Annotated in this window: 54 protein-coding genes (1 of these 54 cut by a window edge); 24 read left to right on the top strand and 30 right to left on the bottom strand. The window is 74.1% G+C overall.

The features are described 5' to 3' along the window. Positions 1-325: 325 nt before the first annotated feature. Positions 326-2,050, top strand: a complete 1,725-nt coding sequence (locus tag ABT238_RS19645; protein ID WP_350770005.1) for a carbohydrate-binding module family 20 domain-containing protein — start codon at positions 326-328, stop codon at positions 2,048-2,050. Positions 2,051-2,110: 60 nt separating this feature from the next. On the opposite strand, the gene ABT238_RS19650 is transcribed toward ABT238_RS19645, so the two are convergent. Further along, positions 2,111-2,854, bottom strand: coding sequence for an SDR family oxidoreductase (locus ABT238_RS19650; protein WP_350566902.1), 744 nt, complete (start codon positions 2,852-2,854; stop codon positions 2,111-2,113). A 385-nt stretch (positions 2,855-3,239) separates the two neighbouring features. On the opposite strand from ABT238_RS19650, the gene ABT238_RS19655 reads away from it, so the two are divergent. Together ABT238_RS19655 and ABT238_RS19660 are read left to right on the top strand one after the other, a co-directional pair. Further along, positions 3,240-4,364: an alpha/beta hydrolase gene (locus tag ABT238_RS19655; protein WP_350566899.1), complete on the top strand. Its 1,125-nt coding sequence runs from the start codon at positions 3,240-3,242 to the stop codon at positions 4,362-4,364. Positions 4,365-4,647: 283 nt separating this feature from the next. Next, on the top strand, positions 4,648-5,412 hold the full coding sequence (locus ABT238_RS19660) for a hemerythrin domain-containing protein (RefSeq protein ID WP_350566897.1): 765 nt from the start codon (positions 4,648-4,650) through the stop codon (positions 5,410-5,412). Positions 5,413-5,528: 116 nt separating this feature from the next. Here the strand turns inward: ABT238_RS19660 and ABT238_RS19665 are convergent, their stop codons facing one another. Then, a complete protein-coding gene (locus tag ABT238_RS19665; RefSeq protein ID WP_350770048.1) occupies positions 5,529-7,055 on the bottom strand; it encodes an FAD-dependent monooxygenase in 1,527 nt (508 codons plus the stop codon). Positions 7,056-7,165: 110 nt separating this feature from the next. Here ABT238_RS19665 and ABT238_RS19670 point away from each other — a divergent pair, with 110 nt between their 5' ends. Together ABT238_RS19670 and ABT238_RS19675 are read left to right on the top strand one after the other, a co-directional pair. After that, the gene (locus tag ABT238_RS19670; RefSeq protein WP_350770065.1) at positions 7,166-7,822 is read left to right on the top strand and encodes a TetR/AcrR family transcriptional regulator C-terminal domain-containing protein; all 657 of its coding nucleotides are present in this window, start codon (positions 7,166-7,168) and stop codon (positions 7,820-7,822) included. Between the two features lie 116 nt (positions 7,823-7,938). Next, entirely contained in the window at positions 7,939-8,382 is a 444-nt protein-coding gene (locus ABT238_RS19675; protein ID WP_350770077.1) for a hypothetical protein, read from the top strand. Positions 8,383-8,455: 73 nt separating this feature from the next. Here ABT238_RS19675 and ABT238_RS19680 read toward each other — a convergent pair whose 3' ends face one another. Further along, positions 8,456-9,058 (bottom strand): DUF6891 domain-containing protein, encoded by a 603-nt coding sequence (locus ABT238_RS19680; protein ID WP_350770091.1) that lies wholly within the window; start codon positions 9,056-9,058, stop codon positions 8,456-8,458. 102 nt (positions 9,059-9,160) lie between these two features. Here ABT238_RS19680 and ABT238_RS19685 point away from each other — a divergent pair, with 102 nt between their 5' ends. Further along, on the top strand, positions 9,161-10,123 hold the full coding sequence (locus ABT238_RS19685; RefSeq protein WP_350566886.1) for a DUF1152 domain-containing protein: 963 nt from the start codon (positions 9,161-9,163) through the stop codon (positions 10,121-10,123). A gap of 69 nt (positions 10,124-10,192) precedes the next feature. Here ABT238_RS19685 and ABT238_RS19690 read toward each other — a convergent pair whose 3' ends face one another. Beyond that, positions 10,193-10,738 carry an FHA domain-containing protein gene (locus ABT238_RS19690; RefSeq protein ID WP_350566883.1) on the bottom strand — a complete coding sequence of 182 codons (546 nt, stop codon included), beginning with the start codon at positions 10,736-10,738 and terminating at the stop codon, positions 10,193-10,195. Positions 10,739-10,933: 195 nt separating this feature from the next. Then, positions 10,934-11,494, bottom strand: a complete 561-nt coding sequence (locus tag ABT238_RS19695; RefSeq protein ID WP_350770125.1) for a DUF1697 domain-containing protein — start codon at positions 11,492-11,494, stop codon at positions 10,934-10,936. An 86-nt stretch (positions 11,495-11,580) separates the two neighbouring features. On the opposite strand from ABT238_RS19695, the gene ABT238_RS19700 reads away from it, so the two are divergent. Next, complete coding sequence (locus ABT238_RS19700; protein ID WP_350566879.1) at positions 11,581-12,051, top strand: pyridoxamine 5'-phosphate oxidase family protein; 471 nt, start codon at positions 11,581-11,583, stop codon at positions 12,049-12,051. A gap of 27 nt (positions 12,052-12,078) precedes the next feature. Here the strand turns inward: ABT238_RS19700 and ABT238_RS19705 are convergent, their stop codons facing one another. Beyond that, a complete protein-coding gene (locus tag ABT238_RS19705) occupies positions 12,079-12,435 on the bottom strand; it encodes an arsenate reductase family protein (RefSeq protein ID WP_350566877.1) in 357 nt (118 codons plus the stop codon). Between the two features lie 154 nt (positions 12,436-12,589). Between ABT238_RS19705 and ABT238_RS19710 the strand changes: the two genes are divergently transcribed. After that, positions 12,590-13,807, top strand: a complete 1,218-nt coding sequence (locus ABT238_RS19710) for a cytochrome P450 (protein WP_350566875.1) — start codon at positions 12,590-12,592, stop codon at positions 13,805-13,807. Here the strand turns inward: ABT238_RS19710 and ABT238_RS19715 are convergent. Then, complete coding sequence (locus tag ABT238_RS19715; RefSeq protein ID WP_350566873.1) at positions 13,794-14,432, bottom strand: exonuclease; 639 nt, start codon at positions 14,430-14,432, stop codon at positions 13,794-13,796. The genes ABT238_RS19710 and ABT238_RS19715 overlap by 14 nt on opposite strands. A 202-nt stretch (positions 14,433-14,634) precedes the next feature. Between ABT238_RS19715 and ABT238_RS19720 the strand changes: the two genes are divergently transcribed. From ABT238_RS19720 to ABT238_RS19740, 5 genes are all read left to right on the top strand, one after another. Further along, positions 14,635-15,084, top strand: a complete 450-nt coding sequence (locus tag ABT238_RS19720; RefSeq protein WP_350566870.1) for a pyridoxamine 5'-phosphate oxidase family protein — start codon at positions 14,635-14,637, stop codon at positions 15,082-15,084. Positions 15,085-15,836: 752 nt separating this feature from the next. Next, positions 15,837-17,300, top strand: coding sequence for an NAD(P)/FAD-dependent oxidoreductase (locus tag ABT238_RS19725; protein WP_350770193.1), 1,464 nt, complete (start codon positions 15,837-15,839; stop codon positions 17,298-17,300). Beyond that, positions 17,297-18,715 (top strand): aspartate aminotransferase family protein, encoded by a 1,419-nt coding sequence (locus ABT238_RS19730; protein ID WP_350770214.1) that lies wholly within the window; start codon positions 17,297-17,299, stop codon positions 18,713-18,715. The genes ABT238_RS19725 and ABT238_RS19730 overlap by 4 nt, the downstream gene beginning before the upstream one ends. Beyond that, on the top strand, positions 18,712-19,149 hold the full coding sequence (locus ABT238_RS19735; protein WP_350770225.1) for a hypothetical protein: 438 nt from the start codon (positions 18,712-18,714) through the stop codon (positions 19,147-19,149). The genes ABT238_RS19730 and ABT238_RS19735 overlap by 4 nt, the downstream gene beginning before the upstream one ends. Then, entirely contained in the window at positions 19,146-20,624 is a 1,479-nt protein-coding gene (locus tag ABT238_RS19740) for a GMC family oxidoreductase N-terminal domain-containing protein (RefSeq protein ID WP_350566859.1), read from the top strand. Before ABT238_RS19735 ends, ABT238_RS19740 begins: the two co-directional genes overlap by 4 nt. Positions 20,625-20,703: 79 nt before the next feature. On the opposite strand, the gene glnA is transcribed toward ABT238_RS19740, so the two are convergent. Then, on the bottom strand, positions 20,704-22,116 hold the full coding sequence (gene glnA, locus ABT238_RS19745) for a type I glutamate--ammonia ligase (RefSeq protein ID WP_350566856.1): 1,413 nt from the start codon (positions 22,114-22,116) through the stop codon (positions 20,704-20,706). A 280-nt stretch (positions 22,117-22,396) separates the two neighbouring features. Here glnA and ABT238_RS19750 point away from each other — a divergent pair, with 280 nt between their 5' ends. After that, positions 22,397-22,864 (top strand): RDD family protein, encoded by a 468-nt coding sequence (locus ABT238_RS19750; RefSeq protein WP_350566853.1) that lies wholly within the window; start codon positions 22,397-22,399, stop codon positions 22,862-22,864. An 85-nt stretch (positions 22,865-22,949) separates the two neighbouring features. Here the strand turns inward: ABT238_RS19750 and ABT238_RS19755 are convergent, their stop codons facing one another. The 7 genes from ABT238_RS19755 to ABT238_RS19785 all read right to left on the bottom strand — a co-directional run bounded on the left by ABT238_RS19755 (position 22,950) and on the right by ABT238_RS19785 (position 29,354). Beyond that, a complete protein-coding gene (locus tag ABT238_RS19755; protein WP_502884285.1) occupies positions 22,950-23,648 on the bottom strand; it encodes a DUF4191 domain-containing protein in 699 nt (232 codons plus the stop codon). 110 nt (positions 23,649-23,758) lie between these two features. After that, positions 23,759-23,968: an SCO2195 family GlnR-regulated protein gene (locus ABT238_RS19760; protein ID WP_502884289.1), complete on the bottom strand. Its 210-nt coding sequence runs from the start codon at positions 23,966-23,968 to the stop codon at positions 23,759-23,761. A gap of 217 nt (positions 23,969-24,185) precedes the next feature. Further along, positions 24,186-25,139, bottom strand: coding sequence for a lipoyl synthase (gene lipA, locus ABT238_RS19765; protein WP_350770291.1), 954 nt, complete (start codon positions 25,137-25,139; stop codon positions 24,186-24,188). A 153-nt stretch (positions 25,140-25,292) separates the two neighbouring features. Beyond that, entirely contained in the window at positions 25,293-26,063 is a 771-nt protein-coding gene (lipB, locus tag ABT238_RS19770) for a lipoyl(octanoyl) transferase LipB (RefSeq protein WP_502884288.1), read from the bottom strand. Positions 26,064-26,184: 121 nt separating this feature from the next. Then, complete coding sequence (locus ABT238_RS19775; protein ID WP_350566919.1) at positions 26,185-28,158, bottom strand: helix-turn-helix domain-containing protein; 1,974 nt, start codon at positions 28,156-28,158, stop codon at positions 26,185-26,187. Between the two features lie 129 nt (positions 28,159-28,287). After that, positions 28,288-28,437 (bottom strand): hypothetical protein, encoded by a 150-nt coding sequence (locus ABT238_RS19780; RefSeq protein WP_350770309.1) that lies wholly within the window; start codon positions 28,435-28,437, stop codon positions 28,288-28,290. 155 nt (positions 28,438-28,592) lie between these two features. Beyond that, positions 28,593-29,354: a 3-hydroxybutyrate dehydrogenase gene (locus ABT238_RS19785; protein ID WP_350566836.1), complete on the bottom strand. Its 762-nt coding sequence runs from the start codon at positions 29,352-29,354 to the stop codon at positions 28,593-28,595. Between the two features lie 309 nt (positions 29,355-29,663). Here ABT238_RS19785 and ABT238_RS19790 point away from each other — a divergent pair, with 309 nt between their 5' ends. Further along, positions 29,664-31,493: an NsdA family TPR-like regulatory protein gene (locus ABT238_RS19790; RefSeq protein ID WP_350566833.1), complete on the top strand. Its 1,830-nt coding sequence runs from the start codon at positions 29,664-29,666 to the stop codon at positions 31,491-31,493. Between the two features lie 46 nt (positions 31,494-31,539). Here the strand turns inward: ABT238_RS19790 and ABT238_RS19795 are convergent, their stop codons facing one another. From ABT238_RS19795 to ABT238_RS19805, 3 genes are all read right to left on the bottom strand, one after another. Next, the gene (locus tag ABT238_RS19795) at positions 31,540-32,772 is read right to left on the bottom strand and encodes a cation:proton antiporter (protein ID WP_350566830.1); all 1,233 of its coding nucleotides are present in this window, start codon (positions 32,770-32,772) and stop codon (positions 31,540-31,542) included. Between the two features lie 138 nt (positions 32,773-32,910). Then, positions 32,911-34,239: an FAD-dependent oxidoreductase gene (locus tag ABT238_RS19800; RefSeq protein WP_350566827.1), complete on the bottom strand. Its 1,329-nt coding sequence runs from the start codon at positions 34,237-34,239 to the stop codon at positions 32,911-32,913. Between the two features lie 398 nt (positions 34,240-34,637). Further along, complete coding sequence (locus ABT238_RS19805) at positions 34,638-35,543, bottom strand: TIGR01777 family oxidoreductase (RefSeq protein WP_350566824.1); 906 nt, start codon at positions 35,541-35,543, stop codon at positions 34,638-34,640. Positions 35,544-35,648: 105 nt separating this feature from the next. Between ABT238_RS19805 and ABT238_RS19810 the strand changes: the two genes are divergently transcribed. Both ABT238_RS19810 and ABT238_RS19815 read left to right on the top strand, forming a co-directional pair. Continuing rightward, entirely contained in the window at positions 35,649-36,149 is a 501-nt protein-coding gene (locus ABT238_RS19810) for a GNAT family N-acetyltransferase (protein ID WP_350566821.1), read from the top strand. A 129-nt stretch (positions 36,150-36,278) separates the two neighbouring features. Then, positions 36,279-37,325 carry a DUF2510 domain-containing protein gene (locus ABT238_RS19815; RefSeq protein ID WP_350566818.1) on the top strand — a complete coding sequence of 349 codons (1,047 nt, stop codon included), beginning with the start codon at positions 36,279-36,281 and terminating at the stop codon, positions 37,323-37,325. A gap of 30 nt (positions 37,326-37,355) precedes the next feature. On the opposite strand, the gene ABT238_RS19820 is transcribed toward ABT238_RS19815, so the two are convergent. The 7 genes from ABT238_RS19820 to cobU all read right to left on the bottom strand — a co-directional run bounded on the left by ABT238_RS19820 (position 37,356) and on the right by cobU (position 46,091). Beyond that, complete coding sequence (locus ABT238_RS19820) at positions 37,356-37,871, bottom strand: DUF4240 domain-containing protein (RefSeq protein ID WP_350566815.1); 516 nt, start codon at positions 37,869-37,871, stop codon at positions 37,356-37,358. Positions 37,872-38,053: 182 nt separating this feature from the next. Further along, positions 38,054-39,835 (bottom strand): 2-oxoglutarate dehydrogenase, E2 component, dihydrolipoamide succinyltransferase, encoded by a 1,782-nt coding sequence (sucB, locus tag ABT238_RS19825; RefSeq protein ID WP_350770413.1) that lies wholly within the window; start codon positions 39,833-39,835, stop codon positions 38,054-38,056. A 57-nt stretch (positions 39,836-39,892) separates the two neighbouring features. Next, complete coding sequence (gene lpdA, locus ABT238_RS19830; RefSeq protein ID WP_350566810.1) at positions 39,893-41,299, bottom strand: dihydrolipoyl dehydrogenase; 1,407 nt, start codon at positions 41,297-41,299, stop codon at positions 39,893-39,895. A 391-nt stretch (positions 41,300-41,690) separates the two neighbouring features. After that, positions 41,691-43,199, bottom strand: a complete 1,509-nt coding sequence (locus tag ABT238_RS19835) for a leucyl aminopeptidase (protein WP_350566807.1) — start codon at positions 43,197-43,199, stop codon at positions 41,691-41,693. Positions 43,200-43,498: 299 nt separating this feature from the next. Further along, complete coding sequence (locus tag ABT238_RS19840; protein WP_350566805.1) at positions 43,499-44,272, bottom strand: adenosylcobinamide-GDP ribazoletransferase; 774 nt, start codon at positions 44,270-44,272, stop codon at positions 43,499-43,501. Between the two features lie 70 nt (positions 44,273-44,342). After that, the gene (locus ABT238_RS19845) at positions 44,343-45,458 is read right to left on the bottom strand and encodes a nicotinate-nucleotide--dimethylbenzimidazole phosphoribosyltransferase (protein ID WP_350770470.1); all 1,116 of its coding nucleotides are present in this window, start codon (positions 45,456-45,458) and stop codon (positions 44,343-44,345) included. A gap of 60 nt (positions 45,459-45,518) precedes the next feature. Continuing rightward, positions 45,519-46,091: a bifunctional adenosylcobinamide kinase/adenosylcobinamide-phosphate guanylyltransferase gene (gene cobU / locus ABT238_RS19850; protein WP_502891450.1), complete on the bottom strand. Its 573-nt coding sequence runs from the start codon at positions 46,089-46,091 to the stop codon at positions 45,519-45,521. A 107-nt stretch (positions 46,092-46,198) separates the two neighbouring features. Here cobU and ABT238_RS19855 point away from each other — a divergent pair, with 107 nt between their 5' ends. Further along, positions 46,199-46,402 (top strand): hypothetical protein, encoded by a 204-nt coding sequence (locus tag ABT238_RS19855; RefSeq protein ID WP_350566800.1) that lies wholly within the window; start codon positions 46,199-46,201, stop codon positions 46,400-46,402. Between the two features lie 62 nt (positions 46,403-46,464). On the opposite strand, the gene ABT238_RS19860 is transcribed toward ABT238_RS19855, so the two are convergent. Then, positions 46,465-47,163 carry a class I SAM-dependent methyltransferase gene (locus ABT238_RS19860; protein ID WP_502884287.1) on the bottom strand — a complete coding sequence of 233 codons (699 nt, stop codon included), beginning with the start codon at positions 47,161-47,163 and terminating at the stop codon, positions 46,465-46,467. A 245-nt stretch (positions 47,164-47,408) separates the two neighbouring features. After that, a complete protein-coding gene (locus ABT238_RS19865; RefSeq protein WP_350566796.1) occupies positions 47,409-48,008 on the bottom strand; it encodes a DUF3043 domain-containing protein in 600 nt (199 codons plus the stop codon). Positions 48,009-48,308: 300 nt separating this feature from the next. On the opposite strand from ABT238_RS19865, the gene ABT238_RS19870 reads away from it, so the two are divergent. Together ABT238_RS19870 and pspAA are read left to right on the top strand one after the other, a co-directional pair. Then, positions 48,309-49,115, top strand: a complete 807-nt coding sequence (locus tag ABT238_RS19870; RefSeq protein WP_350566795.1) for a PspA/IM30 family protein — start codon at positions 48,309-48,311, stop codon at positions 49,113-49,115. A 79-nt stretch (positions 49,116-49,194) separates the two neighbouring features. Beyond that, a complete protein-coding gene (gene pspAA / locus ABT238_RS19875) occupies positions 49,195-49,488 on the top strand; it encodes a PspA-associated protein PspAA (RefSeq protein ID WP_350770514.1) in 294 nt (97 codons plus the stop codon). 91 nt (positions 49,489-49,579) lie between these two features. On the opposite strand, the gene nadA is transcribed toward pspAA, so the two are convergent. Then, complete coding sequence (nadA, locus tag ABT238_RS19880; protein WP_350770531.1) at positions 49,580-50,761, bottom strand: quinolinate synthase NadA; 1,182 nt, start codon at positions 50,759-50,761, stop codon at positions 49,580-49,582. A gap of 202 nt (positions 50,762-50,963) precedes the next feature. Here nadA and ABT238_RS19885 point away from each other — a divergent pair, with 202 nt between their 5' ends. The 3 genes from ABT238_RS19885 (at position 50,964) to ABT238_RS19895 (ending at position 54,126) form a co-directional block, all read left to right on the top strand. Continuing rightward, the gene (locus ABT238_RS19885; protein ID WP_350566789.1) at positions 50,964-51,887 is read left to right on the top strand and encodes an NADP-dependent oxidoreductase; all 924 of its coding nucleotides are present in this window, start codon (positions 50,964-50,966) and stop codon (positions 51,885-51,887) included. A 203-nt stretch (positions 51,888-52,090) separates the two neighbouring features. Next, complete coding sequence (locus tag ABT238_RS19890) at positions 52,091-52,555, top strand: Lrp/AsnC family transcriptional regulator (protein WP_350566788.1); 465 nt, start codon at positions 52,091-52,093, stop codon at positions 52,553-52,555. Between the two features lie 188 nt (positions 52,556-52,743). Further along, positions 52,744-54,126 (top strand): pyridoxal phosphate-dependent decarboxylase family protein, encoded by a 1,383-nt coding sequence (locus ABT238_RS19895; RefSeq protein WP_350566786.1) that lies wholly within the window; start codon positions 52,744-52,746, stop codon positions 54,124-54,126. Positions 54,127-54,188: 62 nt separating this feature from the next. Here the strand turns inward: ABT238_RS19895 and ABT238_RS19900 are convergent, their stop codons facing one another. After that, positions 54,189-55,055 carry a GNAT family N-acetyltransferase gene (locus ABT238_RS19900; RefSeq protein ID WP_350566784.1) on the bottom strand — a complete coding sequence of 289 codons (867 nt, stop codon included), beginning with the start codon at positions 55,053-55,055 and terminating at the stop codon, positions 54,189-54,191. A gap of 244 nt (positions 55,056-55,299) precedes the next feature. Here ABT238_RS19900 and ABT238_RS19905 point away from each other — a divergent pair, with 244 nt between their 5' ends. Beyond that, the gene (locus tag ABT238_RS19905; protein ID WP_350549538.1) at positions 55,300-55,653 is read left to right on the top strand and encodes a HesB/IscA family protein; all 354 of its coding nucleotides are present in this window, start codon (positions 55,300-55,302) and stop codon (positions 55,651-55,653) included. Between the two features lie 68 nt (positions 55,654-55,721). On the opposite strand, the gene ABT238_RS19910 is transcribed toward ABT238_RS19905, so the two are convergent. Beyond that, positions 55,722-55,816, bottom strand: partial view of a hypothetical protein gene (locus ABT238_RS19910; RefSeq protein WP_350770606.1) — the 3' portion only. 637 nt of this gene lie beyond the right edge of the window; the window shows 95 of its 732 coding nt (coding positions 638-732); its start codon lies beyond the right edge, outside the window — the gene reads right to left on this strand; the stop codon is at positions 55,722-55,724.

Below are 55,816 nucleotides of genomic sequence, written 5' to 3' on the forward strand. Positions count from 1 at the left end.
TCGGCCTACGCCGGCCAGACGGTGACCCTCAAGTTCAACGGCACCGAGGACGCGTCGCTGCAGACCAGCTTCGTGATCGACGACACCTCGATCGCCACGAGCTGACCCGGCGCCGGTGGAACCGGCGACAACCAGGTGAGACAGGGGCAGGGCCCGGCGGGTGCGACCGCCGGGCCCTGTGTCGTGCGCGGGCCGGTGCGCGGGGTATTGACGGCCCCCGGTCGGGCCTCTAGGTTCAGCGCTGCAAGTTTCTGAAACGTTTCAGCAAGCTTTCACGCGTGGTTCCCGGGCTGCCCCCACCTCAGCCACCCCCTCAGGAGACAACGTGGTCACCCCTGCTCGCGCAGTCGGCGCGCTCACCGCCTCGGCGGCCCTCGCGCTCTCCCTCACCGCCGCCCTCGGCGCCGCCCCCGCCGCCCGGGCCGCCCCGCCCGGCAACGGCAGGGACGTCACGGCGACGCTCTTCGAGTGGCGCTTCGACTCGGTCGCCAAGGCCTGCACCGACACCCTCGGCCCCAAGGGCTACGGCTTCGTCGAGGTCTCGCCGCCCCAGGAGCACATCCAGGGCGGCCAGTGGTGGACCTCCTACCAGCCGGTCAGCTACAAGATCGCCGGGCGCCTCGGCGACCGGACGGCCTTCAAGCGCATGATCGACACCTGCCACGCGGCCGGCGTCAAGGTGATCGCCGACTCGGTGATCAACCACATGTCCGCGGGCTCGGGCACCGGCACCGGCGGCACCGGCTACGGCAAGTACACCTACCCCGGCTTCTACCAGGACTGGGACTTCCACTCCTGCCGCACCGCGATCGGCAACAACTACGGCGACCGCTCCACCGTGCAGAACTGCGAGCTGGTCAACCTCGCCGACCTGGACACCGGCAGCGCCTACGTCCAGCAGACCGTCGCCCGCTACCTCGACGACCTGGCCTCGCTCGGCGTCGACGGCTACCGGATCGACGCCGCCAAGCACATCGCCGCCGCCGACCTCGCCGCCATCAAGGCCAGGACGGCCAAGCCCCAGGCCTACTGGGTGCAGGAGGTCATCTACGGCGCCGGCGAGCCGGTCCAGCCCTCCGAGTACACCGGCACCGGCGACGTCGACGAGTTCCGCTCCGGCACCTGGCTGAAGAGCGCCTTCCAGGGCGGCCGGCTCGCCGACCTCTCCGGCTGGGGCAGCGGCCTGCTGCCCACCGACAAGGCCCGCACCTTCGTCGACAACTGGGACACCGAGCGCAACGGCTCCACGCTGACCCACAAGGACGGCTCGACGTACACCCTGGCCAACGTCTTCATGCTGGCCCACCCGTACGGCTCGCCCAACGTGTACTCCGGCTACGCCTTCACCGGCCACGACGACGGCCCGCCGAACGGCGGCACCGTGAACGCCTGCTACCAGGACGGCTGGAACTGCACCCACGCCTGGCGGCAGGTGGCCAACATGGTCGGCTTCCGCAACGCGGTGGCCGGCACCGGGCTCACCGACTGGTGGTCCAACGGCAACAACGCGATCGCCTTCGGCCGGGGCGGCAAGGGCTTCGTGGCGGTCAACCGGGAGAGCGGGCCGATCACCCGGACCTTCCAGACCTCGCTGCCGGCCGGCTCCTACTGCGACGTCCAGCACGGCGACCCGGCGGCCGGCGGCTGCACCGGCCCGTCCTACACGGTCGGCTCGGACGGGCGGTTCACCGCGACCGTCGGCGCGGGCGACGCCGTCGCGCTGTACGTCGGCGCGCCCGGTGGTGGCACGGTGGTCACCGGCGGGGCCTCCTTCGCCGTCGGCGCGACCACCGTCTACGGGCAGAACATCCACCTCGTCGGCGACAACGCCGCGCTCGGCAACTGGAACACGGCCGGTGCGCTGCCGCTCTCGTCGGCCGCCTACCCGCTCTGGAAGCTCGACGTGGCGATGCCCGCCGGTACGTCCTTCGAGTACAAGTACATCCGCAAGGACGCCTCGGGCGCGGTCACCTGGGAGTCCGGCGCCAACCGGACCGCGACCGTGCCGGCCTCGGGCCAGGTGACGCTGAACGACACCTGGCGCCCGTAGCCGCCGCTCGATCAGGGGCCCTCGTCTCCGGCGGGACGGGGGCCCCGTCGCCGTTCCGGCTCAGCCGCGGCCGACGTAGGGCATCGCGCTCGCCATGACCGTCGCGAACTGCACATTCGCCTCCAGCGGCAGCTCCGCCATGTGCCGCACCGTGCGGGCCACGTCGGCGACGTCCATCGTCGGCTCCACGGCGATCCGGCCGTCCGCCTGCGGCACGCCGCTGCTCATCGCGGCCGTCATCTCGGTGGCGGCGTTGCCGATGTCGATCTGCCCGCAGGCGATCCGGTACGGACGGCCGTCCAGGGAGAGGGACTTGGTCAGCCCGGTGACGGCGTGCTTGGTCGCGGTGTACGCGGCCGAGCGCGGGCGCGGGGCGTGCGCGGAGATGGAGCCGTTGTTGATGATCCGCCCGCCCTGCGGCCGCTGCGCCCGCATCTGCCGGAACGCGGCGCGGGCGCAGAGGAAGGCGCCGGTGAGGTTGAGGTCGACCACCGCCCGCCACTCGTCGACGTCCAGCTCGTCCACGGTGGCCGCGGTGCCGAACGTCCCGGCGTTGTTGAACAGCAGGTCGACCCGCCCGAAGCGTTCGACCGCGGCCCCGAACAGCGCGTCCACGGCCCCCGGATCGGTGACATCGGTCGGCACGGCGGCCGTCTGCGCGCCACTCATCCGGGCGGTCTCCCGCAAGGCCTCCTCCCGCCGCCCGGCGAGCACCAGCCGCCACCCCCCGGCGGCGAGTTCGAGCGCCACGGCCCGCCCGATGCCGCTTCCGGCTCCGGTGACGACGGCGATGCGTTCCGACATGGCGGGCTCCTCGGGTCGGTCGGGTGCTCCGATCGTGACGGATCCGGGCCCCGGAGTCACCCGTGCCCGGCCTCGTGCCCGGCCTCGCGCCCGGCGGTCCGGGCGGACCCCGTCGAGTGGCGGGGGCGGGGGCCCGCCGGTTGGGAGGGGTGGGCCGGGGGCTTTACCCGATCGGGAGCAAACATTGGATCGGTGCTGGCCAACGCGCAACCGGGGTGTGGCGGGGCACGTCATAAGATCGCAGGACGGCGCGCCTCCGTGAGGGCGGCGCGCGGTCTCCCGGGGGTCCCGCACTCAGTCGTGCCCCGGGTCTGTCCGGCCCCACCCGGGGGCCGCCGCCCGGCTCCGTGGGAGCGGGCGTGACACCGGTCGGAGAGTTCTCACCGTGCAGCCGCAGTCCTCCCGTTTCCGCGCCGTGCTGACCGGCGCCACCGCGTTCACCCTGGCCGCCGCGCTGGCGGCCTGCGGCAGTTCGGACGGCGGGAACGCGGGGGCGTCGGGGGACGCGGCGAAGGGCGGGAGCGCCTCGCCGGCCTCGTCCTCCTCCTCGTCCTCGGCGGCCGGCTCCCCGTCGGCGGGTTCGGGCTCGCCCGCGGCCACGCCCGCCCCGGCCACGACGGCGCCGGCCACGACCGCCGCGGCCACGACGGCGCCGCCCGCGGCGTCCGGCAAGGTGCTGATGCCCACCGGCCCGCAGGCCGCGTTCAGCAAGGCCAGGGACACCGCCGCCGGTCAGATCATGATGACCACGCTGACCGGTCCGAAGTCCGGGGTCACCGGCAAGGTGTGGGTCTGGCTCCCGCCGGAGTACAACGACCCCAAGTACGCGAGGACCGGCTTCCCGGTGCTCACCCTGTACGCGGGCGGTCAGAGCGCCGGCTACAACACCTGGACCGACAACCAGCTGCCGATCCAGGAGATCGACGCCGACCTCGTCAAGCAGGGCAAGGCGCACCCGTTCATCATGATCATGCCGGTGCAGAACCTCGAATCCAACGAGGCCAAGGCCCTGGAGTGCGCCGACATCCCGGGCCAGCCCAGGATGGGCACCTGGATGGCCGAGGACATCCCCGACTTCGTCCGCGCCAACTTCCGCACCGTGAAGGGCCGCGACGGCTGGGGCCTGATGGGCGCCTCCACCGGCGCGTTCTGCAGCGCCAAGCTGGCCCTGCAGCATCCGGAGACCTTCAAGGCCGCCGTCCCGATCGACGGCTACTTCAACCCCGACTCGCCGCTCTGGAAGGGACACGAGGCCGAGCGCCAGGCCAACAGCCCGGAGCTGCTGGTCGCCCAGGGCAAGTCCGACGTGCGGATGCTGGCCACCGCCGGCGGCGCCAACGCGTACGAGACCAAGCTGGTCAAGGCCTGGGTCGCCAAGGCCGTGCCGCCGCTCACCGTCGAGTACTACGAGCAGCCCGGCGGCAAGCACCTGACCACCGACTTCAAGAAGATGATCCCGGACACCCTGCAGTGGCTCAGCAAGAACCTCGCGGGGCCGCAGGGCGACTGAGCCCGCAGGGGCCGGGAACGGGCGGGGCTCGGCGGATCGCCGGGCCCCGCCGGCCTTCGCCGACCGCCCGGACGAGCCCTCGTCCTGATGCGCGGGACGGTCGCGCCGGAATGTTGCGCCGCGTTTGCCCGGGCGCCTGCCGGAGCGGGTCGAACGGCCGCTGAGCTGCACGTCAATCGGACATTGATTCGCCTCTGATGTCCTCTCATCACTGTGGTGGGAGCGCCAGCCCGCCCGTTGTGTCAGGTCGAGCCAAGCCCGGCCCAAGCGTGAAGAGAGTGCCATGCCCAGCTACCTGCTGCCCGTAGCGTCCCCCGTGTCGCCGGCCGTGCCCGCCCAGGGCGGCCCCGCGCACGAGCGCATCGTCGACGAGGAACCGCAGGCCGTCCGCTTCGCCGGACTGCGGCTGGTGCACGCCGCGCTCCGCCGGGACCTCGCCAGGCTGCCCAACGCGCTGCGACTGCTGCAGCCCGACGAGGACGAGAAGGGGGCCGCGCTCCTGCGGCACTGGACCTTCGTCACCGCCATGCTGACCTGCCACCACGAGCAGCAGGACACCCGGATCTGGCCGATCGTGCGCCGGTTCGCGCCCGAGCTGCGGCTGCTGCTGAACTGGCTGGAGGCGGACCACCACAACCTCGACCACTCGTTCACCCGGGTCACCACCCTGGTGCGGATCGCCAGCCGGGACACCGGCTCGGTCTGGCCGGTGGCCTACGCCATCGAGGACCTGGCGGCCCGGCTGGAGACCCACCTGCGGATCGAGGAGCGCCAGCTGCTGCCGCGGATGGAGCGGGTCTTCGCGGAGAACTCGCGGGTCGGCAGCCTGCCCGAGCTGCTGGACGTGCTGGTCTCGGCCGACGGCCCGGGCAGTCCGGACGCGCTCGCCTGGCTGCTGGACGGCGTCGAGCCGGCGGTGGTCGAGCGGCTGCTCGCCGATTGCGACGACATGGTGGCCCGGCACTGGCCGCACTGGCAGGCCACCTACCAGCGGTGCACGGCGCCGCTGTGGGGGGCGCCCGGCGCCTGGGACGCGGCGGGCGAGTGAGCGCCGGGTCTTTCGCGGGTCGTTGATCTACGCGCGTGGCATATGCCGGCAGCGTATGCCTGGACGGTGGGTGGGGTGTGGCTTGTGGTCCGTGGCCCGCGGTCCGGGCGCGGGTCTCAGCGCAGGCCGAAGCGGGCCAGGTAGCCCGGCAGGTCGGCCGGGTCGTGGGTGGCCAGGCCCAGGTAGCCGTCCGGCCGGACGACGAACAGGCCCGGCCCGTAGGTCCGTTCCGCGAGGCCGCCGTCGACGCGGTGTCCGCGCACCGCGGCGGGCAGTCGCGGCAGCGGGCGGCCGATCGCGAGCACGGTGACGTGCGGGCCGCGGAAGAGCTCGAAGAGCCGGCGCCCGGCCATGGCGTTCACCGGCGCGCCGTCCGGTTCGGCACCGTCCAGCGGGGCGTCGGGGGCCCGGTCGCCGGCCCGCAGCGCGTCCTCGGGCAGGCCGGGGCGCGCCTCCACGGTCAGCGGGCCGTCCTCGTAGCCGAGGCCGAGCTGCTCGGTGCGCGGGCCGCGCCGCAGTCCGCCGGCCCGGACGCCGCCCGCGCGGTGCAGCCGGGTGGAGATCTCCAGCACGTCGGCGGCGATCGGCAGCCGCTCCTGCTCGTAGCTGTCCAGCAGCGCCTCGTCGGCGCCGTGCCGTAGCACCTGGCCGAGCTTCCAGCCCAGGTTGTAGGCGTCCTGGACACTGGTGTTGAGGCCCTGCCCGCCGGCCGGGGAGTGGATGTGCGCCGCGTCGCCGGCCAGGAAGACCCGGCCCTCGCGGAACCGCTCGGCGAGTGCCGCGCGCGGCCGGAACCCGGACGCCCAGTGCACGGCGCCGACGGCGGACTCCGGCAGGTGGGTGCGGGCCGCGATCGTCCGGCGCACGCCCTCCGCCGAGGCGTCGGGCTCCGCGCCGTCCTCGGCGCCGCCGCCGCCGTCCGCGGCGCCGAACTGGGCGAACAGCTGGAAGGCGGTGGTGCTCGGCAGCGGGCAGAGCAGCAGCGCACCGCCGGGCGCCTTCGGCCAGCAGTGCCAGTTCACGCGGTCCAGGCCGTCGATCTCGACGTCGGCGACCAGGGCGGGGCGCGGGTCGACCTGCTCGCCCGTCATCGCGATGCCCACCGCCCTGCGGACGGTGGAGCGCCCGCCGTCGGCGGCGACCAGGTAGCGGGCGGTCACCGTGCGGACGGTGCCGTCGGGGCCCGTCAGCCGGGCCTCGACCCGGTCGGGGTGCTGGTCGAGGCCGCTCAGCGCGGTGCCGAAGGCGACCTCGCCGCCGAGTTGGCGCAGCCGGTCGTGCAGCAGTTCCTGGGTGCGCCACTGCGGGAGCATCCAGACCGCCGGGAACGGCACGGTCGGGTCCGGCCCGGGGGCCCCGACGAGGTCCCACTCGCCCTGCCGCTCGCCGTTCTCCCAGCTCAGCATGCGTGGGTAGGGGCGGCCGGCGGCGTGCACGGCGGCGAGCAGGCCGAGGTCCTCGAAGACCTCCTGGGTGCGGGGCTGGAGGCCCTTGCCGCGCGAGCCGGGGAACAGCGCCGGGGCCTGCTCGACGAGCAGCGCGCAGACCCCGCGCCGGGCCAGGTCGCAGGCGAGGGTCAGTCCGGTCGGCCCGGCGCCGACGATCAGGACGTCCGTACTGTTCCGGTTCTGGGCGTGCGCCATCGCACACTCTCCTTAACGTTGTTAAGTGGCGGACATCCGGAAGCATCGGCTTAACGGTGTTAAATTGTCAAGGCCGGAACGAGAGCAGCCGCCGTGGAGGAGAGCGCGACATGCCGCCGAAGCTGGACCGCGCCCAGGTGGTCGACACCGCCCTGCGCCTGCTCGACGAGACCGGGCTGGACGGGCTCACCCTGCGCCGGATCGCCACCGAGCTGGACGTCAAGGCCCCCGCGCTGTACTGGCACTTCGCCAACAAGCAGGCGCTGCTCGACGAGATGGCCACCGAGATGCTCCGCCGGATGTCGGCCGGGTCGCCCGAGCTCCCGGACGACTGGCGGGAGGCGCTCGCCGGCACCTGCCGCACCCTGCGCGACGGGCTGCTCGGCTACCGGGACGGCGCCAAGGTCTTCAGCGGCACCCGGCTCACCGACTCCGGGCACACCGGCGGGCAGCACGCCCTGCTCGCCGTCTTCGACCGGGCGGGCTTCGCCCTCGCCGACGCCGTGCTGGCCCTCACCACCGCGTACGCGTTCACCATCGGTTTCGTCATCGAGGAGCAGGCCGTCCACCCGGTGCCGGGGGAGCGGGCACCCGGCTACGACCCGGACCGGCGGGCCGCCGGCATCGACCCCGAGCACGCCCTCGCCGCCGCCGCGGGCCGGGAGATCTTCGGCGACTTCGAGCAGCGCTTCGAACGCGGTCTGGCGATCGTCGTGGCCGGCGTCGGAGCCTCGCTGAAGCCTTTGTCAACTCCCTCCGCCCCCTAGGGGTTTACCCCCGCCCGGCCGGGTGGTGGCGGGTCGCGGAATCCGGGATGGGCCAGGGGCCGGGTACCGCCGGGGGCCGATGCCCGGCACCCCGGTGCCCGCCTACCGTCGGTGCCATGACCAGCGTGCCCGCCGCTCGCCACCAGGATGACCGCCCGGCTCCACGTCCGGCCCGTCGCCCCGGCCCGTCGCCCCGGCCCGGCCGGCGCCGGGTACCGGCCGTCCGCACGGCCGCCCTCGCGGCCGGCGCCGTGCTGCTCCTCGGCGCCGGCCTCACCGCGTGCAAGGGCGGCGTCTCGGTCTGCCTCGACGACATCAGCTGCACCGTCACCGTCCGCACCGACTCCTCCGAGGCCGCCAACACCATCGAGGTCTTCGGCAGCGGCAAGACCCTCTGGCTGACCGTCGGCCGGATCACCGACACCACGGCCGAGGTCAGGCTCGGCGACGAGACCAGGACCCTCACCGAGGACAAGGCGACCGTCATCGGCGCCGTGACGGTCACCCTGCGCCACGCGAACGCGCGCGAGCACAGCGCCGAACTCCAGGTCGTCCGCTGACCGTTGCCCGCCGCCGTCGTCTGCCGTCTGCCGGCCGTCGTCCGCCGTCCCGGGAAGGGGTGGCGAGCGACCGCTACTCCGGCAGGCGGTTGAGCCAGCTGATCGGCGTGACCGCGATCGCCGTCTCCGGTGAGCCGTCCCACTCCACCGGAAGCCCGGCCGCCGTCAGCGCCGCGGCGACGTCGCGGCCCACCCCGGCCGTCCGCCGCACGGCCGCCTCCGTCGGCTCGCCGTCCACCTGGAACCCGCCGTACCGCAGCATCAACCCGCCGCCCCCGGCGGCCCGTTCGGTGTCCTGCTGATGGAAGAACACGAACCCGCGCGAGTCCTCGTCGGCCTCGCCCCCGATCTCGGCGTAGCCGCAGCCCGCGCAGCAGGTGAAGTCCATCGCGGCGACGATGCCCAGCTCCTCCAGGGCGTCGAAGGCGGCCTCCAGCCGGTCGACGTCGGTCGTCTCCGGCCAGGCGGCCTGCTCCCGCAGACGCTCCTGCCACAGCGGAGCGACGATCCGCTCCGCCTCCTCCACCGTCAGTCCCTGGTCGTCGAGGTCCTCGGCCAGGGACTCGGCTATCTCGTCCGGCTCCTGGAAGCCGCACCGGATCAGCTCGCGGGCCCGCTCCTCGGCGTCCCGCAGTACCTCGGCGGCAAGGGTGCTCTGCACGGTGTCCTGGTCCATGCCCGCATCCAAGCACCCGCCACTGACACTGGTGCCGCCGACGACCCGGCCCGTCCGATCGCCGCCTGCCGCGGCCCGCGACCGCAGTGCTACCGTCCCCCGGTGACCTCCCTTCTCCAGCCCCCGCTGATCACCCGTCTGCTCGCCGCCGAGCGCATCCTGATCGCCGGCGCGGGCGGCGGATTCGACGTCTACGCGGGCCTGCCGCTCGCCCTCGCCCTGCGCGCGGCCGGCAAGGAGGTGCACCTCGCCAACCTCTCCTTCAGCGCGCTCGACGCCCTGCCCGCCGAGGTCTGGCAGGAGCCCGACCTGGCCCTCGTCGGTCCCGACACCCCCGCCCCCGAGGGCTACTTCCCGGAGCGGACGCTGGCCCGCTGGCTCCGGCTGCACGGCATGCCCGAGGCGGTCTGGGCGTTCCCGCGGACCGGCGTGCAGCCGCTGCGCGCCGCCTACCGGGCCCTGGCCGGCCGGCTCGGGATCGACGCCGTCCTGCTGGTCGACGGCGGCACCGACATCCTGATGCGCGGCGACGAGGCGGGCCTCGGCACGCCCGAGGAGGACATGGCCAGCCTCGCCGCGGTCGCCGGCCTGACCGAGGTCCCGGAGCGCCTGGTCGCCTGCCTCGGCTTCGGCATCGACGCCTACCACGGCGTCAACCACGCGCTGGTGCTGGAGAACCTGGCCGCGCTCGAACGGGCCGGCGGCTACCTCGGCGCCTTCTCGGTCCCGCGCGACAGCCGCGAGGGCGTGCTCTACCTGGACGCCGTCGAGCACGCCCGGGCGGCGTTCCCGGCGCACCCGAGCATCGTCCAGGGCTCGGTGGCGGCCGCGCTGCGCGGCGAGTTCGGCGACGTCCGGTTCACCGCCCGGACCAGCAACAGCACGCTCTTCGTCAATCCGCTGATGACGCTCTACTTCGGCGTCACGGTGGAGGCGCTGGCCGGCGAGCACCGCTACCTCGACCGGCTGGAGGAGACCGTGCTGATGCGTCAGATAGCGAGCACCATCGGCGAGTTCCAGGACTCGCTGCCCGCCCAGCGCCCGCCCCGCCAGTTCCCGCACTGACAGCCGGGCACCGACGGTCCCGGCGGCGGGGCGGCCGGGGCCGCGCGGCCCGGACCGGCGCCGCGGGGCTCAGGCCGAGGCGAGCCGGAACTCCAGGTTGCCGAACCGCACCTGGTCGCCCGCCCGGACCCGCACCCCGCCGACGATCCGGAACCCGTTCACGTGGGTGCCGTTGGTCGACCCGAGGTCGTACAGCACCCAGCCGTCGCCCTCCCGGCGCAGCTCGGCGTGGTGCCGGGAGACCGACGCGTCGTTCAGCCGCAGCCCCGACCCGGGGATCCTGCCTATCGTCAACTGCCCGGACCCGGCCTCCGGGAGGCTCAGTCCCGGCAGCCGCTCGGAGCGCCACGCCTCGCCCAGCCGCACCCCGAACGCGGAGACCCGCCCCACCGCGCGCAGCGCGAAGCGTCCCACCGGGTTCCCGGCCGGCAGGTCCGCCATCACCGCGTTCAGCTCGGCGCGGCTGCCCGCGTGGAGGACGAGGTCGAGCCGCCCGAGAAAGGTGTCGTGCGACAGCCGGCCGTTCCCCGCGCCCTCCCGCAGCACCCCGAGCGCCCGTTCCCGCTCGGCCTCGGACGGCCTGACCACCCGGGTCCGGTTCTCACGCGACATCATGGACCGATTCTCGGCCGCCCCCGCCGACCTGTCCAGATTCCCCGGACCGCCACTCCATCAGGAAGCCCGCACCCACCACCAGCCGCCCGCCGCCCGGCCTCCCGCCGCCCGGCCTCCCGCCGGCCGGCCGTACCGCCCCCGCGGCGCGGACCGGGCGGTGGTGCCAGCGGGGTCTCCGGGGGGGCGTGGGCGGCGTCAGGCCTTCCGGGCGGCGGCGAGGATCTTGGCCGTGGTGTGCAGGAAGCGCGAGGTGACCGAGCCCCGGTAGGACTTCCCGAAGAGCGCACCGCTGGTGACCCACTTGCCGTCCTTCAGGTGCACCACCACGTACGCGGTGCCGGGGTCGGCGCCGATCACCTCGTAGTCGCCCTTCGGCGAGGTGTAGGGGACCGGGAAGTCGGCGGGCAGCGGCTCGGAGAGGAAGTTCACCGTGAGCCGGACGTCCGGGGTGACCTCGACACCCGCGAAGGGCTCGGCGTCCAGCACCGCCTGCACCTCGTCCACCGTGCGCAGCAGCACCGGCACCGGGAAGCCCAGCCGCTCCTCCAGGTGGTGCTCGATCCGCTCGGTGAGCGCGGCCCGCCCCGCCGCGCCGGCGGCCGGGGCGGTGAAGAAGACGTTGCCGCTCTGGATGTAGGAGCCGACGCGTTCCAGGCCCAGCTCGCCGAACAGCGCGCGCAGGCGCTCCATCCTCACCGTCCGGCCGCCGACGTTCACGGCCCGCAGGAAGGCGATGTAGGTGGTGGTAGTGGTCACCCGGCCAGTGTGGCACCGGGCACCGACACCGGGCACGGCACCGGCACCGGACGGCGGTCGTCGGCGCCCGGTGCCACACTGGCGCCATGGCTACCTGGCAGGATTTCGAGCACGAGGCACCGGACCTGGCCCCCGCCGTGCGGGCCCGCTTCGAGGCCAACAAGCACCACGTCCTGGCGACGCTCCGCAGCGACGGCTCGCCCCGGGTGAGCGGCATCGAGGTGGACTTCGTCGGGGCCGACCTGATGCTCGGGTCGATGCTCGGCGCGGTCAAGGCCCTCGACCTGCGCCGCGACCCCCGCTTCGCGCTGCACAGCAACCCGAGCGACGAGACGCTGGCCGACGGCGACTCCAAGCTGTCCGGCCGGGCCGTCGAGCTCACCGACGAGACGGACATCGCCGCCTACGAGGCCGAGCTGTCCGAGCCGCCGCCCGGCCCGTACCACGCCTTCCGGCTGGAGCTGGAGCAGGTCGTGCACACCACCGTCGAGGGGGACGCGGTGCGGATCAGCTCCTGGCGGCCTGGCGAGCCGGTGCGGCGGTTCGAGCGCCGCTGAGGGCCGCCGTCCCCGAGGGGCGGGGACTCAGGGCAGGACGGAGGACAGGGCCTCCGGGGTGCGGGCGACCACGGCGTGTCCGTCGTCCGCGGTGATGATCGGGCGCTGGATCAGGATCGGGTGCTCGGCCATCGCCGCGAGCCAGCGCGCGCGGTCGCCCGCCTCCCGGCCCCACTGCTTCATGCCGAGATCCTTGGCCACCTGCTCGTCGGTCCGGGTGATGTCCCACGGCTCCAGGCCGAGCCGCTCCAGCACCTGCTCCAGCTCGGCGACGCTCGGCGGGTCCTCCAGGTAGCGCCGCACGGTGTACGTGACACCCGCGCCGGTCAGCCCGTTCAGCGCGGTACGGCACTTCCCGCAGCGCGGGTTGATCCAGATCTCCATCCCGCCAGCCTACCGACCGTTCCCCGTCCGGCCGCCGCGCCCGCGTCGGGTGCCGCGCCGCAGGCGCCGACCGGCCGCCGCCCCCTGTCGGGAACTCCCCTCCGCCCGCCGACAGTTGTCCGTCCGGAGTAGGTTCCACGGAGGGGAAGGCCGGATGGACGGCGCGTCGATCATCGAGCAGCTCATGACCACCGAGGGGCGCGCGGACCCCTACCCGCTGTACGCGCGGGCGCACGAGCTGGGAGCGGCCGTCCCGGCGGGCCCCGGCGCGGTCCTGGCGGTCGGGCACGCCGCCGTCAACCAGGTGCTGCGCAACCCCGCCTTCGCCTTGGAGGACACCAGGGCCCTCGCCGCCAACAGCGCGGAGCTGCTCGCCCACCCCTCCGTCGTGCTGTTCGGCCGCTCGATCCTCCAGGCCAACGCCCCGGACCACGGCCGGGTGCGCTCGCTGATCGCCTCGGCCTTCAACGCCCGCCGGGTCGCCGCCCTGCGGCCGGCGGTCGGGGCCGCGGTGGTCCGGCTGCTGGACGAGCTGGCCGACCGGGGGGCGGACGGCTCGCCGGTGGACTTCATGGACGCCTTCGCCTTCCGCCTCCCGGTCGAGGTGATCTGCGAACTGCTCGGCGTCCCCGCCGCGGACCGCCACCGCTTCCGCGGCCTCGCCTCGGACCTCACCATCGCCCTGGAACTTGTCCAGGACCTCGGCGAACTGGCCGCGGCCGACGTGGCGGCCGAGGAACTCGCTGTCTACTTCGCGGAGTTGACCGCCGAGCGGCTGGCCCGCCCGACCGGCGACCTGGTCAGTGACCTGGCCCGGATCGCCGCCGACTCCCCGGACCGGATCTCCGGCGAGGAGTTGCTGAGCAACCTCGTCCTCCTCCTGGTGGCCGGCTTCGAGACCACCACCAACCTCCTCGGCAACGGCCTCGCCCTGCTCTTCCGCCACCCGGAGGCCGCCGAGGGCCTGCGCACCGGCGCCCTCGACCCCTCGCTCTTCACCGACGAGGTGCTGCGCTACGACTCCCCGGTCCAGCTGACCTCCCGGATCTCCACCGCCCCCGACCTCGCGGTGGCCGGAGTGCCCGCCCCGACCGGCACCGTGGTGTTCACCCTGCTGGGCGCCGCCAACCACGACCCGGCCCGCTACCCGCGCCCGGACCGCTTCGATCCCGCCCGCACCGACAGCCAGCCGCTCAGCTTCGGTGGCGGCCCGCACTTCTGCCTCGGCAGCCAACTCGCCCGTCTGGAGGCCGACATCGCCGTCCCGGCCCTCCTCGACCGGTTCCCCCGGCTCGCCCCCGGCGGCGTCCCCACCCGCCGCGACCGCCTGGTCCTGCGCGGCTACGAGACCCTCCCCGTCACCGTCCGCTGAGCGCGTCCGGCCCGTCCCACTCCATCACGTTGGCGAACAGCACGGCCTGCTCCCGGGCGTCGTCCAGCGCATGGTGGGTGTGGGGCAGGCCGGGCAGCAGCTCCGGCGGCATCGAGCGCTTGCCGATCCCGGCGAACGGCACGCCCGAGCGGGCCGCGTACAGCGTCTTCACGTCCAGGCACCCCGAGTGGCCGAACGGGCTGGAGCCGGTGAACCGGACCAGGTACCAGTGGAGGAACTGCCAGTCGTAGACGGCGGGATAGCCCACCATCACCGGCCGGTACCGCCGTCCGTCCGGGCCGGTGCGCAACTGCTCCAGCCAGCGTGTGAACTGGCCCATGGCGACGGCCGGATCGGTGCCGCCGGCGAGCAGCGCCGCCCGGTCGAGCCCGGAGACGGCCAGCGCCTCGGGCACCCACGTGTCGGACACCGGGCGCAGCTCCCGGTAGAAGCCCGCCGCCGAGGCCGGTGCCCGCCGGAAGCCGTCCGCGTCGTGCCAGCCGGCCGGCACCGCGCCGAAGCTGACCATCGAGTACGGGCCGGGGATCGGCCCGTCCGCCTCGACGTCCACCGACACGTACACCGTCGGCGTGACCTTGGCCGCCGCCCTGCTCCTCGTCCCCATGGGCCAAGTCTCTTTCCCCGGAGCGGCCGTGGCCACCGGTTTCGCGGGGCGAGATCACGGACGCGGGCACCGCGGCGTCGTGTGCGGCCCCTGAGCGCCGGTCTCCGTACCCCTTTCCGCGGCCGGTACGGAGGCGGGCCGCACGCGGTCCGCGAGAGGCTGTCACCCAACCGGCCGACCACCCCGACAGGAGCGACAGACCATGACCGCACCGCGCCCCCGCACCCTGCGCCGCCAGGACGCCGAGCACCGCCTCGCCCACGACGTCGACGTCTGGGTGTCCACGGCCTCGCCGACCGGCGTGCCGTACCTCGTCCCGCTCTCCTTCGACTGGGACGGCGAGGCGCTGCTGCTCGCCACCCCGACCGACAGCCCGACCGGTCGCAACCTCGCCGCCACCGGCACCGCCCGCCTCGCCCTGGGGCACACCCGGGACGTCTGCATGGTCGAGGGCGGGGTCGAGGTGTTCGGCATGGACGCCCTCCCGCCCGAGCACGCCGACCGCTTCGCCGCCCGGACCGGCTTCGACCCGCGCGCCTCCGCCGCGTCGTACAGCTGGTTCCGGGTCACGCCCCGCCGCGTGCAGGCCTGGCGCGAGGCGAACGAGATCGCCGGCCGCGAGCTGATGCGCGAGGGCCGCTGGCTCGACTGACCCGCACGACCGTCCCGCCCCGACCACCACCGCCCGGCTGCGCCCTCACCACCCTCCCGAGAGCCCCGGAGCCCCGGAGCCCCGGGGCCCCGGGGCCGGTGGGGACGGCGGCCCGCCGCCCCACCGGCCCCGGAAGGATCGGCGGGAACAGGGGGTCCGGATCCGGTCCGAGCGCGGACTCGCCGGGCTATCGCCCACCCGGACGGTCGCACGTTCACGGATCAGCAGTCGGATCTCCAGGCATCGCGGCAGGTCAGCGGCTTCTCCGCAGGACGAGAGCGAGGCACGGTGCTACGGTCCACTGGGAGCCCGAATCGCCCGAGGCGGTTCCGATGCCCTCCCCGCGCAGCGGCGTCTCCTTCGGCGGGGCGGAGGGCGCCTCCGCTGCGGGCGAGGCCCGGCCCGCGCCGCCCGGACCTTCCACACCTCCCGTACCCATCGCCTTCGGACGGAACAGCACCGGAGGATTCGAAGGGAGCAGCGATGTCCGACTTCCCCGAGACCACGGCGGAGTGCGTCCGTCGACCTCGTCCGGTGGGAAGGTCCGGCGCACCAGGCGTTGATGAGTCGCTCGGCCCTTCCGGCGCTCCGACCGGCCGCACGGCACCGCGGGGCGCCCGGGCGCTGGGCGTCCGACCGCCGTGCCTCGGCGTACCGGCGGGCTGCGCGTCCCAGGAGTACGACCGGACTCGCGGCCGCCCCGCGGGCCCGACGGGCCCCGACGACCGGGCGGCGGCCTCGTGAGCGGCCCGATGGCGGGGGCGCGGCAGGACGGCCGAGCGCCGGCCCGGGCGCCCGGCGACGAGGTCCTGGTGATCGGCGGCGGGTTCACCGGCCTGGCCGCCGCCCACGAGCTCGCCCTGGCCGGGGTGGCCTGCCGGGTGCTGGAGCGTGAGCCGTACGTCGGCGGCTTGGCAGGGTCGTTCGAGGTCGGGGGAGTGCGGCTCGAACGCTTCTACCACCACTGGTTCTCCTCCGATCTGGAGGTCCGGGGGCTGTGCGCGGAACTCGGCTGCTCCCACCTGCTCCAGCCGCACCGGACCCGGACCGGCGTCTACTACGCGAACTCGGTGTACCGGTTGTCGAGCCCGTGGGACGTGCTGCGTTTCGCCCCCCTCCCGCTGCCCGACCGGGTCCGGCTGGGCTGGTCCGCGGTGCGTGCCCACCGGGTGAAGCAATGGCGGGACCTGGAGGACCTCACGGCCCGCGAGTGGCTGTTGGAGCTGAGCGGGCCGCAGGTCTACGAGACGGTCTGGCGTCCGCTGCTGGAGGGCAAGTTCGGCCAGTACGCGACCGAGGTCGGCGCCACCTGGATGTGGACCAAGCTCCACCTGCGCGGTGGCAGCCGGTCACACAGCGGCCGCGAGGTCCTCTACTACCTTCGGGGCGGCTGCGCCGCCCTGCTGGACGCCTGGGTCTCGCGCCTCACCGACCTGGGAGTCCGGATCTGCACGGGCACCCCGGTACGGCAGGTACTGACCGACGCCCACGGAGTGTGCGGGGTCCGCACCGAGAGCGGAGTCCTGCCCGCACGGCGGGTCCTGGCGACCACGGCACCGGACCTGCTCGCCGGCTTCCTCGCCCCCGCCGCCGCCGGACCACCGCCCCATCCGGACGTTCCCGCCGTCCGCCGGCGACTGTCCGACATCCCCTACCTCGCCAATCTGTGCCTGGTGTTGCAGACCGACCGGTCCCTTTCGGACACCTACTGGCTCAACGTCACCGACCCGTCGTTCCCCTACGTCGGCGTCATCGAGCACACCAACCTGGAGGCTTCCGACGCCTACGCCGGGCGTCACCTGGTCTACCTGTCCGCCTACCTTCCGGCCAGCGCCGAGCTGTACCGGATGGACGACGAGGCGGTGTTCCACGCCAGCCTTCCGCACCTGAGCCGCATGTTCCCGCAGTTCCACCGCGACTGGGTCCGGCGCTACCACGTCTGGCGGGCCGATCACGCCCAGCCGGTCATCACCCCGCACTACTCCGACCGCATCCCGGCGATGGAGGCCGATGTGCCGGGGCTCTACCTGGCCAGCATGGCCCAGGTCTACCCCCAGGACCGGGGCACCAACTACGCCGTGCGGCAGGGGCGTCACGTCGGCCGCCTGATCGCCGACCGGATGCGCACCGCCCGCCGCACCGCCCCCCATCCACGGCCTCCCGACGCCGGGCACGGCACGGGTCCGCGGTCCGGCCCCGAGGAGGGGACGCCATGAACTCCCTGATCAGCACCGAGGATTGCGAGCGGATGCCCATCGCGCGGGTGCACGAGCTCTACCGCCGTCATGTCAGCCGAGGCCAGGTGACGCTGCTCTCCGCCTTCGGATTCGGCCGCGATGCCGTGGACAGCGCCTCGGGCTGCTGGATCACCCTGCGCGACGGGCGGCGGGTCCTGGACTTCACCGGTGGGATCGGCGTCCTGAACCACGGCCACAACCACCCCCGCATCCTGGCCGCTCGCCGGCGCTTCGAGGAACTGCGGCGCATGGAGGTGCACAAGAACTACTTCTCACCGTACGTCGCCGCATTCGGGCACAACCTGGCTCAGCTGCTGCCCGCGGATCTCGATGTCAGCTACTTCCCCAACTCGGGCGCGGAGGCCGTCGAGGGCGCCCTCAAGATGGCCTACAAGTACCACCGCGGCCATCGCGGCACCGTTCTGCACACCGACATCGCCTTCCACGGCAAGCTGCTCGGCGCCGGAAGCCTGACCACCTCGCCGGAGGTGCACTTCACCTTCCCGCGGATCCCCGGCACGGACGGTTTCGCCTTCGACGACCTCCGCTCCCTCGAACTGGCCCTGGAGCGGCACACCACGCCCGAGGGCGAGAGCGACGTCTACGCGCTGGTCCTGGAACCCTTCAGCGCTTCCGGTCTCCGCGAGTGCTCGGAGGAGTTCCTGCGCGAGGCGCGCCGGCTGTGCACCGAGCACGACATCGTCCTGATCTTCGACGAGGTCTACACCTCCTGGGGCAGGACCGGTTCGCTCTTCCACTTCATGCGCCACCCCGGCCTGGTCCCGGACGTGGTGACCACCTCCAAGTCCTTCGGCGGCGGCAAGGCCTCCATCTCCGGTTACGTGGCCAGGGAGCCGGTCTTCCGCAGAGCCTACGACTCGCTCCCCGACGCCACCCTGCACAGCACCACCTACTACGGGTTCGGGGAGGAGACGGTCACCGCGCTGGAGGCCGTGGCGATCGCGGTCGAGGACGACTACCCCGCCAGAGCCCGCCACCTCGGCGAGCGGCTGCGCCGCGGCCTCACCGCCCTCGCCGCCGGCCACCCGCGCCTGATCGCGGAGGTCCGTGGCGCCGGTGCTCTCCAGGGCGTCGTCCTGCGCCACGGTCCGGCCGCCCTCGACCACGCGCTGCGGCTGCTGCCGTCCTCCTTCGCGCGCGACCCGCAGGCCGGGGCCAAGCTGGCCACCGCCGCCGTGGTCGCCGCCCTCTACCGTGACCACGGCGTGCTCACCTACTACGGCTCCAACCACGACGTCCCCCTGATCGCCGCTCCTCCCCTGGTGGCCGAGGACTCCGACCTCGACCTCTTCCTGGGAGCCCTGGACGCGGTCCTGGCCAAGGGAATGCCCCGTCTCCTGGCGGGCCTGGCCAGGGAGCAGGTCACCGCATGAGCTCCCCGGCGGCCCGTCCCGCACCGCCCGCCGAAGGGTTCCGTACCGCGCGGGAGCACCGTCGTCTGCGGGTCTGGGAACGGCGCGTACGCTCCGCCGGGCTCCCGCCGCTCTGGGCGGGCCGCTGCACGGCCCTGTCCGAACCGTCCCGCCAGGCCGCCGCGGTCCGACACACGGCCGCCACCCTGGCCGCCCTCCCGGCGCCGTACCGCCTGGTGCTCGCCCTGCTGATGCGGGTGTGCCCGGTCGCCGCCGTCCTCGCGGACCCGACGGGCCCGTTCCGGGGCACCTCGGACCGGACCCGCCCGCAACGGGTCGCCGACCGGCTGTCCACGGTGCCCGGCTGCGCCGAACTGCTCAGGGTGAGCCTCGCGCTGGCCCTGCACGGCGCTCTGGACGGCCCCTGCGCCACGCCTCGGCGGGAGTTCGGATGACCAGGACCGTCCGCACCGTCCGCTGCGACGCCCTGGTGATCGGCTCGGGAGCCGGAGGCAGCGCCGCGGCCCTGGAACTCGCCGGAGCGGGCCGGGAGGTCCGCGTCCTGGAGGAGGGCCCGCTCGTCCCGCAGGCACGGATCACCCGGGCGTCCCCGGCGGAGAACCTGCGCCTGCTCTACCGCCAGGGCGGTCTGGTTCCCATCCACGGCGCACCCACCATCCCCTTCGGGGAGGGGCGTTGCGTCGGGGGAACCACGGTGGTCAACGGAGGGCTGTTCTGGCGTCCTCCCGAACACCTGCTGGAGTGCTGGGCGTCCGCCGGTGTCGACGGCTTCCGGGCCCACCACCTCGCCCCCCACCTGGCCGAGGCGGAGCGGCGCCTCGGTGTCGTCGACCAGCCGCCCGGGCAGGGGAACCGCGACTCGGTGCTGCTCGCCCAGGCGGCCGACCGGCTCGGCTGGCGCTGGGCACCGGCCCGCCGGGCGGTGCGAGGCTGCCGGCACGCCAACCGGTGTGTGACCGGCTGCCCCACCGGGGCCAAGCAGAGCATGCTGGTGAGCTACCTGCCCGCCGCCGAACGGCTCGCAGCGGTCATCGAGCCCGACACCCGGGTCGTCCGGCTCGACCATGACGGCACCCGGGTCACGGCCGTGCACGCCCTGCGCGACGGCCGACGACTGCGCTACCTCCCGCGGACGGTGTTCCTGGCCGCGGGGCCGATCGGCAGCGCGCTGCTGCTGCGGCGCAGCGCCATCGGCGGACGCGGCCCCGGCCGGGCCATCGCGTTCCACGTCAACTTCCGCACGGTGGCGCGATTCGGCGAATCCGTCCGCGCCACCGAGGGCACCATCTTCACCGCGCAACTGCAGGAGTTCGCCGACCTGGGTGTGCGGGTGATGCCCGCGAACCTCACGCCGGGGTCGCTCGCCGCGGCGCTGGCCGCCCACCCCGCCGGGACCGTCGACCGGATGCTGGCCCAGCTCGACCGGATCGCGGTCTACACAACCCAGGTGAGCGTCCGGGGCACCGCACGGCTGCTGGCGGTACCCGGCCTCGGCGCCGTCCTGCGGCACCGCCTGACCGGGAGCGACCGGGACCTCCTCCGCTCCGCCTTCCGGCACACCGCCGAGCTCCTCCTGGAGGCCGGCGCGGTCGAACTGCTGCCGCCCGCACCCGCCGGCCTGACCGCCGCCGCGCAGGCGGCCGACTTCGCCCAGCACGGCCGGCCCGAGAGCTGGGACCTCGTCTCCGTCCACGCCATGGCGTCCTGCCGCATGGGCCCACCCGCCCTGGGCGGAGTGTGCGACGCCCAGGGCCGCCCGCACGGCTTCACGAACCTGCGGCTGTGCGACGCGAGCGTCCTGCCGGGCCCCACCGGGATCAGCCCGCAGGAGACCATCATGGGCTTCTCCCACCTGATGACGGCCCGCTACCTGGAGCAGCCCACCGGCCATCGCCCCGAGGGCGCCTGAGCAGGCCGCGGCCCTGCCGCCGGCGCCCGCGGGCGGACCGCCCGCGGGCGCCGGCGGGTTTCCCGGGCCGGAGGTGCTCCTACAGGTCGTAGTAGAGCTCGAACTCGTGGGGGTGGGGGCGGAGGGCGATCGGGGCGATCTCCTGGGTGCGCTTGAAGTCGATCCAGGTCTCGATCAGGTCGGGGGTGAAGACGTTGCCGGCGAGGAGGTACTCGTGGTCGGCTTCGAGGGCTTCCAGGACGGCGGGGAGGGAGGAGGGGACCTGGGGGACGTTGGCGTGGTCCTCGGGGGCCAGCTCGTAGAGGTCCTTGTCGACCGGCTCCAGGGGTTCGATCTTGTTCTTGATGCCGTCCAGGCCGGCCATCAGCATGGCGGAGAAGGCCAGGTAGGGGTTGGAGGAGGGGTCGGGGGCGCGGAACTCGATGCGCTTGGCCTTGGCGTTGGAGCCGGTGATGGGGATGCGGATCGCGGCGGAGCGGTTGCGCTGGGAGTAGACCAGGTTGACCGGGGCCTCGAAGCCGGGGACCAGGCGGTGGTAGGAGTTCACCGACGGGTTGGTGAAGGCGAGCAGCGACGGGGCGTGCTTGAGCAGGCCGCCGATGTAGTAGCGGGCGGTGTCCGAGAGGCCGGCGTAGCCCTGCTCGTCGTAGAAGAGCGGCGAGCCCTCGGTCCACAGCGACTGGTGGACGTGCATGCCCGAGCCGTTGTCGCCGAAGATCGGCTTCGGCATGAAGGTGGCCGTCTTGCCGGCCCGCCAGGCGACGTTCTTGATGATGTACTTGAACAGCATCAGGTCGTCGGCGGCGTGCAGCAGGGTGTTGAACTTGTAGTTGATCTCGGCCTGGCCGGCGGTGCCGACCTCGTGGTGCTGGCGCTCGACCTCCAGCCCGGCCCTGGCCAGTTCCAGCGACATCTCGGCGCGCAGGTCGGCGAAGTGGTCGACGGGCGGGACGGGGAAGTAGCCGCCCTTGTACTTGACCTTGTAGCCGCGGACGTCGCCCTCGGTGGAGCCGCTGTTCCAGGCGCCGGCCTCGGAGTCGATGTGGTAGTACGAGGCGTTGGCGCTGGTGTCGAAGCGGACCGAGTCGAAGACGTAGAACTCGGCCTCGGGGCCGAAGAACGCGGTGTCCGCGATGCCGGAGGAGGCGAGGTAGGCCTCGGCCTTCTTGGCGACGTTGCGCGGGTCGCGGCTGTAGGCCTCGCCGGTCACCGGGTCCTGGATGAAGAAGTTGATGTTGAGGTGCTTGTCCCGGCGGAACGGGTCCAGCCGGGCCGTGGCGAGATCGGGGACCAGGCCCATGTCGGACTCGTGGATGGCCTGGAAGCCGCGGATCGACGAGCCGTCGAACATCAGGACCTCGGACGGGTCGAACGTCGCCGCAGGTACGGAGAAGTGCTGCAAGACGCCCGGCAGGTCGCAGAAGCGGACGTCGACGAACTTCACGTCGTTGTCCTGGATGAACTGCTTCACTTCGGCGGCGTTGTTGAACATCCATCCTCCTCGGTGTTGCGAATGGGGCTCACCCTAGGAACGGGCCGTTTCCGGTCGGTGACCCAGTCGTTTCCTGAATGTTAACCGCCGTCGCCAGGTGGGCGGCAAAGGCGTACGGGACCGGACAAAACGCCTCGCCGCGGCAGGTGGGGACCGTGTATCGGTCTAGACCACTTGGGGGTGGTGGGGGAAAGCCGGCGGCGTCCGGTTCACTCTTCGGTGGCGGGTCCGGCGGGGAGGCGGTGGCCGTCCCCGGCGTTCGCCCGGTTAGTGTGGATTCGTGGACACCAGAGAAGCGTTGGGATCGTGGATCGACGGCCCGAAGGCGGCCGCCGAGAAGATGGGCGCCGACTTCGGCTACCGCGGTGAGCGCCTCGGACTGCCCAAGGAGGGCCCCGGCTCCATCGCCGGCCCCGGCCGCCGGATGGGCGCGCTGTTCGTCGACGGCTGGCTGGTCTCCCTGATCGCCTACGGGCTGATCGCCAAGGGCTCGCCGGGCTCCGCCAACATGTGGACCACCCCGCTGTTCTTCACCGTCACCGTGCTGCTGCTCGCCACCACCGGGACGACGGTCGGCAAGCGGCTGTTCGGGCTGCGGGTCGTCCGCCTGGACGGCAGCCGGGCGACCATCCCGCAGGTGCTGCTGCGCACCGTGCTGCTCTGCCTGCTGGTGCCGGCGCTGGTCTGGGACCGGGACACCCGCGGGCTGCACGACAAGGCGGTCGGCACGGTCGAGGTGCGGATCTGAAAGGACCCCGGGAACGGGGAACGGCCCCGCCGCGGAAGCATCCGCGGCGGGGCCGTTGCCGTACCGACTGTCGACGGGGAGGGGCTCAGCGAACCTGGCCGCCCTTGGGCATCCGGGCGCCCTTGGGCATCGGGCCCTTGGGGATGGGCGCCTTGGAGAGCAGGTCGCCCAGCGCGCGCAGGCGGTCGTTGGTCTCGGTGACCTGCGCGGCCGTGATGGCGCGCGGCAGACGCATCAGGTGGATCTGCAGCTTCTTGAGCGGGACCTCGCCCTCGCCGTTGCCCACCACGATGTCGTGCACCGGCACGTCGCCGACGACCCGCGCCATCTTCTTCTTCTCCGACGCGAGCAGCTGGCGGACCCGGTTCGGGTTGCCCTCGCCGATCAGCGCGATGCCGGCCCGGCCCACGGCGCGGTAGACCGCGTCCTGGCTGCGGGTGACGGCCACCGGGGTGGGGTTGGCACTCCAGCCGCGCCGGATGTTGTTCAGCACCGCCGCGACGGCGCCCGGCTGCCCCTCCATCTGTCCGAACGCGGCGCGCTCGGCCCGGCGCCCGAAGACGATCGCCATGGCCAGGAAGGCCACGATGAAGCCCAGGATGCCCAGGTAGACGGGGTGCTCGATCGCGAAGCCGATGGCGAGGAACACGCCGAAGGTCAGCAGGCCGACGCCGGCGATGATCAGGCCGATCTTGGTGTCGACCTTCTTGGTCATGGTGTACGCCTGGCGGATCTGCTTCAGCCGCCCGGGGTTCTCGGATGTTTCCCTCGCCATAACGCTCATGGTACGTGGCGTGGGTACGGGATATCCAAGCCCGGGTGCCCGTTCGCCCCGAACCGTGACCCGGGCGACCTGCCGGCACCGCCGGCCGGGCTGATCCGGAAGGGGCGGCGCTAGCGGCGCAGCGGCCCGCCGGCGGCCCCGTCGGTGCCCTCCGCCGCCCCCGGGAGCAGCGCGTCGTGCCGCCGGTCGGCCGCGAGGCGGCGGTTCTCGCACACGGCCGCCCAGGCGTTGCGCCGGGCCTGCCGCTGCCCGCCGGACAGCAGGACGCTCTCGGCGAACCGCAGCGCAACCCCCACCGACCGGACCGACCCGATCCGCATCTGCATCCCGAACAGCTCCCCTCGTGGCCGTGGCGGTGACCGTGGCCGTGGCCGAGAACAATCGAACGCCCGTGACGGGTCCATCGTCACCACCCCGTGTTACCAGCCCGTGACCTGGCCGTCAAAGCGTGGTGAACGCGAAAGGGCGGAGCCGAGGCTCCGCCCTTTCGCATGGCTCGAACCCGCTCCGGACGGCGTCCCGGTGCGGCCGGCCGGATCAGACCGAGGCCTGCGCCCGGCGCTCCAGCGCCTGCCGGTACAGCCGCCCGGCGCGGTACGACGAGCGGACCAGCGGACCGGACATGACCCCGGCGAAGCCGAGCTCCTCGGCCTCCTCCTGCAACTCGACGAACTCCTGCGGCTTGACCCACCGCTCCACCGGGTGGTGGCGCAGCGACGGGCGCAGGTACTGGGTGATGGTGATCAGCTCGCAGCCGGCCCCGACCAGGTCGGCCAGCGCCTGGCTGACCTCCTCGCGGGTCTCGCCCATGCCCAGGATCAGGTTGGACTTGGTGACCAGCCCGGCGGCGCGCGCCTGGGTGATGACGTCCAGCGAGCGCTCGTAGCGGAAGGCGGGGCGGATCCGCTTGAAGATCCGCGGCACCGTCTCGACGTTGTGCGCCAGCACCTCGGGGCGGGAGGAGAAGACCTCGGCCAGCTGCTCCGGCACCGCGTTGAAGTCCGGGATCAGCAGCTCGACGCCGGTGCGTCCGCCCTCGCGGCCGGTGGTCATCGCGTGCACCTGGCGCACGGTCTCGGCGTACAGCCAGGCGCCGCCGTCCGGCAGGTCGTCGCGGGCGACGCCGGTGATGGTGGCGTAGTTGAGGTCCATGGTGACGATGGACTCGGCGACGCGGCGCGGCTCGTCCCGGTCGAACTCGGCGGGCTTGCCGGTGTCGATCTGGCAGAAGTCGCAGCGGCGGGTGCACTGGTCACCGCCGATGAGGAAGGTCGCCTCGCGGTCCTCCCAGCACTCGAAGATGTTGGGGCAGCCGGCCTCCTGGCAGACCGTGTGCAGCCCCTCCTTCTTCACCAGCGACTGGAGGGCGTTGTACTCCGGGCCCATCTTCGCGCGGGTCTTGATCCACTCGGGCTTCCGCTCGATGGGGGTCTCGCTGTTGCGGACCTCCAGGCGGAGCAGCTTCCTGCCGTCGGGTGCGACAGCGGACACGTGCGACTCCTAGAACTAGACGGGGTACCCCCAGGGTACGCCTGTGCTTGTACGGCCTTCGCCGGGGCTGCGGCCCCGCAATCGCAGGGCAACAGGGCTACCGATGGGTAGATTCCCGCAGGCCGCGGGGGAGGGGGAAGGGGGCGGCGCGCTTCAGCGGCCGGGTGCCGGCTCCGGCAGCTCGGCGAACACCTCGGCCAGGTGCTTCTCGACCAGCGGCAGGGCCTGCGCGACCGGGAAGTCCCGGCCCAGCTCGCCGGCCAGCGAGGCGACCCCGGCGTCCCGGATGCCGCACGGCACGATCCTGTCGAACCAGGTCATGTCCGGATCGCAGTTCAGCGCGAACCCGTGCATGGTCACCCCGCGCGCGACCCGGACGCCGATCGCGGCCAGCTTGCGGTCGTCGCCGCGCTGCCCGGCGTTGGACGGCGCGTACTCGGGGCCGGCCAGCCGCGGGTCGATGCCCAGCGGCAGGCCCATCCGCAGGGTGAGCTTGCCGATGTCCACCACCTGCGCCGGGTCCACCACCGCGTCCGGGATGGACGCGCCCAGCACCCAGACGCCGCTGCGGCCCTCGACCCGGGTGGTCTCCACGCCCAACGCGCCGCAGGCGCGGATCAGCGCTTCCTCCAGCCGCCGCACGTACGCGATCACGTCGATCGGGTCCGGCAGCTTGACGATCGGGTAGCCGACCAGCTGGCCGGGGCCGTGCCAGGTGATCTCGCCGCCCCGGTTGACCTCGACCACGGGGGTGCCGTCCAGCGGCAGGTCGGCCGGATTGGTGCGCTTGCCCATGGTGTAGACGGGCGGGTGCTCCAGCAGCAGCACCGTGTCGGGGATCTCGTCCGCGACCCGCAGGGCGTGCAGCCGCTGCTGCTCCTCCCAGGCCTCCTGGTACGGGACGGCTCCCTCGCCCATGCCCATGCGTATGAACCGCACGTTCTCGCTCACCGCTGCTCCTTGCCAGGCGTTCGAGACCAACCTCGCCACTGTACGCCCGCCCGCCGGAGAACCGGCCGGGCCCCTCTCGCGGTCAGGGTCCCGCTCACCGGCCGGACAGCAGCTGGAGCCGCAGCGCCAGCTGGAGCTCCAGCGAGCGCTCCGGGGCGTTCCAGTCCCGGCCCAGCAGCACCTCGACCCGGTCCAGCCGCTGCACCACGGTGTTCACGTGGACGTGCAGCTCGTCCTTGGCCCGGGTGAGGCTGCCGCCGCAGTCGAAGTAGGCGCGCAGGGTGCGGACCAGTTCGGTGCCGCGCCGGGCGTCGTACTCCAGCAGCGGGCCCAGCGTCGCGCGGACGAAGCCCGCCACGTCGTGGCCGTCGCCGAGCAGTACGCCCAGGAAGCCGAGCGCCCGCGCCGAGGCGCCCTCGCCGGAGCGCCCGAGCACCCGCAGCGCCCGGACGCAGCGCAGCCCCTCGGCGTACGCGGCGGCCAGCGCCACCGGCCCCGCGGCGGGCCGCCCGGCGCCCACGGTGACCGGGAACCCGGCCAGCCGGGCGAGCCGCTCGGCCGCCTGCCCGGCGGCCCGCTGCGCGGCGTCCCCCGCACCACTGCCGCTCCCGCTGCCGTCGCCGCTCCCGCTCGCGGCCCCGCCGCCCGGCCCGCCGTCCCCGCCCGGGACCAGCAGCACCACCGCCTCCCCGTGCTCCGCGCTGATGCCGCGCGAGCCGAACAGGTACCGCCCGGCCGCGCCCGCCAGCCGGGAGCGGGCACCGGTGTCCCGCGCGTCGCCCGGCTCCGCGACCAGCACCAGGTGCGGCCGGCCGAGGTCGACGCCCAGTCGGCGGCCGCGCGCGGTCAGCCCGGCCGGGTCCCGGTCCGGGGCGGTCAGCAGGTCGGCCAGCAGTTCGCCGCGCACCCGGTTCTCCGTCTCGGCGACCGAGCGCCGCAGCAGCAGGAGCAGCGCGGTCACCACGCTGGCCCGCTCGAACAGCCGGCGGTCGGCGTCGTCGAGGTCCGGCCGGCCGCGCAGCACCAGCGTGCCGAGCTGCTCCTGCCCGGCCAGCACCGCGCAGACCCAGGCCTCGCCGTGGCGCACCGAACGCCCCTCCGCCCGGGACGCGGCCGCCGCCTCGGCCAGCCCGGTGCCCGGCGCGGCGGCCCGGCCGGCCAGCGGCTCGCCCTCGGCGTCCAGGACGGCTATCTCGCCGCCGAGCAGGGTGGCCACCGCCGCGGCGACGTCCGGCACCTCGGCCCCGCGCAGCACCAGGTCGGTGAGCCGGTCGTGGCCCTGCGCGGCGCGCTGGACGGCGGCGGAGTGGGCGCGGATCAGCTCGTTGGCGCTGTTCAGCTCGGCGAGCGCGGCCCGGGTGTCGGCCAGCGACTTGGCGGTGTCCAGCGCGATCGCGGCGTGCGCGGCCAGCGTGCAGAGCAGCGCGACCTCGTCGGGGGAGAAGGCCCGCGGCGAGCGGTCGGCGGCGAACAGCACGCCGATCACCCGGCCGCCGAGCAGCAGCGGCACGCCGATGATCGCCACCAGGCCCTCGTCGAGCACGCCCGCGTCGATGCTGCCGGTGTGGTGGAACCGCTCGTCGGTGCGGTAGTCGTGGGTGGCGTACGGGCGGGCGGTCTGCGCGACCAGGCCGCCGAGGCCGTCGCCGAGGCTGAGCCGCAGGGTCTGGAAGAGCACCGAGACCGAGCCGTCGGTGACCCGCATGTAGGTGTCGCCGGCGGCCTCGTCCGGGAGGGTCAGATACGCGGTGTCGGTGCCCAGCAGCATCCGGGCCCGGCGGACGATCGCCTGCAGCACCGCGTCCAGGTCCCGGGAGGCGGCGAGGTCGCCGGCGGTGTCGAACAGCGCCGTCAGCTCGGCCTCCCGGCGCCGGTGCTGACGCATCGTCCGGTGGACCCGCAGCGCCTGCCAGGTGGCGTCGTCGATCTCGCTCAGCACCGCGGCCGGCGCGCCCTGTCGGCGGGCGTCGGCGAGCACGTCGGCGAAGTCCTCGGTGGCGGCGCCGGAGGCGAGCAGGTCCAGCAGGCGGCGGAGCGCGGGTGCCGAGCTGGTGTGGAGGTCGTTCATGGTGCGGCCGCCCATCGACAGTGGGTGTACGTGCCCCGGGGAGGGAAGCGAGATCGTAGCTGCTCGGCCCGGGTGGCCGTAGCCGGTCGGCGCGCACGCGGGGGCGCGCGCCGACCGGCGGGCGGACCGTCAGGCCGTCGCCGTCTTGCCGGCCGCCGGTACCGCACCCGCCTCGCCCTGCCCCGCCGGCGCCTCCACCTCCGCCAGGTCGTGCCCGCGGGTCTCGCGCCCGCACAGCACCGAACGTCCCTGGGCCAGATCCGGGACAGCGGCCGTCATGGCTCACCACTTCCGGGCCGGGGGCAGAGCGCGTCGCCACAAGGCAGGAGGCGCGGGACACCCGGACCATATGGCCTGGGCACATATCCCTGTGGCACGGAGTGGGCGGTGGCCCCACCACCGCGGACCGCCGTCGGCGGCGGCGGGGCCCCGCGTCAGTGGGCCGTCCAGGCGCCGTCCAGCGGGAGCGAGGCGCCGGTGATGTAGGAGGCCTGGGGAAGGCAGAGGTAGAGGGCCAGCTGGGCGACCTCGGCGGGCTCGATGAGGCGCTTGACGGCGGTGCGGTCGAGGAAGACGCGCTCGACCACCTCGTCCTCGGGGATGCCGCGGGTGCGGGCCTGGTCGGCGATCTGGTGCTCGACCAGGGGGGTGCGGACGTAGCCGGGGTTGATGCAGTTGCTGGTGACGCCGTGCGGGGCGCCCTCCAGGGCGACCGTCTTGCTGAGGCCCTCCAGGGCGTGCTTGGCGGTCACGTAGGCGGACTTGAAGGGGCTCGCCCGCAGCCCGTGCACGGAGGAGACGTTGACGACCCGGCCCCACCCGCGCGCGTACATGTGCGGGAGGGTGCGGCGCAGGATGCGGAACGGCGCCTCGACCATCACCCGCTGCATCAGGGTGAAGCGCTCGAGCGGGAACTCGTGGACCGGGGCGACGTGCTGGAGGCCGGCGTTGTTGACCACGATGTCGGCGTCGGCCGGGAGCGCCTCCACCGCCTCCGGGTCGGCGAGGTCGGCGACGTGCGCGACGCCGCCGATCCGCTCGGCGAGGCTGCGGGCCGGGCCGGCGGCGAGGTCGACGACGTAGACCCGGGCGCCGGCCGCGGCGAAGGCCTCGGCGCAGGCCCGGCCGATGCCCGAGGCGGCTCCGGTGACCAGGGCGGTGCGGCCGTCGAGCGGGCGGGCTGAAGTGGTGTCCATGGCCGAGAACGGTAGGAATCCGACGGCCGCGCTCCTATGTGGCGGCCCCCTACAGCACCCCGCTGAACTGTGGTGTTCCCCGCCATCACAGTCGATGGTCGGCGGACGCCCTGCAAGCCAAACCCATCCTGAGGTCTCTTCCCCACAATGGGCGCGGATGCTTCACCCGTTCGGAGGATTGCTCGGTCAGAACCACCCATAGCGCCCGAATGCTCGCTACATTCACGCCGATTCCCGACAGGGGGCGTCGCCACAGGCAGCCGAACCGCTGGTGGAGCCGGTGCGGCGTCCGAGAGGTGTTGACTGACTATGCCCCAAAGGCCTGCAACCGACAGCCCGGCGTACGGACCGCTCGACCCGCTCGACCAGCACCGGGGTCCGGTCGGCCGGGCCCTTCCGGACGCCCCCGACGCCCCGACCGCCGCCGAGGACCTCCGGCTGCCCGAGCAGGCCACACCCGCCGACCGGCACGCGCCGGCGCGGCACACGCCTGAGCGGCACGCCGCCGAGCGCCACACGCCCGAGCGGCACACGTCGGCCACCACCACCCAGAACCTCCAGCTCGCCGCGCTGATCGAGGAGGCCGGCTTCTCGCACGCCGGCCTGGCCCGCCGGGTCGACCAGCTCGGCCTGGAGCACGGCCTCGACCTGCGCTACGACAAGACCTCCGTCACCCGCTGGCTCCGCGGCCAGCAGCCCCGCGGTGCCACCCCGGCGCTGATCGCCGAGGTGTTCACCCGCCGGCTCGGCCGCCGCCTCACCGCGCAGGACCTCGGCCTGGACGCCTGCGCCCCGGTCTACGCCGGCCTGGAGTTCGCCGAGACGCCGCAGGAGGCGGTGGACATCGTCGCGAGCATGTGGCGCAAGGACAACGGGCCGCAGTCCGAGCTGCGCCGGATCGCCTTCACCCCGGCCGGCCTGGTGGTGCCCAGCCGCGACTGGCTGATCGGCCGCACCGACGAGCGGGTCGCCAGGGACGGCTCCACCCTGGCCCGGCCCGACCCCGGAACCGGCGCACCGCCCGCCGGACCGCCCGGCCCGGCCGCGGGTCCCGTGCCGCGCGGTGCGGCCGGCGCCCCGGTCGGCCGGTCCGGCCCCGCCGCCACCGCCCCGACGGCGGGCGCCGCCGGTCCGGCCGCGCTCGGCGCCCGGGTGCCCACCCAGAGCCGCCGCCCGCCGATCGCCGTCGAGCCGCCCTTCCACGACCAGGGCCGCGAGCAGCGCCCCGCGCTGCGCGTCGGCCGGGGCGACATCGCCGCCATCCGCGCCGTCGGCGACCTGTTCCGCGCGCTGGACCACGCCTACGGCGGCGGCCACGCCCGCCAGGCGCTGGTGCGCTACCTGGAGAGCGAGGCCGAGCCGATGCTGCGCGGCCGCTACGGCGAGCAGATCGGCCGCGCCCTGTTCGGCGCCGTCGCCGACCTCACCCGGCTGGCCGGCTGGACGTCCTTCGACATCGCCGCGCACGGCCTGGCCCAGCGCTACTTCGTCCAGGCGCTGCGGCTCTCCCAGGCCGCCGGGGACCGCGCGCTCGGCGGGTACGTGCTGGTGACGATGAGCCAGCAGGCCGTGCACCTCGGCCACGGCCGGGAGGCCGTCCAGCTGGCCCGGGTCGCCCAGCAGGGCGTGGGCACGGCGGTGCCGCCGACCGTCCAGGCGCTGCTGCACGCCGCCGAGGCGCGCGGGCACGGCCTGCTCGGCGACGTCCGCTCCTGCACCACCGCGCTGGTCCGGGCCGAGCGGGCGCTGGCGGCCGTCCGGACCGGGGACGAGCTGCCCTCCTGGGCGCGGTTCTTCGACGAGGCGCAGCTCTCCGACGAGTTCGCGCACTGCTACCGCGACCTCCAGCAGTGGCGGACGGCCGCCCAGCACGCCGAGAAGTCGCTGCGGCTGCGCTCGCCCGCGTACGCGCGCAGCCGGATCTTCTGCCGGCTGGTGCTGGCCACCGCCCGGCTCGGCATGGGGGACCTCGACGAGGCCTGCGGCATGGCCACCGACGCGCTGCGGGCGGCGGGCGAGATGCGCTCGGCCCGGTCGCTGGAGTACGTGCGCGACTTCCACCGCCGGCTCACCCCGTACCGGGGCAGCGCGGTGGCGCGCGCGTTCGAGGAAACGGCCCGCCAGGCGGGGGTGATCTGACCGGCCCCCAGGTCCCCGCCGACCCGGTCCCCGTCGGCCCGAGGTCTCACCAGCTCTCGGCGTTCACCCGCGGCCGGCCGCCCCCGACGGCGGCCGGCGGCCGGACGTCCCCGCGCAGCCGCTGCGCGCTCAGCGGGAACAGCAGTACCGAGAGCATGCCCGCGCCGACCAGCGCGGCCGCGGTCGAGGACGACAGATGGCCGGCGTCCACCTCGATCGTGGTGATCACCACGACCAGCGGCAGCGCGGTCGCGCCGTACAGCCCGAGCGCGGCCCGGTCGCGCCGTCCCAGCCCGGTGGGGGCGAGCAGCGCGGCCGGCAGTCCGCGCAGGACCAGCAGCAGGAGCAGGAAGGCCGGCAGGAGCAGCAGCGTGCCCGGATCGCCGAGCAGCGCGTCCAGGTCGAAGTCCATGCCGCTGACCACGAAGAACACCGGCACGAGGAAGCCGAAGCCGATGCCCTCCAGCTTGGCGTCGATGACCTCCTCGGCGTGCCGGGGGATGTCGGACAGCAGCTGCCGCGAGACGATGCCGGCGGTGAACGCGCCGAGCAGCATGTCCAGCTCCAGCCAGAGCGCGGCGGCCACCATGGTGGCGAGCACCAGGATCACGGTGCGCACGGCGAACTGGCCGGAGGTGCGCAGGGTGCGCCGGATCAGCCCGGTCATCCAGGCCGGCCGGGGGCGCCGGGCGCCGCCGATCGCGAGGGCGGTGATCACCGCGAAGGCGGCCAGGATGACGGCGGTGCGGGCCGGGGTGTTGCCGCTGAGCAGGACGGCGACGGCGATGATCGGCCCGAACTCGCCGACCGCCCCGGTGGCCATCACCAGCGAGCCGAACGGGGTGGGCAGTTCCCCGGCGTCGCGCAGCACCGGCAGGATGGTGCCGAGCGCGGTGGTGGTGAGTGCCAGCCCGGCGAAGGCGCCGTCCAGCGGGTCCGGGTTGACCAGCGCGCCGAGGACGAGCGCGGCCACCACGGTGATCAGCCACGCGGTGCCGGCGCGGCGGAGCGGGCCGCCGCGCAGCCGGGCGAAGTCGATCTCGTAGCCGGCCAGGAACATCAGCATGGCCAGGCCGAACCGGGAGAGCGCGTCGACCAGGACGTCGACGTGCGCCCAGCCCAGGACGTCGGGGCCGATCAGGACCCCGAGCAGGATCTCGAACACCACGGTGGGGACGGCGATCCACCGCAGCAGCCGGTCGGCCAGCAGCGGAGCGGCCACCGCGGCGGCCGGGACCAGGATCAGCGCGAGCGGCTGGACGTCGGTCCCGCCGCTCACGCGGCGTCCGGCGGGGTGGCGGGAATCGTCCGATCAGCGGTCATATCGGCATATTGGCACGCGGTCCGTCACCGGCCCGGCAGCCGGACCCGTGACGGACCGCGTGCCCCGCGTCGGCGGGAGGGTCGGGCGGGAGGGTCAGGCGGCCGCCGCCTCCGGTTCGGTGGCCGGCCGCCCGAGGTCGCGTGCCACGGCCTCGGCCGCGCGCCGTCCGGAGACCAGCGCCCCCTGCACGCTGCTGGTGTCCCGGTGGTCGCCGCAGACGTAGAGCCCGGCCAGCAGCCGCACCGGCCGCCGGGTGTTGTGCGGCGGCGGCATGGCGGGCACCGCGTCCGGCAGGTGCCGCACGCTCAGGAACTGCCAGCCGCCGGCCGGCGTGCCGTACAGCTCCGCGAGCCGGGCGCGCACGGCCGGCTCCAGCGCGGCCGGACCGCCGGCGTCGAAGGTGCGGCGGCCGAGCACGGTGGTGGCGATCAGCGCCTGCCCGGGCGGGGCGTACGAGGGGTGCAGCTCGCTGAGCACCAGCGAGTGCGAGACCAGCGAGGGTCGCCCGCCCGGCCGGTCGCCGTCCAGCAGCAGGGCGGCCTCGCCGAGGGGGGCCCGGTCGGCCGCGTGGTAGAAGGTCGTGACGGGGTGGAAGTCGGGCAGCCGCAGACCGGGCAGCAGCTCGGCGGCGGAGCGCGGGTCGGTCGCGACGATCACGGCCTGGGCGCCGATCCGCCCGTGTCCGGCGGTCTCCACGCCGTCGGCCTCGATCGCGGTGACCCGCACCCCGGTGCGGACGGTGCCGGCGGGCAGGGCGGCGGCCAGCTGGGCCGGCACGGCCGCGATCCCCCCGGCGGGCAGACAGAGCCGGCCGCGCGCGTAGCAGCGCAGCACCAGGTCGGCGACCCGGCTGCTGGTGCCGAGGGCGGGGTCGCTGAGCAGGGCGCCGAGCAACGGGCGCAACAGGCCGTCGACGGTGCGCGGGGCGAGCCCGCGTTCGCCGAGGGCCCGCGCGGCGGTGGTCTCCGGCCGGGCCTTCAGCCGGGCCGGCGGGGTGGCGGCGAGCCGGTTGAGCCAGCTGCCGAGGCGCGCCTTGTCCAGCGGGCTGCCCAGCGGTGCCCGGGCGGCGGCCTGCCGGGCGGTGGTCAGCTGCGGGTCCCCGACCCGGTACCGGCGCCCGCCGTTGTGCACCAGGACGCCCGGGGCGAGCGGGCGCAGGTCGAGGCGGTCGAGGTCGAGCACGCGGGGCGGCTCGGGGAAGGCGGTGTTCAGCAGATGGCTGCCGTGGTCGAGTCGGAAGCCGTCCAGTTCGTGGGAGGCGGCGCGGCCGCCGATCCGGTCCGCGGCCTCCAGGACCTGGACGGCGAAGCCGCGGCCGGTGAGCACGCGGGCGGCGGCGAGGCCCGCGAGGCCGGCTCCCACCACGACGATGTCCGGGTCGGACTGTCGTCGGGCGCGGCGGATGAAGTCGTACGTGGGCACGGGTGGCTCCCTCCCTGGTCCCGGATGTTTCGGGCCGGCGCAGGCAGCGGGGTGCTGGGACACGGTCCGACCGGTGTGATGCCCCGTCAGTGTGAGGGTCAGACAAGCGCACCGGTCCCGATCCGGGTCGGGAAGGGGAGTGGCCGCATCCGGTGCGGGTGCCGTCACGGACTGTGCGCCGATCCGGCCGCGACCCGGCCCGGCGGGCGCACACGGTCACCGGGGGCGCGCGACGCGCCCACCACGTGCTCCCGTGCGCCCCCTCCCGGAGCCCCTTCCGGCCGTCGCCCGGACTCCGCCCGGCATATGCCCCTGGCCAGGGTGAACGTCGTAGTGCGCCTACGCGACGGGGCCGGGCGCGAGCGCGCGCCCGGCCCCGGAGAGCCCCCGGCCCGTCCTCAGAGCGCCGCCCGCACCGCCGCGTCGACGTCCGGGTGCTCGAACCGGAAGCCCGCGTCCAGCAGCCGGCGCGGCACCACCCGGTGGCTGCCGACCACCTCGACCGCCAGTTCGCCCAGCACGGCGTCCAGGACGGCCCTCGGCACCGGGAACGGCGTGGGCCGGCGCAGCGCCCGCCCGAGCGCCCTGGTCAGCTCGGCGTTGGTCACCGGCTCCGGCGCGGTCAGGTTGACCGGCCCGCTGACGTCCTCCCGGTCGATCAGGAAGCGCAGCGCGGCCACCTCGTCGGCCAGCGAGATGAAGCTCCAGTACTGCCGGCCGTCGCCGAGCCGCCCGCCGAGGCCCAGCCGGAACAGCGGGAAGAGCCGGCCGCCCGCGCCGCCGGCCGCGGAGAGCACCAGCCCGGTGCGCGGATGGACCACCCGGATCCCGGCCCGTTCGGCCGGCCCGGCGGCGGCCTCCCACTCCACGCAGACCTCGGCCAGGAAGTCGTCCCCGGCGGGCGAGGACTCGTCGATCACCCGGTCCCCGGTCTGGCCGTAGTAGCCGACGGCCGAGGCGCTGACGAACACCTTCGGCGGCTCGGCCAGCTTGGCCAGCGCGGCGGCCAGGGTCTCGGTGCCGAGCACCCGGCTCTCCCGGATCTCGCGCTTGTAGCCCTCGCTCCAGCGGCGGTCGCCCACGCCGGCGCCCGCGAGGTGCACCACCGCGTCGGCGCCCGCCAGCCCGGCCAGGTCGACCTGGCCCAGCAGCGGGTTCCAGCCGATGCCGGTGGTGCCGTCCGGCCGCGGCCCGGTCCTCGACCGGTGCCGGACCAGCCGGACCACCTGGTGCCCGTCCGCCAGCAGCGAGTCGACGAGGGCCGAGCCGATCAGTCCCGTGGATCCTGTGACCGCGATTCTCATGCGCCCATCCTCGCAGCCGGGCGGCCGGGGCCGGGGGAGCGCGGACCGCGTGCGGCCCGGGAAAATCCGTGTACGTCCGCGCGCGGCCTCGTTAGCATGCCGCGCATGCGCAAATCCGACGATCTGATCATTCGTCCCGCACGGGCCGAGGACGAGAAGGACCTCGCCGTCCTCAACCGCGCCACCTGGACCCCGGTGGCCGACGTCAGCGCGCGTCCCGCCGAGGACGCGGGGGTGTTCGACGAGCGCCACACCCCGGACCAGGTCCACCTCGCCCTGCTCGACGGCCGGATCGTCGGCTACGTCCGCGTCGTCCCGCCGACCCCGCTGCCCAGCAACCAGCACGTCCGCCAGATCCAGGGCCTGGCGGTCGACACCTCCGCGCGCGGCCGGGGCATCGGCGTCGCGCTGGTCGAGGAGGCCTGCCGGGTGGCCCGTGACCAGGGCGCCCGCCGGATCACCCTGCGGGTGCTCGGCCACAACGCCCCGGCCCGCGCCCTCTACGCGCGCTGCGGCTTCGTGGTCGAGGGCACGCTCACCGAGGAGTTCCTGATCGACGGCGCGTACGTCGACGACGTCTGGATGGCCCGCCGCCTCACCGGCTGAGCCCCGGCGGGGCGAGCCGCACCACCCGGACCGATGGCCGACGAACCGTCAGAGTCGGTACCGGCGTGGTGCAGAGTCGTGACAGACCCGGCCTGTCTGGAGGGTCACCCGGCCGGGTACGGTCTTGCCGTGAGCAACTCGACGCCTCCCGGGTGGTACCCGGTTCCGGGTGCGGACGGCACGGCCGGCCATGAGCGCTGGTGGGACGGTACGGCCTGGACCAGTGACGTGCGCCCCGTCCAGGCGGGCGGCGGCCCGATTGCCGACGCCCCGACACAGGTCTCCTGGCAGAGCCCGGGCCAGCCCGCCGGGTCCCCGCCGCCCTCCTACGGCTACGGCGCGCCGCAGCAGGGGCAGCCGGGCTACGGCTACCCGGCGCAGAACCCGCCGGCCTACGGCTATCCGCCGGCCGCCTACCCGGCGCCCTCCCGGCCGAACCGGATGAAGACCGGCACGGCCGTCGGCATCGGGGTCGCGGTCCTGGCCGTGGTCGGCGTGATCGCCGCCGTCGCGCTGAACAGCGGCGGCGACGGCCCGTCCGCCGGCCCGACCCCGCCGGTGACCACCGTGACCGTGACCGACACCCCGAGCCCGACCGCGACCGCACCGTCCCCGACCACGACCCGGCCGGTCTCACCGCCGCCCACCACACCGCCGCGCCCGACCCCGCAGCTCAAGGACACCGTGGCGGACCCGCAGCACGCCATCACCGTCCCGGTCTTCGACGGCTGGGAGGCGAACACCAGCGGCTCGCACTCGACGGTCTTCCTCGGCACCGGCCAGTACACCTGCCCCGGCGGCGGCAACTGCATCCGCGGCCAGTTCTCGGTGGAGAAGGACACCATCTCCGGCACCACCGCGCGCGCGGCGGCCGAGGCGGCGATGCCGGCCTACGCGGCGGCGATCTTCACCGACATCACCTCGCACACCGACGCGGGCTCCTCCAGCACCACCGTCGCGGGCATCTCCGGCTACGCGGTGCGCTGGCACGTGGTGACCTCGGACGGCAGCAAGGGCTACATCCTGCTGGCGGCCGTGCCGGCCAAGGGCGGCGGCTACGTGGCCTTCGAGGGCGGGGTGGACGACGCCGCGGGCGCGCCCGACCCCTCGGTGCTGGACCAGATCCTCAAGGGCATCAAGCAGGACACCAGCGCGGCGGCGGGCTCGAACACCTGAGCCGCCGGCCGCGCACGGTGTCGGGCGCTCTCAATCCCCGTACCGCTCCCAGAGCTTGGGGAACCGTTTCGCCATGACGTCCGGGTCGTCGAAGTCGAAGACCGCCCCGGACGGCCGCACGGGCTGCCGCCCGCCCACCTCGGGCAGCGGCAGCCCGGTCAGCTGCTCGTACGCCTCGTCGGCGGCGTAGCCGAGGTCCTCGGCCTCGCCGTCCTCCTCCTCGTCGAACCCGGGCAGCAGGTCCGCCAGGTCGTCGGGCTCGTGCAGGCCGCCCTCGAAGACCTCCCGGCCCTGGCCGATCAGCCAGCACCGGAAGTAGTCGAAGGAGTCCTCGGAGGCGCCGCCGAGCAGCAGGTACGCCGCGCCCCACAGGTCGTAGCGGTAGGCGCGCTGGAAGCGGGCCTCGAAGAGCCGGGCGAAGTCGATGACGTCGTCCGGCGTCAGTTCGCCGAGCCGTTCCACCAGGCGGTCCGCCTGCTCGTCCGGGTCGCCCTCGGCGGCCTCCCGGGTCTCGTCGATGATCAGCCAGAAGTCGGTCTCGTCCATCACCGCTCCAGCATCCCTGTTCGGGCGCACGCGCGCATGCGAAGAACGGGTGAATCACCCGGAACCGCGCGAAAAACCCGGAACGGCGCGAAGCCCCCGGCCCCGGGCCCCGACGCGCGGAACCCCGCGCCGTCCGGGGACGGTGCGGGGTTCCGGTGCTGCCGGGTCGGTCTCCCGGGGCCTTACAGGCCGAGCTCGACCTCGAACTCGCCGGCCTCCAGGATCTCCTTGACGGCGACCAGGTAGCGGGCGGCGTCGGCGCCGTCCACCAGGCGGTGGTCGTAGGAGAGCGACAGGTAGGTCATGTCGCGGATGCCGATGGCGGTGCCGCCGTCGGCCTCGATGACCACCGGGCGCTTGACCGTGGCGCCGATGCCCAGGATCGCGACCTGGTTCGGCGGCACGATGACGGTGTCGAACAGCGCACCGCGCGAACCGGTGTTGCTGATGGTGAAGGTCGCGCCGGACAGCTCGTCCGGGGTGATCTTGCTGTCGCGGACCTTGCTGGCCAGCTCGGCGGTCTTCTTGGAGATACCGGCGATGTTGAGGTCGCCCGCACCCTTGATGACCGGGGTCATCAGACCCTTCTCCGAGTCCACCGCGATACCGATGTTCTCGGTGTCGAAGTAGGTGATGGTGCCCTCGGCCTCGTTGATCCGGGCGTTGACGACCGCGTTGGTCTTCAGCGCCTGGGCGGCGGCCTTGACGAAGAACGGCATCGGGGAGAGCTTGACGCCCTCGCGGGCGAGGAAGCCGTCCTTGGCCTTGGCGCGCAGCGACATGATCTTGGTGACGTCCACCTCGACCACGCTGGTGAGCTGCGCCTGCTCGTGCAGGGCCTTCAGCATGTTGTCGCCGATGACCTTGCGCATGCGGGTCATCTTGACCGTCTGGCCGCGCAGGGCGGACGGCGCGGCGGCGGCCTTCGGCGCGGCGGCCGGGGCAGCAGCGGCGACCGGGGCCGGGGCCTGGGCGGCCTTGGCGGCCTCGGCGGCGGCCAGGACGTCCTGCTTGCGGATGCGGCCGCCGACACCGGTACCGGTGACGGAGGACAGCGCGACGTCGTGCTCGGCGGCGAGCTTGCGCACCAGCGGGGTGACGTAGGCGTCACCGGCGTCGGCCACCGGGGCGGCCGGGGCAGCCGGGGCGACCGGGGCCGGGGCGGCGGGGGCGGCGACCGGAGCCGGAGCGGCGACCGGGGCGGCCGGAGCGGCGGCGACCGGGGCCGGGGCCGGGGCAGCCGGGGCGACCGGAGCCGGGGCGGCAGCCGGAGCCGGGGCAGCCGGGGCCGGAGCGGCGACCGGGGCGGCCGGAGCGGCGGCCGGGGCCGCGGCGACGGCGCCCGCGGCACCGATCAGCGCGAGCTGGGCGCCGACCTCGGCGGTCTCGTCCTCGCCGACCAGGATCTTCACCAGCGTGCCGGCGACCGGCGACGGGATCTCGGTGTCGACCTTGTCGGTGGAGACCTCGAGCAGCGGCTCGTCGACCTCGACGGTGTCGCCCTCGGCCTTCAGCCAGCGGGTGACGGTGCCCTCGGACACGCTCTCGCCCAGCGCGGGCAGCAGCACCGGGGTGGCGTCGCCGGCCGGGGCGGCCGGAGCGGCGGCGGGGGCCTCGGCGACCGGAGCCGGGGCGGCGGCCGGGGCCTCCGCGACCGGAGCCGGAGCAGCCGGGGCGGCCGGAGCGGCCTCGGCGGCCGGGGCCGGCGCGGCGACCGGGGCGCCCGAGCCGTCGTCGATGATCGCCAGCTCGGCGCCGACCTCGACGGTCTCGTCCTCGCCGACCTTGATCGAGGCCAGAATGCCGGAGGCCGGGGCCGGGATCTCGGTGTCGACCTTGTCGGTGGAGACCTCGAGCAGCGGCTCGTCGACCTCCACGCGCTCACCCTCGGCCTTCAGCCAACGGGTGACGGTGCCCTCGGAAACGCTCTCGCCCAGCGCGGGCAGTGTTACTGAGACCGCCATGGTTTCAGCGACTCCTATCAAGTCTTGCGAACTGGAAGTTGGGGGTGTGGGGCGCGATCAGTCGTGCGCGTGCAGCGGCTTGCCGGCCAGCGCCAGGTGCGCCTCGCCGAGGGCCTCGGACTGGGTCGGGTGGGCGTGGATGAGCTGCGCGACCTCGGCCGGCAGGGCCTCCCAGTTGTAGATCAGCTGGGCCTCGCCGACCTGCTCGCCCATGCGGGCGCCGACCATGTGGACACCGACCACGGCGCCGTCCTTGACCTGGACGAGCTTGATCTCGCCGGCGGTCTTCAGGATCTTGCTCTTGCCGTTGCCGGCCAGGTTGTACTTGAGGGTGACGACCTTCTCCTTGCCGTACAGCTCGACGGCCTTGGCCTCGGAGATGCCGACGGAGGCCACCTCGGGGTTGGAGTAGGTGACGCGCGGGACGCCGTCGTAGTCGATCGGCACCGGCTTGAGGCCGGCCAGGCGCTCCGCGACCAGGATGCCCTCGGCGAAGCCGACGTGCGCCAGCTGCAGGGTCGGGGCGAGGTCGCCGACGGCCGAGACGGTCGGCACGTTGGTGCGCATGTACTCGTCGACGAGGACGTAGCCGCGGTCCATCGCGACCCCGTTCTCCTCGTAGCCGAGGCCGGCCGAGACCGGGCCGCGGCCGATGGCGACGAGCAGCAGGTCGGCGTCGATCTGCTTGCCGTTCTCGGTGGAGACGCGCACACCGGTCTCGGTGTACTCGACGCCGGAGAAGCGGGCCTTCAGCTCGAACTTGATGCCACGCTTGCGGAAGGCGCGCTCCAGCAGCTTGGAGGAGTTCTCGTCCTCCAGCGGGACCAGGTGCGGCAGGGCCTCGACGATGGTGACGTCGACGCCGAAGGACTTCCAGACGGAGGCGAACTCGACACCGATCACGCCGCCGCCGAGGATGACGGCCGACTTCGGGATGCGGTCGAGCTTGAGGGCGTGGTCCGAGGAGATCACGCGGTTGCCGTCGATCTCCAGGCCGGGGATCGAGCGCGGCACGGAGCCGGTGGCCAGGACGATGTGGCGGCCTTCGATGCGCTGGCCGTTGACGTCCACCGAGGTCTGCGAGGAGAGCTTGCCCTCGCCCTGGATGAAGGTGACCTTGCGGGACGCCACCAGGCCCTGCAGGCCCTTGTACAGGCCGGCGATGACGTCGTCCTTGTACTTGTGGACGCCGTTGATGTCGATGCCCTGGAAGGTGGCCAGCACGCCGAACTCGGCGGCCTCCTTCGTCTCGTCGGCGATCTCGGCCGCGTGCAGCAGGGCCTTGGTCGGGATGCAGCCGCGGTGCAGGCAGGTACCGCCCAGCTCACCCTTCTCGACCAGGGCGACGCTCAGGCCCAGCTGGGCGCCGCGGAGCGCCGCGGCGTAACCGCCGCTTCCGCCTCCGAGAATGACTACGTCGAAAACGGTGCTGGCGTCGTTCGCCACGTCACGTCCTCCATGCAATGGGGTGTGGATCGCCGGGCCGGTCGCGGTCCGGTGGGTCGGAAGCCTTTGTGGGGCGCCCAGTCGTGCCGGAAATACATCTTCGCACTTGTTCACGGCGACTGATGTCCGGGTCCGCTCCAGGGGTGTCCCGAGGGGTGGTGACAGCACCGGGAATGCTCTGTGCGCAGGGGCATCGTCGCAGCTCAAGGCGGTATTGACAGGTGGCCGGGCGGGGGCTCGCGGGGCCGCGGAGCCGCCGGTTCCGCATGGTGGAACAAAGTTTCGCCCGCAGCGAACAGGGGTGCGGCGGTCGCCCCGCGTCCCCTACCGGCAGGTAACCCGGGCCCGGGAAGCCGGACGGGGCCCGGCGCGTGCGCGCCGGACCCCGTCCGCTGGTCGTACCCGGCCGTCAGGCCTTGCCGCCCGCCGCCTTCTGCTCGGCGAAGCGGACCAGGGTGCGCACCGCGGAGGCGGTGCCGCCCTTGGGGGTGTAGCCGAACGGCGCGCCCTCGTGGAACGCCGGGCCGGCGATGTCCAGGTGCGCCCAGTCGATGCCCTCGGCCACGAACTCCTTGAGGAACAGACCGGCCACCAGGCCGCCGCCCATCCGCTCGCCCATGTTGGCCAGGTCGGCGATGGTCGACTCGGTCATGCCCTTGCGCAGCTCGGCCGGCAGCGGCATCGGCCAGGACTGCTCGCCCACCTCGCCGGCGGCGGCGTGCAGGGTCTCGCGCAGCTCGTCGGCGTTGGCCATCACACCGAAGGTGCGGTTGCCCAGCGCCATCATCATCGCGCCGGTCAGGGTGGCGACGTCGACGATCACGTCCGGGTTCTCCTCGCCGGCCCGCACGATGGCGTCGGCCAGCACCAGGCGGCCCTCGGCGTCGGTGTTCAGCACCTCGACGGTCTTGCCGCCGTACATCCGCAGCACGTCGCCGGGGCGGGTGGCCGAGCCGGACGGCATGTTCTCCGCCAGCGCCAGCCAGGCGGTGACGTTGACCTGCAGGCCCAGGCGCTTGGCGGCGACGACGGCGGCGAACACCGCGGCGGCACCGGCCATGTCGCACTTCATGGTCTCGTTGTGGCCGGCCGGCTTCAGCGAGATGCCGCCCGAGTCGTAGGTGATGCCCTTGCCGACGAACGCCAGGCTGGCCTTGGCCTTCGGGTGGGTGTAGGCCACCTTCACCAGGCGCGGCGGGTTGACCGAGCCGTTGCCGACGCCGAGCAGACCGCCGTAGCCGCCCTTGAGCAGCGCCTTCTCGTCCAGCACCTCGACCTTGAGGCCGTGCTCCTTGCCGGCCGCCTGGGCGATCGCGGCGAAGGACTTCGGGTTCAGGTCGTTCGGGGCGGTGTTGACCAGGTCGCGGGCGCGGTTCATCTCCTCGCCGACGACCAGGGCGCGCTCGACCGCGGCCTTGGCCTCCTTGCTGCCCTTGCGGGTCGACAGCAGCACCAGCTCGCCGACCGGCTCCTTGCCGCCGTTGCCGTTGTTCTTGTAGCTGCCGAACGCGTAGGCGCCGAGCAGACCGCCCAGCGCGACCGCCTCGATCTCGTCGGCCGACTCGGCCGGCAGGGCCAGCGCGGCCTTCTTGCCGCCGGCCAGGGTGCGGGCGGCCACACCGGCGGCGCGGCGCAGGGCCTCCAGCTCGTACCCGCCCTCGGCGGCCTCACCGAGACCGACCGCGAGCACGAGCGGGGCCTTCAGACCGGCGGGGGAGGGCACCTTGACGGTCTCGCCCTCGGCGCCGGTGGCGCCCAGCGTGCTGAGAACCTCGGCCAGCTTGCCCTCGAACGCCTCGGCCACGGCCTCGGAGCCGGGGGCCGGCACGATGCCCTTCGGGCCCTTCGCCACACCGATCACCAGGGCGTCCGCACGCAGCGAGGCGGCGGCGGAGGTGCTCACAGACAATGCAGTCACGTAAAACGTCCTGTTCTTTCGCGGTCCACGACCGGTCGCGGCGCGAGTGCCGCACCGGCGCAGCCCGGACCGCCGGCCAGGCCGACCGGCGGGTGCCCGCCGGACCCGGGGCCCCTGGCTGCGCGCGCCCACCGCGGCGGCGGTCGCGCACACCAGAGGCCCCGGCGCCTCAACGCGCGCCCGCCGGGCAGGACCTGCGACGGTGCAGGGCTGCGGTGCTCCCCGCATGGTAGTCCGCATGCTGGGATCACGCGCCGCCCGGTGTACCGCCTTTCGGCGCAGGGGCTTTGGCGCCCTCCTCAGCCCAGCAGCGCGAGGACCAGCAGCGCACCGGTCGCGGCGGTCTCGGCCATCGCGCCGAGCACGTCCCCGGTGATCCCGCCGAACCTGCGCACGCAGCGCCGCAGCAGCGGCCGGGCTCCGCCGGCTCCCAGCACAACGGCCGCGGGCAGCAGGGCGGCTGACGAGCCGTCGGTCAGGCCGACGAGGGCGAGCAGGGCCGCCGCACCGCCCGTCGAGGCGACGGCCGCACCCGGCGCCACCGTGCTCGCCACCATCGCGCCCAGCCCGCCCGGCCGGGCCGCCGGCACCCGGCGCAGGCATCCCCAGGCGAGCGCGCAGCGCGCCGCCACCGCCGCCGCGAGCACCGCGAGCGCACCGCGCAGCGGGGAGACGGCGAACTGCCCGGCGAGCGCCGCCACCTGCGCCAGCAGCACGAGGACGAGGGTGAGCACACCGAACGGGCCGATGTCCGACTGCTTCATGATCCGCAGGGCGTCCTCGGCGGGCTTCCCGCTGCCCAGGCCGTCCGCGACGTCCGCGAGCCCGTCCAGGTGCAGCCCCCGGGTGAGCACCGCGAGCACCCCGACCGCCGCCACCGCCCCGAGCAGCCCGCCGGCCCGCCAGGCGACCAGCGCCCCGGTGCCCGCCGCGACCGCCCCCAGCACCACCCCGACCACCGGCGCGAGCACCATCGCCCGCCCCCCGGCCTCCCGGTCCCACCGCCGCACCCGCACCGGCACCACCGACAGGGTCCCGAACGCGAACCGCAGCCCGTCCCACACAACGACCACCCACCGACCACTCGGAACAGCGAAAGGGCCCGGGCCCGTCGTCACGACGCGGCCCGGGCCCCGAAATCCTCTACAGCTTGCCCAGCAGCTCCGCCGCCGTGGGCAGCCGCGCCGGCTCCTTCGGCGCCGCCGGCACGAACGGCTCCGGCATCTTCTCGGCCAGCGTGTCCGCCGCCGCCTGGAGCAGCGGCAGCGCCATCAGCGCGCCGACCCCCTCGCCCATGGTGATCCCCTGCTCCTGCAGCGGCGTCAGCGTCAGCCGGTCGTACGCCTTCGCCTGCGCCGGCTCACCGCTGCTCTGCCCGGCCCGCCACCACTCCGGCGCCCGGAACGCGATCCGCTGCGCGACCAGCGCGCACGCCGCCGAGACGACGCCGTCCAGCACCACCGGCAGCTTGCGCACCGCGGCCTGCAGCAGGAACCCGGTGATCGCCGCGAAGTCCGCGCCGCCGGTCGCCCCGAGCAGCGCCAGCTGGTCGCCCAGCACCGGCCGGGCCCGTCGCAGCGAGTCCCGCACCGTGGCGCACTTGACCATCCACACCCGGTCGTCGATGCCCGACCCGCGCCCGGTGACCGCCGCCGCGTCCGTCCCGCAGAGCGCGCCGACCAGCACCGCCGCCACCGTGGTGGCGCCCACCCCGAGGTCGCCCAGCACCACCAGGTCGGTCCCGGCGTCGGCCTCCTCGTCGGCCACCGCCATGCCGGCCCGGAACGCCTTGGCGGTCTCCTCCGGGCTCAGCGCGTCCTCGACGTCGATCCGCCCGGAGCCGCGCCGCACCCGGTGCGCCGTCACCTCGTCGGGGAAGTCGCCGGCGTCGGCGTCGACCGCGACGTCCACCACCCGCACCCCGGCGCCGAACCGCCGGGCGAGCAGCGCCACCGGCGCGGTGCCGTCGAGCACGGCCCGCACCCGCGCCGCCGTACCGCCCTGCGCGGGCAGCCGGGACACCCCGAGGCGGGCCACGCCGTGGTCGGCCGCGAACAGCACCACCTTGGGCGCCGACAGCGGCCGCACCGGGGAGAGCCCCTGCACGGACGACAGCCAGGCGCCCAGCTCCTCCAGCCTGCCGAGGCCGTTGCGAGGCCGGTCCAGCTCCTGCCACCGCTCCTCGGCGGCGCGCCGGGCGCTCTCGTCGGGGCGCTCGACGAGCGAGGAGAACGTATCGAGATCCACGGTCGTGTCCATCGTCCGGAAGGCTACACGCCGCAGGTGTTCCGACGCCCTGGAGGTGAGCGGGCGAGGTGTTCAGCCAACGGCGGGCTTGACGGTGAGAACCTGCCCCGCCACCACCAGCAGCACACGCTCCGAGGCGTCGGCGACCGCCATGTTGAGCCGGCCCAGGGTGTCGCGGAACCGGCGGCCCGCGGCGGTGGCCGGGACGACGCCCATGCCCACCTCGTTGCTGACCGCCACCGCCTGGCGCCGGGTGCCGGCCCAGGCCGCCGCCAGCGCCGCGCAGCGCCGCTGCACCGCGGCCTCGCCGCCGTCCGCCCACACCGCGTCGTCCCAGGCGCCGCACTCGTCCATCACGGCGGTGAGCCACAGCGCCAGGCAGTCGACCAGCACCGGAGCCGGGTCGGCGGGGTCGGCCAGGACCGCCTCCAGGTCGCAGGTCTCGGCGGTGCGCCAGCTCGCCGGGCGCCGTTCCCGGTGCAGCGCGACCCGCTGCGCCCACTCGGCGTCGCCCTCGCGGGTGCCGCCGGTGGCGACGTACAGCACGTCCTCGTGGTGCGCGAGCAGCTGCTCGGCCCGGGTGGACTTGCCGGACCGGGCGCCGCCGAGGAGCAGGGTGCGGGGGCGCGGGGCGTCAGGTGTCATGCACGCCATCCTCGCGCACCGCGCATACCGAAGATCCCGCCGGGCAACCTGAGGGCTTAGGGTGCGCTGCACAGCGCATCGCTGATCGTCGGCGGGAGGAGCCGGGCATGGTCTGGACGTGGCGGTACGAGAGGGCGGACGGCACCGTGGTGGCCCCGGGCAACGGGCAGGCGGAGGAGTTCGCCGGCCAGGGGGACGCGGAGACCTGGATCGGGGAGAACTGGAAGCAGCTGGCCGAGGACGGCGTGGACCGCGCCGTGCTGCTGGACGACGGCCGCGAGATCTACACGATGAGCCTGCACGAGGACTGAGCCGCCGGACGGCCGCCCGCCCGGGCGGGCGGCCGGGCACCGGCCTCCCCGCCCCGGCGGGGCTACTTCATCCCGACGACGTGCAGCATCCCGGCGACCTGCCGGTACGGGTCGGTGCGCCCGGCCCGCTCCTCGGCCTCCAGCAGCTGGGCGAGCTGCCGCCCGTCGACCGGCGGCGCCGCGTCGTCGGGGGAGTGGTCGGTGAAGACCCGGACGCCGTACCAGTGCCGCAGCGGCACGGACACCTCGGAGAGGGTGACGACGAGGTCGGCGATCCGGTCGGCGCGGGCCGCCAGCCCAAGCCGGTTGTAGTACCGGTCGCTCTCGAAGGCGTCCAGGGCGGCCCGCCAGTCGCCGGCGGCGGCGGGCCGCAGGGCGAGCGCGTCGCGGTTGCGCACCAGCAGGGAGAGCAGCCCGCCGGGGGCGAGCAGCCGGGCCAGTGAGGCGATCATCGGATCGGGGTCCGGCAGGTACATCAGCACGCCGTGGCAGAGGACGACGTCGAAGCTGCGCGCCCCGAACCAGCGCCCGCACTGGTGGCCGTCGCCGATCAGCAGCTGGACCCGCTCCCGCACCGCCTCGGGCTCCTCGGCCAGCACCTGCTGGGCGACGCCGAGCGCGGCCGGGTCGGAGTCGATGCCGGTCACGTAGTGGCCGGCCCGGGCCAGCCGCAGCGCCTGGGTGCCCTGGCCGCAGCCGATGTCGAGGACGCGCTGCGCGGCGCGGCCGGTGAGCTGCTCGGCGAGCTGCCGGGCGACCATCTCCTGCCGGACCAGGTTGCGCAGCGAGCCGGACCGGCCGGGGGAGGGGCCCGCGCCGCCGGCGAAGGAGCCGCTGCGCGAGGGCAGCCGCCGCTCGTACCCGGTCAGCCCGTGGCCGCCGCGGTCGTATCCGCCGCGCTCCTGGGCGACCCGGTCGTGGCCGCCGCCGCCCTGGCCGGGGAGCACGTAGAGGCCGGGCCCGTCCCAGACGGGAGGGGCCCAGCCGGAGTCCACCGGTTCGGCGGTCAGGGCTTCTCCCCGCGCCGCACCTGCGGCTTGGGCAGTCGCAGCCGGCGCATCTGCAGGATGCGCATCAGGCCGTAGGCGACCGCGCCACGGGTGTTCTGCCCGGCGAAGCGCTCGGCGAGCTGCTTGCGCAGGCCGAAGCCGAGCCGGACGAAGTCCAGGATCACCAGGACGAAGAAGAGCAGGAACAGCAGCGTGGAGAGCAGCTGGAGGGCCGGCACCTTCACGATGCTGAGCACCAGGATGACGACGGCGGCCGGAAGGAAGAACTCGGCCAGCGACCAGCGGGCGTCCACGTAGTCGCGGGTGAACTTGCGCACCGGGCCCTTGTCACGGGCCGGCAGGTGGCGCTCGTCCCCCTCCAGCAGCGCGGTGCGCTGCTTCTCGCGCTCGGCGCGCATCCGCTCGCGGGCCTGGCGGGTGGCCTCCTTGCGGTCCTTGGGCACGCTCACCCGGGTCCGCCGGTGGGCCTCGGCCTCACTGCGCTTGGGCGTCGGCCGGCCCTTCTTCGCCTGCGGGTCGCGGGGCTGGGTCGTCTCGTCCTGCTTCTCCAGCACGGCGGCGGAGGCAGCGGCATCATCTGAACGGCGTCGGAACACACCACCAGCGTACGGGGTGCGGGGCGCCTTCCTCCGGTCCCCCGGGAACCAAACGCATATCGATCGCGTCCCGGCGGCGCGCGGCCGGGCTTTCCCGGGGTTTCCCGTAGGGGATCACTCCGCTGACCGGCGGGTGGAACGAGGGCGGGATCCACCCCGCGGAGGAGGCTTTGCGGGACCGACCTGTAGCAGGCTTGTTGCAGGCAGGTGCACTGCGGCGACGGGCTCGCTGCACATACACTCGTCGTGTCTGGTAACGAGATAGAGACCGCAGGCCGGAGAAGGGGGCACCCGAGGCCCATGAGCGACGGAATCATGAAGCGTATGGGGCTGATCTTCCGCTCCAAGGCGAACAAGGCCCTGGACCGGGCGGAAGACCCGCGCGAGACGCTGGATTATTCGTACCAGAAGCAGCTGGAGCTGCTGCAGAAGGTGCGTCGTGGCGTCGCGGACGTGGCCACCTCGCGCAAGCGTCTGGAGCTCCAGCTGACCCAGCTGCAGCAGCAGTCGGCGAAGTACGAGGACCAGGGCCGCAAGGCGCTCTCGCTCGGCCGGGAGGACCTCGCCCGCGAGGCCCTGACCCGCAAGTCGAACATGCAGTCCCAGATCAACGACCTGCAGGTGCAGTACCAGCAGCTGCAGGCCGAGGAGGAGAAGCTCACGCTCGCCTCCCAGCGGCTGCAGGCGAAGGTCGACGCCTTCCGCACCAAGAAGGAGACCATCAAGGCCACCTACACCGCGGCCCAGGCGCAGACCCGGATCGCCGAGTCCTTCTCCGGCATCTCGGAGGAGATGGGCGACGTCGGTCTGGCGATCCAGCGGGCCGAGGACAAGACCGCGCAGATGCAGGCCCGGGCCGGTGCGATCGACGAGCTGCTGGCCTCCGGCGCGCTCGACGACGCCAGCGGTCTCGGCCGCAAGGACGACATCGAGGCCGAGCTGGAGCGGGTGGCCGGCGGTTCCGACGTCGAGCTGGAGCTGGCCCGCATGAAGGCCGAGCTGACCGGCGGCTCCCCGGCCGCCGGCCCGCAGGCCATCGAGCAGGGGCGCCCGCAGGACGCCGCGCCGCAGCAGCAGGACACCCCGCGGATCAACTACAACAAGTGACCTGAGCCGCGCCCCGGGGCACTCTCCGGGGCGCGGCCCCCAGAAAGGCACATCCCCCAGGAACAGGGAGACGCACGGCATGATCATGAGGGTCATGGGTGAGGGGCAGTTCGAGGTGGGCGAGTCCCACCTGAACCACCTCAACGAGCTCGACGAGGAGCTCCTCACCGCACTGGAGTCGGGGGACGAGGAACACTTCCGCCGGGCGCTCGGCGAGCTGCTGGGCGCCGTCAAGGAGTTCGGCACCCCGCTGCCGGACGACTCGCTGGAGCCGTCCGACCTGATCCTGCCGGACGCCGAGGCCACCATCGACCAGGTCCGCGAACTGCTGCGGGCCGAGGGTGACGGTCTCATCCCGGGCGTTCCCGAGTAGCCGCCGTTCTCGGCCAGACACAGGGGCGGGCCCCCTCCCACCGGGGAGGGGGCCCGTCCTTCGTCGTCCGCGCCGCCGCGGCGGCGGACCGCTACGGCAGGGCCAGCATCCGGTCCAGCGCGGCCTTGGCGTACTTCTCGGTCTCCGGGTCGACGCTGATCACGTTCGGCACCCGGCCCTCGACCAGCGACTCCAGCGCCCAGACCAGGTGCGGCAGGTCGATCCGGTTCATGGTGGAGCAGAAGCAGACCGCCCGGTCCAGGAAGACGATCTCCTTGTCCGGGTGGGCCTTGGCGAGCCGGCGCACCAGGTTGAGCTCGGTGCCGATGGCCCACGTGGAGCCGGGCTCGGCGGCGTCCAGCGCCTTGATGATGTACTCGGTCGAGCCCACCATGTCGGCGGCCGCGACGACCTCGTGCCGGCACTCCGGGTGCACCAGGACGGTGACGCCCGGGATCCGCTCGCGCACGTCGTTCACCGAGTCCAGGGTGAAGCGCCCGTGCACCGAGCAGTGGCCGCGCCAGAGGATCATCTTCGCGTCCCGCAGCTGCTCGGCGGTCAGGCCGCCGTTCGGCTTGTGCGGGTTGTAGACGACGCAGTCGTCCAGCGAGAAGCCCATGTCGCGCACCGCGGTGTTGCGGCCCAGGTGCTGGTCGGGCAGGAACAGCACCTTCCGGCCCTGCTCGAACGCCCACTCCAGCGCCCGCTTGGCGTTGGAGGAGGTGCAGATGGTGCCGCCGTGCCGGCCGGTGAAGGCCTTGATGTCGGCGGAGGAGTTCATGTACGAGACCGGGACGGTGACGTCGGCTATGCCGGCGTCGGTCAGCACGTCCCAGCACTCGGCGACCTGCTCGGCGGTGGCCATGTCGGCCATCGAACAGCCGGCCGCGAGGTCCGGCAGGACGACCTGCTGGGCGTCGCCGGTGAGGATGTCGGCGGACTCGGCCATGAAGTGCACACCGCAGAAGACGATGTACTCGGCCTCCGGGCGGGCCGCCGCGTCGCGGGCGAGCTTGAAGGAGTCGCCGGTGACGTCGGCGAACTCGATCACCTCGTCGCGCTGGTAGTGGTGGCCCAGGATGAAGACGCGGTCGCCGAGCGCGGCCTTGGCGGCCCGGGCGCGGTCGACGAGGTCCGGGTCGGAGGCCGGGGGGAGGTCGCCGGGGCACTCGACGCCGCGCTCGCTGTTCGGGTCGGCCTCGCGGCCGAGCAGCAGCAGAGCGAGCGGCGTCGGGGTGGGGTCGACGCCGTAGGTCTCGGTGGTGGTGGTCACGGGCGGGCGCCCTTCTGTGCGGCCGATCAAGCGGTGCAGCCTTTTCGTCTATCTGACGCAATCTATGATAACCGGTTAGCGTCAGAGTGACGATGGCCATCCTGTCGATGTGACGAGAACCGCTCGCCGGTTCGGAGCCTTCCCGGGGCGGCTGCGGCGTGGCCGAACCGTGATCCCGGCCGGTCCGGGTTTCGCTGGTGGCATGAAGGCAATCGCGATCCACCGCTACGGCGGCCCCGACGTGGTCGAGTACACCGACCTGCCCGATCCCAAGGTCGGCCCGGACTCGGTCCTGGTGCAGATCAGGGCGGCCGGGGTGAACCCGGTCGACTGGAAGGTGCGGGAGGGCCGGCTGGACGGCCTGCTCGACGCGCACTTCCCGCTGGTGATGGGCTGGGACGCGGCGGGGGTGGTCCGCGCGGTGGGCGGCGGGGTCACCGAGTTCGCCCCGGGGGACGAGGTCTACGGCTACGTCCGCAAGGACGCGGTCGAGCACGGCACCTACGCCGAGCTGGTCGCCGCGCCGGTGCGCACCCTGGCCCGCAAGCCGGCCGCGCTGGACTGGGCGCAGGCCGGCGGGCTGCCGCTGGCCGGGCTGACCGCCCTCCAGACGCTGCGGGCGGTGGGCGCGGGCGCCGGGGACACCGTCCTGGTGCACGCCGCCGCTGGCGGGGTCGGACACCTGGCGGTCCAGATCGCCAGGGCCTTCGGCGCCCGGGTGATCGGCACCGCCGGCGAGCGCAACCACGCGTACCTGCGCTCGCTGGGCGCCGAGCCGGTCGGCCACGGCGAGGGCCTGGCCGAGCGGGTCCGGGCGCTCGCCCCGCAGGGTGTGGACGCCGCGGTGGACCTGGTCGGCGGCGACGCCGTCGAGGTCTCGGCCGCCCTGGTGGCCGACCCGGCGCGGATCGCCTCGGTCGCCGACTTCGGGGTCAGGGCGCGCGGCGGCCGGTACGTCTGGGTCCGTCCGGACGCCGCCGGGCTGGCGGAGCTGGCCGCGCTCGCCGACGACGGGCGGCTGACGGTGACCGTCGCCTCCACCTTCCCGCTCGCCCAGGCCGCCTCGGCGCAGGCGCTCAGCGCGGAGGGCCGCACCCGGGGCAAGATCGTCCTGCTCACCGGCTGATCACCGGCCGCCGCGAGAGCCGCCGCGGGGGCCGCCGCACCGGCCGGTCACCCTCCGGCCGACGCGCGGACGTCCCCCCTCCGTCATCCGTCAGCGGTGGACTCACTCCTGACATCCGCCAGAATGGTTGCCGAACCGTTTCGGCGTGCCGCCGCCGTCCGCCGCCGTTCCCTACGCCGCACGACCCGTGGAGCCCCGCACCGATGAGCAGCAGCCGAGCGCACGAGACGGTCGGGGCCTCCCTGGACGAGACCGACCGCCTCCTCCTCGCCCGGCTGGCCGGGGACGGCCGTGCCTCCTACGCGGAGATCGGCCTCCAGGTGAACCTCTCCGCCACCGCCGTCCGCCGCCGGATCGACCGGCTGCGGGCCCGCGGGGTGGTCCGCGGCTTCACCGTCGTGCTCGACCCCTCGGTGCTCGGCTGGCAGACCGAGGCCTTCGTCGAGGTCTACTGCCGCGAGCGCACCGCCCCCGAGGAGATCCTCGCCAGCCTGCGCCAGTTCCCCGAGGTGATCGCCGCCTGGACGGTCACCGGCGACCCGGACGCGCTGGTCCACCTGCGGGCCGCCGACATGCGCCACCTGGAGGCGGTCATCGAGCGGATCCGCCGCGAGCCCGGCGTCCAGCGCAGCCGCTCCTCCGTGGTGCTCTCCCAGCTCATCGGCTGACCTCTCCGGGGCCCCGCGCAGGAATCCTGCGCGCCCCCCGCCGAAGACGCCCGAAAGCTGCCTGACCGGCCGCGTTCCGACGCGCGGACGGGGCCCCTCGCTGCCTACGCTGATCACGTCCGGCCGTGCGGTGCCAACCCCCGTGCCGCCGGGCCCTCCCCGACACCCCACAGCCGAGAGGGACACCCGTGTCCGCAGCCCCCGACCGCATGCACCGGCCCGACAACGACCTGGTCGACCTGGTTTTCGACTACATGCGCGAGCGGCTGCAGTACGACCCGGTCCCGCTCGACCACCCCGGTGACGGCGAGCACCTGCGCACCCAGCTGGCCGGCCTGCTCAACCAGGACGGCAACAACCCCGCCGACGTGCTCAAGCTCTACGACCACGAGCTCTCCCGCGCGGTGATCTCCGCCGACAGCCCGCGCTACCTCTCCTTCATCCCGTGCGCCCCCACCAAGGCCGCGCTGCTCTTCGACATGGTCGTCTCCTGCGCCTCGCTCCAGGGCATCTCCTGGCTGGAGGCGGCCGGCGCGATCGCCGCCGAGAACCAGGTGCTGCGCCTGATAGCGGACCGCGCCGGCCTGCCCGCCTCGGCCGGCGGCACCTTCGTCTCCGGCGGCTCGGCCGGCAACCTCTCCGCGCTGGTGGTCGCCCGCGACACCGCCCGCCGCCGTCTGGCCGAGGAGGGGCGACCCAGTGGTCCGGAGGCCCGGCTGCGGATCGCCGTCGCCGACCAGGTGCACTCCTCGGTCAAGAACACCTTCAACATCATCGGTGTCGAGGCGTTCAAGGTGCCGACCGTCGACCGCCGGTTCACCGGCGAGGCGCTGCGCGCCGCGCTGGCCGCCGACCCGAACCCGGAGACCGTGATCGCCGTCGTCGGCACCGCCGGCACCACCAACGAGGGCATCGTCGACGACCTCCAGGGCCTGTCCGAGGTCGCCCGCGAGCGCGGCCTCTGGTTCCACGTGGACGGCGCCTACGGCGGCGCGGGCCTGTTCGCCCCCTCCGTCCGGGAGCGCTACAACGGCATCGAGCACGCCGACTCCTTCGTCGTCGACCCGCACAAGTGGCTCTTCGCGCCGTTCGACTGCGCCGCGCTGATCTACCGCAACCCCCAGCTCGCCCGCGCCGTGCACACCCAGGACGCCTCCTACCTGGACGTCCTGCACACCGAGGGCGACGAGTGGAACCCCACCGACTACGCCTACCACCTGACCCGGCGCGCCCGCGGCCTGCCGCTCTGGTTCTCGCTCGCCGTGCACGGCGTCCAGGCGTACACCGACGCCATCGAGGCCGGCCTCACCCTCGCCCGGGACACCGCCCGGCTCATCCGCGACACCGACCACCTGGAGCTGCTGTTCGACCCGCAGCTCTCCGCGGTCTGCTTCAAGCGCAAGGGCTGGACCAACGACGACTACTACCGCTGGTCGCAGCAGCTGCTCGCGGACCAGATCGGCTTCGTCACCCCCACCGGCTGGGACGGCGAGACCGTCGCCCGGTTCGCCTTCCTGCACCCGGGCACCACCATGGAGATGGTCAGGGAGATCCTCGACACCATGGCGTGACGCACCCGTCGACGGACCCCCGCCCGGCCCCGGCCCGGCGGGGGTCCCGCCGTTCCCGCGCCCTACAGCAGCCCGCCGTTCGGCACGTACGGCGCCGGCGGGCGCATCCCGCGCAGGCCCAGGAAGCCTCGGCTCTCCACGGTCAGTCCCACCTCCAGGCCGACGTCCAGCGCCCACTCCTGCTCCGCGGTCAGCGCCTCCACCCGGGCCTGCGTCCCCTCCGGCACCCGGGCCAGCGCCTCGCGCAGCAGCCGGGTGGCGATCCGCTTGGAGGTGGCCGCCAGCAGCTTCACCTCCCCGCCGTCCCGGTAGCAGTAGCCGCTGCCCGCCAGCGAGTCCGCGATCAGCAACTCCTCGCAGTGGGCGAGCAGCAGCCCGTGGTCCGGGCCGTGCGCGGAGCCGCGCAGCCGCCGGTCCACCGAGTCCAGCAGGTGCTGGTGCGTCGCGTTGCCCGGGTGCACCGGGATGTCCCCCGGATCGACCAGCCCGGACCGGTCCACCCGCCCGGTCAGCTGCATCGCCGGGTACAGCGTGAAGCCGGCCAGCCGGTAGCGGCGCACGGCCGCCGGGGACGGCGAGGAGCACAGCATGCCGCGCAGACAGCCGCGCCCGTACGCCAGGGCCCGGTCCAGCAGCAGCCGGCCCACCCCCTTGCCCTGCGCCCGCGGCAGCACCACCAGCAGCGCCAGCACCCAGACGCCCTCGCGGCGCAGCGCCAGCACCGCGCCGACCGGCTCGCCGTCGAGCTCGGCGAGCCAGCAGCCCTGCGGATCGGTGCGCGCCAGGTGTCTCGTCCGGGCCGACTGGTAGACGGAGGGCCGGGGCGGCTCGGTGGCCGGGGCGTCGGGGAGCGAGGCGAACGCGGCACGGGCGAGCGACTGGACCACCTCCGCGTCGGCGGCGGTGTCCTGGACCGGGCGCAGGATCATGCCCACCATCCTGGCCGCCCCGGCGCCGCGGCGTGGCCGGTTCACCCGGATCGGTCCCATCGGGCGGTGACCGGTGTCCGCCGGTGTGCGAGCATGGGAAGCGCATGGGGAGCGGGTAGCAAGCCCGGCCCACGGAACCGTGCCGCCACGAACCGCCGAAAACACCGTGCCGTCCGGGAAATGAAACCGGGCGGCCGTCGGTTGGCACTGGCGGCAGACCGTCGTCAAGACCGGGAGAAAGCAGATGACCGTCAAGGACGAGACCACCGTAGAGGGTGGCATCCTCCTCACCGATGCCGCCGCGGGCAAGGTCAAGGCCCTGCTGGAGCAGGAAGGCCGGGACGACCTGGCGCTGCGGGTCGCCGTCCAGCCCGGCGGCTGCTCGGGCCTGCGTTACCAGCTGTTCTTCGACGAGCGCTCGCTCGACGGCGACGTGGTCAAGGACTTCGACGGCGTCAAGGTCGTCACCGACCGGATGAGCGCCCCGTACCTGGGCGGCGCCACCGTCGACTTCGTCGACACCATCGAGAAGCAGGGCTTCACGATCGACAACCCGAACGCCACCGGCTCCTGCGCCTGCGGCGACTCGTTCAGCTAGGCGTCGACGCGAAGGCGGCCCCGGATCCCCGGGGCCGCCTTCGTCGTGTCCGGGCGCCGGTCACCCCGTCACGGGGCACCCGGGATGTCCGGAACGGACGGGTCGGGGCCGACCTTCGGGTCCGCCTCCAGCGGCACCTCCTGCCCGGTCGCCAGATCGGTCA

Origin of the sequence: Kitasatospora sp. NPDC001527 (assembly GCF_040298605.1) — a bacterium.
Taxonomy (GTDB): Bacteria; Actinomycetota; Actinomycetes; order Streptomycetales; family Streptomycetaceae; genus Kitasatospora.

Coding starts and splice junctions, on each gene's coding strand:
- ABT238_RS19650 (WP_350566902.1), bottom strand. CDS start 2,854: ATGTCGGAACGCATCGCCGTCGTCACCGGAGCCGGAAGCGGCATCGGG.
- ABT238_RS19660 (WP_350566897.1), top strand. CDS start 4,648: ATGCCCAGCTACCTGCTGCCCGTAGCGTCCCCCGTGTCGCCGGCCGTG.
- ABT238_RS19665 (WP_350770048.1), bottom strand. CDS start 7,055: ATGGCGCACGCCCAGAACCGGAACAGTACGGACGTCCTGATCGTCGGC.
- ABT238_RS19670 (WP_350770065.1), top strand. CDS start 7,166: ATGCCGCCGAAGCTGGACCGCGCCCAGGTGGTCGACACCGCCCTGCGC.
- ABT238_RS19675 (WP_350770077.1), top strand. CDS start 7,939: ATGACCAGCGTGCCCGCCGCTCGCCACCAGGATGACCGCCCGGCTCCA.
- ABT238_RS19680 (WP_350770091.1), bottom strand. CDS start 9,058: ATGGACCAGGACACCGTGCAGAGCACCCTTGCCGCCGAGGTACTGCGG.
- ABT238_RS19690 (WP_350566883.1), bottom strand. CDS start 10,738: ATGATGTCGCGTGAGAACCGGACCCGGGTGGTCAGGCCGTCCGAGGCC.
- ABT238_RS19700 (WP_350566879.1), top strand. CDS start 11,581: ATGGCTACCTGGCAGGATTTCGAGCACGAGGCACCGGACCTGGCCCCC.
- ABT238_RS19705 (WP_350566877.1), bottom strand. CDS start 12,435: ATGGAGATCTGGATCAACCCGCGCTGCGGGAAGTGCCGTACCGCGCTG.
- ABT238_RS19710 (WP_350566875.1), top strand. CDS start 12,590: ATGGACGGCGCGTCGATCATCGAGCAGCTCATGACCACCGAGGGGCGC.
- ABT238_RS19715 (WP_350566873.1), bottom strand. CDS start 14,432: ATGGGGACGAGGAGCAGGGCGGCGGCCAAGGTCACGCCGACGGTGTAC.
- ABT238_RS19720 (WP_350566870.1), top strand. CDS start 14,635: ATGACCGCACCGCGCCCCCGCACCCTGCGCCGCCAGGACGCCGAGCAC.
- ABT238_RS19725 (WP_350770193.1), top strand. CDS start 15,837: ATGGCGGGGGCGCGGCAGGACGGCCGAGCGCCGGCCCGGGCGCCCGGC.
- ABT238_RS19730 (WP_350770214.1), top strand. CDS start 17,297: ATGAACTCCCTGATCAGCACCGAGGATTGCGAGCGGATGCCCATCGCG.
- ABT238_RS19735 (WP_350770225.1), top strand. CDS start 18,712: ATGAGCTCCCCGGCGGCCCGTCCCGCACCGCCCGCCGAAGGGTTCCGT.
- ABT238_RS19740 (WP_350566859.1), top strand. CDS start 19,146: ATGACCAGGACCGTCCGCACCGTCCGCTGCGACGCCCTGGTGATCGGC.
- glnA (WP_350566856.1), bottom strand. CDS start 22,116: ATGTTCAACAACGCCGCCGAAGTGAAGCAGTTCATCCAGGACAACGAC.
- ABT238_RS19755 (WP_502884285.1), bottom strand. CDS start 23,648: ATGAGCGTTATGGCGAGGGAAACATCCGAGAACCCCGGGCGGCTGAAG.
- ABT238_RS19760 (WP_502884289.1), bottom strand. CDS start 23,968: ATGCGGATCGGGTCGGTCCGGTCGGTGGGGGTTGCGCTGCGGTTCGCC.
- lipB (WP_502884288.1), bottom strand. CDS start 26,063: ATGGGCATGGGCGAGGGAGCCGTCCCGTACCAGGAGGCCTGGGAGGAG.
- ABT238_RS19775 (WP_350566919.1), bottom strand. CDS start 28,158: ATGAACGACCTCCACACCAGCTCGGCACCCGCGCTCCGCCGCCTGCTG.
- ABT238_RS19780 (WP_350770309.1), bottom strand. CDS start 28,437: ATGACGGCCGCTGTCCCGGATCTGGCCCAGGGACGTTCGGTGCTGTGC.
- ABT238_RS19785 (WP_350566836.1), bottom strand. CDS start 29,354: ATGGACACCACTTCAGCCCGCCCGCTCGACGGCCGCACCGCCCTGGTC.
- ABT238_RS19790 (WP_350566833.1), top strand. CDS start 29,664: ATGCCCCAAAGGCCTGCAACCGACAGCCCGGCGTACGGACCGCTCGAC.
- ABT238_RS19805 (WP_350566824.1), bottom strand. CDS start 35,543: ATGAGAATCGCGGTCACAGGATCCACGGGACTGATCGGCTCGGCCCTC.
- ABT238_RS19810 (WP_350566821.1), top strand. CDS start 35,649: ATGCGCAAATCCGACGATCTGATCATTCGTCCCGCACGGGCCGAGGAC.
- ABT238_RS19820 (WP_350566815.1), bottom strand. CDS start 37,871: ATGGACGAGACCGACTTCTGGCTGATCATCGACGAGACCCGGGAGGCC.
- sucB (WP_350770413.1), bottom strand. CDS start 39,835: ATGGCGGTCTCAGTAACACTGCCCGCGCTGGGCGAGAGCGTTTCCGAG.
- ABT238_RS19845 (WP_350770470.1), bottom strand. CDS start 45,458: ATGGACACGACCGTGGATCTCGATACGTTCTCCTCGCTCGTCGAGCGC.
- cobU (WP_502891450.1), bottom strand. CDS start 46,091: ATGACACCTGACGCCCCGCGCCCCCGCACCCTGCTCCTCGGCGGCGCC.
- ABT238_RS19855 (WP_350566800.1), top strand. CDS start 46,199: ATGGTCTGGACGTGGCGGTACGAGAGGGCGGACGGCACCGTGGTGGCC.
- ABT238_RS19860 (WP_502884287.1), bottom strand. CDS start 47,163: ATGGTCGCCCGGCAGCTCGCCGAGCAGCTCACCGGCCGCGCCGCGCAG.
- ABT238_RS19870 (WP_350566795.1), top strand. CDS start 48,309: ATGAGCGACGGAATCATGAAGCGTATGGGGCTGATCTTCCGCTCCAAG.
- pspAA (WP_350770514.1), top strand. CDS start 49,195: ATGATCATGAGGGTCATGGGTGAGGGGCAGTTCGAGGTGGGCGAGTCC.
- ABT238_RS19885 (WP_350566789.1), top strand. CDS start 50,964: ATGAAGGCAATCGCGATCCACCGCTACGGCGGCCCCGACGTGGTCGAG.
- ABT238_RS19890 (WP_350566788.1), top strand. CDS start 52,091: ATGAGCAGCAGCCGAGCGCACGAGACGGTCGGGGCCTCCCTGGACGAG.
- ABT238_RS19900 (WP_350566784.1), bottom strand. CDS start 55,055: ATGATCCTGCGCCCGGTCCAGGACACCGCCGCCGACGCGGAGGTGGTC.
- ABT238_RS19905 (WP_350549538.1), top strand. CDS start 55,300: ATGACCGTCAAGGACGAGACCACCGTAGAGGGTGGCATCCTCCTCACC.